Origin of the sequence: Paenibacillus sp. 19GGS1-52, from assembly GCF_022369515.1 — a bacterium.
In the GTDB taxonomy this organism is placed as follows: Bacteria; Bacillota; Bacilli; order Paenibacillales; family Paenibacillaceae; genus Paenibacillus_AQ.
In genome coordinates, this window is record NZ_CP059724.1 from 6,055,153 (window position 1) to 6,112,823 (window position 57,671).

At 45.4% G+C, this 57,671-nt stretch carries 41 protein-coding genes and 1 pseudogene; 17 read left to right on the plus strand and 25 right to left on the minus strand.

Going from position 1 to position 57,671, the window contains the following annotated elements; genetic code table 11:
- Positions 1-184 precede the first annotated feature (184 nt).
- Together H1230_RS28005 and H1230_RS28010 are read right to left on the minus strand one after the other, a co-directional pair.
- Positions 185-1,021 (minus strand): carbohydrate ABC transporter permease, encoded by an 837-nt coding sequence (locus H1230_RS28005; RefSeq protein ID WP_239713074.1) that lies wholly within the window; start codon positions 1,019-1,021, stop codon positions 185-187.
- 1 nt (position 1,022) lies between these two features.
- Positions 1,023-1,904, minus strand: a complete 882-nt coding sequence (locus H1230_RS28010) for a carbohydrate ABC transporter permease (RefSeq protein ID WP_239713075.1) — start codon at positions 1,902-1,904, stop codon at positions 1,023-1,025.
- Between the two features lie 126 nt (positions 1,905-2,030).
- On the opposite strand from H1230_RS28010, the gene H1230_RS28015 reads away from it, so the two are divergent.
- Together H1230_RS28015 and H1230_RS28020 are read left to right on the plus strand one after the other, a co-directional pair.
- The gene (locus tag H1230_RS28015) at positions 2,031-3,848 is read left to right on the plus strand and encodes a cache domain-containing sensor histidine kinase (protein ID WP_239713076.1); all 1,818 of its coding nucleotides are present in this window, start codon (positions 2,031-2,033) and stop codon (positions 3,846-3,848) included.
- Positions 3,848-5,461 carry a response regulator transcription factor gene (locus tag H1230_RS28020; protein WP_239713077.1) on the plus strand — a complete coding sequence of 538 codons (1,614 nt, stop codon included), beginning with the start codon at positions 3,848-3,850 and terminating at the stop codon, positions 5,459-5,461. Before H1230_RS28015 ends, H1230_RS28020 begins: the two co-directional genes overlap by 1 nt.
- A gap of 249 nt (positions 5,462-5,710) precedes the next feature.
- Here H1230_RS28020 and ltrA read toward each other — a convergent pair whose 3' ends face one another.
- On the minus strand, positions 5,711-6,853 hold the full coding sequence (gene ltrA / locus H1230_RS28025; protein WP_239713078.1) for a group II intron reverse transcriptase/maturase: 1,143 nt from the start codon (positions 6,851-6,853) through the stop codon (positions 5,711-5,713).
- Between the two features lie 519 nt (positions 6,854-7,372).
- On the opposite strand from ltrA, the gene H1230_RS28030 reads away from it, so the two are divergent.
- Both H1230_RS28030 and H1230_RS28040 read left to right on the plus strand, forming a co-directional pair.
- A complete protein-coding gene (locus H1230_RS28030; RefSeq protein ID WP_239711337.1) occupies positions 7,373-7,519 on the plus strand; it encodes a hypothetical protein in 147 nt (48 codons plus the stop codon).
- Positions 7,497-8,674: pseudogene (locus H1230_RS28040) on the plus strand (IS3 family transposase). Before H1230_RS28030 ends, H1230_RS28040 begins: the two are co-directional and overlap by 23 nt.
- Before the next feature lie 178 nt (positions 8,675-8,852).
- On the opposite strand, the gene H1230_RS28045 reads toward H1230_RS28040, so the two are convergent.
- Entirely contained in the window at positions 8,853-10,022 is a 1,170-nt protein-coding gene (locus tag H1230_RS28045) for an SGNH/GDSL hydrolase family protein (RefSeq protein WP_239713080.1), read from the minus strand.
- A 119-nt stretch (positions 10,023-10,141) separates the two neighbouring features.
- The gene (gene yicI / locus H1230_RS28050; RefSeq protein WP_239713081.1) at positions 10,142-12,463 is read right to left on the minus strand and encodes an alpha-xylosidase; all 2,322 of its coding nucleotides are present in this window, start codon (positions 12,461-12,463) and stop codon (positions 10,142-10,144) included.
- 127 nt (positions 12,464-12,590) lie between these two features.
- Between yicI and H1230_RS28055 the strand changes: the two genes are divergently transcribed.
- A complete protein-coding gene (locus H1230_RS28055) occupies positions 12,591-13,475 on the plus strand; it encodes an AraC family transcriptional regulator (RefSeq protein ID WP_239713082.1) in 885 nt (294 codons plus the stop codon).
- On the opposite strand, the gene H1230_RS28060 is transcribed toward H1230_RS28055, so the two are convergent.
- The 7 genes from H1230_RS28060 to H1230_RS28090 all read right to left on the minus strand — a co-directional run bounded on the left by H1230_RS28060 (position 13,470) and on the right by H1230_RS28090 (position 26,220).
- On the minus strand, positions 13,470-15,566 hold the full coding sequence (locus H1230_RS28060; protein ID WP_239713083.1) for a class I SAM-dependent methyltransferase: 2,097 nt from the start codon (positions 15,564-15,566) through the stop codon (positions 13,470-13,472). The genes H1230_RS28055 and H1230_RS28060 overlap by 6 nt on opposite strands.
- A gap of 460 nt (positions 15,567-16,026) precedes the next feature.
- Positions 16,027-16,902 (minus strand): radical SAM/SPASM domain-containing protein, encoded by an 876-nt coding sequence (locus tag H1230_RS28065; protein ID WP_239713084.1) that lies wholly within the window; start codon positions 16,900-16,902, stop codon positions 16,027-16,029.
- Positions 16,903-16,921: 19 nt separating this feature from the next.
- Positions 16,922-17,908, minus strand: a complete 987-nt coding sequence (locus H1230_RS28070; RefSeq protein ID WP_239713085.1) for a Gfo/Idh/MocA family protein — start codon at positions 17,906-17,908, stop codon at positions 16,922-16,924.
- 427 nt (positions 17,909-18,335) lie between these two features.
- Positions 18,336-19,724 (minus strand): threonine synthase, encoded by a 1,389-nt coding sequence (gene thrC / locus H1230_RS28075; protein WP_239713086.1) that lies wholly within the window; start codon positions 19,722-19,724, stop codon positions 18,336-18,338.
- A gap of 220 nt (positions 19,725-19,944) precedes the next feature.
- Positions 19,945-20,439, minus strand: coding sequence for a CYTH domain-containing protein (locus H1230_RS28080; protein ID WP_239713087.1), 495 nt, complete (start codon positions 20,437-20,439; stop codon positions 19,945-19,947).
- A 1,050-nt stretch (positions 20,440-21,489) separates the two neighbouring features.
- A complete protein-coding gene (locus tag H1230_RS28085; RefSeq protein WP_239713088.1) occupies positions 21,490-23,649 on the minus strand; it encodes an alpha-galactosidase in 2,160 nt (719 codons plus the stop codon).
- Between the two features lie 24 nt (positions 23,650-23,673).
- The gene (locus H1230_RS28090) at positions 23,674-26,220 is read right to left on the minus strand and encodes a beta-mannosidase (RefSeq protein WP_239713089.1); all 2,547 of its coding nucleotides are present in this window, start codon (positions 26,218-26,220) and stop codon (positions 23,674-23,676) included.
- Positions 26,221-26,652: 432 nt separating this feature from the next.
- Here H1230_RS28090 and H1230_RS28095 point away from each other — a divergent pair, with 432 nt between their 5' ends.
- From H1230_RS28095 to H1230_RS28120, 6 genes are all read left to right on the plus strand, one after another.
- A complete protein-coding gene (locus H1230_RS28095) occupies positions 26,653-27,993 on the plus strand; it encodes an ABC transporter substrate-binding protein (RefSeq protein WP_239713090.1) in 1,341 nt (446 codons plus the stop codon).
- A gap of 121 nt (positions 27,994-28,114) precedes the next feature.
- Positions 28,115-29,008 carry a carbohydrate ABC transporter permease gene (locus H1230_RS28100; protein ID WP_239713091.1) on the plus strand — a complete coding sequence of 298 codons (894 nt, stop codon included), beginning with the start codon at positions 28,115-28,117 and terminating at the stop codon, positions 29,006-29,008.
- Between the two features lie 2 nt (positions 29,009-29,010).
- The gene (locus H1230_RS28105; protein WP_239713092.1) at positions 29,011-29,850 is read left to right on the plus strand and encodes a carbohydrate ABC transporter permease; all 840 of its coding nucleotides are present in this window, start codon (positions 29,011-29,013) and stop codon (positions 29,848-29,850) included.
- A gap of 28 nt (positions 29,851-29,878) precedes the next feature.
- Positions 29,879-31,696, plus strand: a complete 1,818-nt coding sequence (locus H1230_RS28110) for a sensor histidine kinase (RefSeq protein ID WP_239713093.1) — start codon at positions 29,879-29,881, stop codon at positions 31,694-31,696.
- 27 nt (positions 31,697-31,723) lie between these two features.
- Positions 31,724-33,220, plus strand: coding sequence for a response regulator (locus tag H1230_RS28115; protein ID WP_239713094.1), 1,497 nt, complete (start codon positions 31,724-31,726; stop codon positions 33,218-33,220).
- Positions 33,221-33,235: 15 nt separating this feature from the next.
- Positions 33,236-33,964, plus strand: coding sequence for a spermidine synthase (locus tag H1230_RS28120; protein ID WP_239713095.1), 729 nt, complete (start codon positions 33,236-33,238; stop codon positions 33,962-33,964).
- Between the two features lie 20 nt (positions 33,965-33,984).
- Here H1230_RS28120 and H1230_RS28125 read toward each other — a convergent pair whose 3' ends face one another.
- From H1230_RS28125 to H1230_RS28165, 9 genes are all read right to left on the minus strand, one after another.
- Positions 33,985-35,703, minus strand: a complete 1,719-nt coding sequence (locus H1230_RS28125; RefSeq protein WP_239713096.1) for a methyl-accepting chemotaxis protein — start codon at positions 35,701-35,703, stop codon at positions 33,985-33,987.
- A 32-nt stretch (positions 35,704-35,735) separates the two neighbouring features.
- Entirely contained in the window at positions 35,736-37,448 is a 1,713-nt protein-coding gene (locus H1230_RS28130) for a SpoIIE family protein phosphatase (protein ID WP_239713097.1), read from the minus strand.
- A gap of 135 nt (positions 37,449-37,583) precedes the next feature.
- Positions 37,584-37,937 carry an STAS domain-containing protein gene (locus tag H1230_RS28135; RefSeq protein WP_239717609.1) on the minus strand — a complete coding sequence of 118 codons (354 nt, stop codon included), beginning with the start codon at positions 37,935-37,937 and terminating at the stop codon, positions 37,584-37,586.
- A gap of 7 nt (positions 37,938-37,944) precedes the next feature.
- Entirely contained in the window at positions 37,945-40,527 is a 2,583-nt protein-coding gene (locus tag H1230_RS28140; RefSeq protein ID WP_239713098.1) for a chemotaxis protein CheW, read from the minus strand.
- Between the two features lie 23 nt (positions 40,528-40,550).
- Complete coding sequence (locus tag H1230_RS28145; RefSeq protein ID WP_239713099.1) at positions 40,551-40,976, minus strand: chemotaxis protein CheW; 426 nt, start codon at positions 40,974-40,976, stop codon at positions 40,551-40,553.
- Between the two features lie 14 nt (positions 40,977-40,990).
- Positions 40,991-42,571 carry a methyl-accepting chemotaxis protein gene (locus H1230_RS28150; RefSeq protein ID WP_239713100.1) on the minus strand — a complete coding sequence of 527 codons (1,581 nt, stop codon included), beginning with the start codon at positions 42,569-42,571 and terminating at the stop codon, positions 40,991-40,993.
- Positions 42,572-42,596: 25 nt separating this feature from the next.
- Complete coding sequence (locus H1230_RS28155) at positions 42,597-44,168, minus strand: methyl-accepting chemotaxis protein (RefSeq protein ID WP_275591007.1); 1,572 nt, start codon at positions 44,166-44,168, stop codon at positions 42,597-42,599.
- Positions 44,169-44,468: 300 nt separating this feature from the next.
- Positions 44,469-46,601: a helix-turn-helix transcriptional regulator gene (locus H1230_RS28160; protein WP_275591008.1), complete on the minus strand. Its 2,133-nt coding sequence runs from the start codon at positions 46,599-46,601 to the stop codon at positions 44,469-44,471.
- Positions 46,602-47,219: 618 nt separating this feature from the next.
- Positions 47,220-48,230, minus strand: a complete 1,011-nt coding sequence (locus tag H1230_RS28165) for an NAD(P)/FAD-dependent oxidoreductase (RefSeq protein ID WP_239713103.1) — start codon at positions 48,228-48,230, stop codon at positions 47,220-47,222.
- Between the two features lie 241 nt (positions 48,231-48,471).
- Between H1230_RS28165 and H1230_RS28170 the strand changes: the two genes are divergently transcribed.
- From H1230_RS28170 to H1230_RS28190, 5 genes are all read left to right on the plus strand, one after another.
- Positions 48,472-50,250: a putative bifunctional diguanylate cyclase/phosphodiesterase gene (locus H1230_RS28170; RefSeq protein WP_239713104.1), complete on the plus strand. Its 1,779-nt coding sequence runs from the start codon at positions 48,472-48,474 to the stop codon at positions 50,248-50,250.
- A 164-nt stretch (positions 50,251-50,414) separates the two neighbouring features.
- Positions 50,415-51,104, plus strand: coding sequence for a GntR family transcriptional regulator (locus H1230_RS28175; RefSeq protein ID WP_239713105.1), 690 nt, complete (start codon positions 50,415-50,417; stop codon positions 51,102-51,104).
- Between the two features lie 2 nt (positions 51,105-51,106).
- Positions 51,107-52,798: a dihydroxy-acid dehydratase gene (ilvD, locus tag H1230_RS28180; RefSeq protein ID WP_239713106.1), complete on the plus strand. Its 1,692-nt coding sequence runs from the start codon at positions 51,107-51,109 to the stop codon at positions 52,796-52,798.
- Positions 52,799-53,049: 251 nt separating this feature from the next.
- Positions 53,050-53,802 (plus strand): 3'-5' exonuclease, encoded by a 753-nt coding sequence (locus tag H1230_RS28185; protein WP_239713107.1) that lies wholly within the window; start codon positions 53,050-53,052, stop codon positions 53,800-53,802.
- 187 nt (positions 53,803-53,989) lie between these two features.
- Complete coding sequence (locus tag H1230_RS28190; RefSeq protein WP_239717611.1) at positions 53,990-54,796, plus strand: MerR family transcriptional regulator; 807 nt, start codon at positions 53,990-53,992, stop codon at positions 54,794-54,796.
- A gap of 57 nt (positions 54,797-54,853) precedes the next feature.
- Here H1230_RS28190 and H1230_RS28195 read toward each other — a convergent pair whose 3' ends face one another.
- Positions 54,854-55,237, minus strand: a complete 384-nt coding sequence (locus H1230_RS28195; protein ID WP_239713108.1) for a MerR family transcriptional regulator — start codon at positions 55,235-55,237, stop codon at positions 54,854-54,856.
- A 100-nt stretch (positions 55,238-55,337) separates the two neighbouring features.
- Between H1230_RS28195 and H1230_RS28200 the strand changes: the two genes are divergently transcribed.
- Positions 55,338-55,724, plus strand: a complete 387-nt coding sequence (locus H1230_RS28200; protein WP_239713109.1) for a carboxymuconolactone decarboxylase family protein — start codon at positions 55,338-55,340, stop codon at positions 55,722-55,724.
- Between the two features lie 109 nt (positions 55,725-55,833).
- On the opposite strand, the gene aroD is transcribed toward H1230_RS28200, so the two are convergent.
- Genes aroD through H1230_RS31465 form a run of 3 tightly spaced genes read right to left on the minus strand, consistent with a single transcriptional unit; the run spans position 55,834 to position 57,565 of the window.
- A complete protein-coding gene (aroD, locus tag H1230_RS28205) occupies positions 55,834-56,598 on the minus strand; it encodes a type I 3-dehydroquinate dehydratase (RefSeq protein WP_239713110.1) in 765 nt (254 codons plus the stop codon).
- Between the two features lie 38 nt (positions 56,599-56,636).
- The gene (locus tag H1230_RS31460) at positions 56,637-57,128 is read right to left on the minus strand and encodes a PfkB family carbohydrate kinase (RefSeq protein ID WP_275591010.1); all 492 of its coding nucleotides are present in this window, start codon (positions 57,126-57,128) and stop codon (positions 56,637-56,639) included.
- Complete coding sequence (locus H1230_RS31465) at positions 57,083-57,565, minus strand: PfkB family carbohydrate kinase (RefSeq protein ID WP_275591011.1); 483 nt, start codon at positions 57,563-57,565, stop codon at positions 57,083-57,085. The genes H1230_RS31460 and H1230_RS31465 overlap by 46 nt, the downstream gene beginning before the upstream one ends.
- Positions 57,566-57,671 lie beyond the last annotated feature (106 nt).

A 57,671-nucleotide genomic window follows, 5' to 3' on the forward strand; every position in this document is an offset into this window, starting at 1 on the left:
AAGTGATTGTAAAATGGATGTGGTCTTCTATGTGGAACGGCTCTTCCATGGATAGATATTGTAGTCCGCTCTAGCTCTATTAGAAACCTGGTGGAGAACCTTCGCTCTTCCACCAGCCTTCCTAACGGATTGCTTCTCTTACACTTAGTCCAGCCGAAACTCCTTACTTTAGTGAAACTAAATATTAACCTTTAACTGAACCGGCTGCTATACCTTCGACAATATAGCGCTGCAGCATCAGGAAGAAGATGATAACTGGAGCGATTCCCAATACCAGCGCCGGAAGCGCGATATCCCATTGCTTCGTATATTGTCCGAAGAAAGCAAAGGTGGCGAGCGGAATGGTGCGCATATCTGGTTTTTGCAGAATTAGAGACGGCAGCAGATAATCATTCCATACCCACAGGGTATTCAGCACGATAACTGTCATCAGCATCGGTCTGAGCATCGGCAATACGATTCGGAAGAACACGCCATAAGGATTACAACCGTCTACCGTTGCTGCTTCTTCAATTTCCAGCGGAATCGCTTTGACGAAGCCATGGAAGAGAAAGATCGACATCGGCGCTCCAAGTCCCAGATAAGTAAAGATCAATCCTGTTCGGCTATTGTTGACACCAAGTACATTAATGACCTTCAGCAAAGGAATCATGATCGACTGAAAAGGAACAACCATGGCTGCTACAAACAGAAAGAATAGCATTTTGTTAAACTTCGTATCCGATCTGACCATCCAGTAAGCACCCATGGCTGCAAACAAGGCCATTAGTACTACACTTACGACTGTAATTCCAAAGGAATTGGAAAAGGCTTGCGGGAAGCGGGTGAGCTCCCACGCCTTAGAGTAGTTCTCCCATTTAAATACCGCCGGCCAGCTGGCCGAATTGGTCATGATATCCCCAAACGGTTTCAACGAGTTTACGAACAGAAAGTAGAATGGTACGAGAAACAACAGACCGACCAGGACCATCAGGACCTCGGTGGTAAATAAGCGTCCGTTATATTTTTTAAAAGTACCCATATTAAGCTTCTACCTCCTTGCTCTTCGTCAGACGGACCTGAAGTATGGTAATAATAGCGACTACGATGAAGAACAATAATGACTTCGCCGTGCCCAGTCCGTATCGGTTATTCTGGAATGCTTCGACATATACGTTCATCGCTACGGACTCTGTCGACTTGAACGGTCCGCCTTTGGTCAGCGACAAGTTCAGATCGAACATTTTGAATGCCCAGGATATAGCCAGGAAGAGGCAAATCGTTACAGCAGGCATAATCAGCGGAATAATAATGTTCTTCAGCATTTGCCAACGGTTCGCACCATCAATCTCCGCTGCTTCCATGACTTCCGTAGGAACATTAGTTAATGAAGAGATATAGACTACCATCAAGTATCCAGCAGACTGCCAGACGAATACGATTGTGATGCCCCAGAATCCGGTAGCTGCATCGCCTAACCATGGAAGGTTAAAGAACGACCAACCGGTTAAATCTCCAAGTGTGGAGAACCCCTTGATGAAGATGAACTGCCAGATAAATCCGAGCAGCAGGCCGCCGATGACGTTTGGCATAAAGAATACCGTCCGCAGCACATTGCGCAGCTTCAGTCCTTTAGTCAGGAAGTAAGCTAAGGCAAACCCCACGATATTGGTCAATACGACGCCCACTACGGTGAAGCGGGTAGTAAACCAGAACGACTTCCAGAAGTCGGGATCATTCGTGAAGATTTGCTCAAAGTTCTTGAAGCCAACCCAAGTCACAGTTCCTGCTACCCCGTTCCAATCCGTGAACGAGTAATACATGCCGAGCAGAAACGGAATAATCATAATAATTGTGAAAAATATAAGTACCGGCCCTACAAATACAAGCTGCGGCCCTAAGCGTGCCATTTTTTTGTTGCCCATCCTGCACCCCTCTTTCTTTCTACCGGAGAACTATTATATTTTTATTATGCGGGTTAAGGAGTATCATAAACACCTACACAGGTGAACTCGAAGGAGTAATTTATTGATCGGAAGAGAGGTTTTTCCATGAAATGGAACAGCATACGCACGAAGCTGATCGTATTTATGCTAATCGCTGCCACCATACCTATTGTGGCTACAATGCTAATTACATATTCGTATACTACAAAGTCACTGATCACCCGATCCGTAGACGAGAACGCCAACCTGCTCTATCAGGGCCAGCGTAATCTTAGCGCTCTGCTGGAGGATTTGAACCGAACCTCAACGACAGTGTATTCGAATACAGAGTTCTTCCGGCTGCTGGAGAGCGGGTATGACGATGTTCAGAGCGGTTCACGCATGTTCGCGGCCTTGTCTTATATCGGAACATCCGTACCGAATATCTATCAGGTATATCTGTATGAGAGCAAAAGCCGCAAATCGACCCTCGTCACGCTGAATATACCTAAGCGATCCTTGGATTTGCCTGTTTTTTCAGAAGCTGCTATTACGGGTCGGCAGAGCATTGTCGTACAAAAAACTCATATGAGCAATACCTATGGTCTCGGCCTACTATCGCCCAACTACCCACCGGAGCCAGTATTCACACTACACCGCAGAATTGAGAAAGTGCCGACCTCTAAAGTCTTAGGATACTTGTCGATTGATGTGCAGCTATCTGCACTGAGCGACATCACCGATCAGCTGTATCAGAAGGAACGCGAGAATGTGTATATCATTGATGCTGAGGGAAATATCATTTATAGCGATGATACGGCGCAGTTGGGTCAGCCGATGAAGCAGGAATGGTATACCCAGCATATTGCGGGAACAAAGAGCAGCACGGGCAATTTCGAGAGTGACAATGCTGTATTTGTCTATCAGCGTCTACAAAAAGCTGGGGCGGATTGGACATTGGTGAAGCAGATTCCCGTTCCTTATCTTATCCGTGAAGCCAACAAGGCTGTAGCAATTAATCTGCTGTTGCTGGGGATTTCCCTGGTCATTATTGTTGCCGCTACAGTTATAATTTCCATTAAGATCACTGCACCAATTAAACAACTGGGCCGTTATATTAATCAGGTGCAGACGGGTAAAATGGACATCGACATTGAGCAGGTCAGCAATGATGAAATCGGGCAGGTCATGGTCAAATTCGGGGGAATGATGGATACCATAAATAATCTGATTCTGCGGGAGTACAAGCTGGAGTTGTCCAACAAAACCAATCAATTGAGGGCGCTTCAGGCGCAGATCAATCCTCATTTTCTAAACAATACGCTGCAGATTATCGGAACACTTGCACTAGAGTTGAACGTCCCGCGTATCTATGCCCTGCTGTCCGCACTCGCCAAAATGATGCATTACAGCATGCATAACGACGACAAAACCGTAACCTTAAAGGATGAACTGGAGCATGTGAAGGCCTATGTCGAGCTGCAGAAGGAACGGTTTGAAAACAGGTTCACTTTCCGTTACGATGTGGAAGATGCCATACTTGGGACCCCGATGCCCAAAATGATCCTGCAGCCGCTCGTGGAAAATTACTTCAAGCACGGTCTCGACCGCACCAGATCAGATGGCTTGCTGCTCCTTACAGCCAAAGCACTACCCGACGGTTTCGTACAAATCGACCTTGAGAACAACGGAACATCGATCTCCGAAGCGCGTCTGGAGTCCTTGAAGTGGAAATTGCAGAACAGTGCCAGCATTAACACAATTGTCCCTGGTGATGCGTTGAAAGAGGCTTCCGACTCTGCAGGAATCGGCTTTGTAAATGTACTAACCCGGTTGCGGATGGTCTCCGGAAGTGATGCTTCCATTACTGTAGATAATATAGAGCCGGTGGGAATACGTATTAGTCTGAAAATACAATCTAACGATCGGAGCGTGAGGCCTTAATGAGGGCATTAATAGTAGATGACGAAGCCAGGGTTCGAAAAGCCGTGCGCCTGCTGGTCGATTGGGAACATCATGGGATTAATGAGATTGAGGAAGCCGGAAGCGGGACGGAAGCGATTGAGCAGATCCGTACCCTGAAGCCAGCGATTGTCATCATGGATATGATGATGGAAGCGGGCAACGGCGTAGAATTGATGGCTTGGGTCAGCGAATTTGCCGTGAGCGTCAAGTTCATCGTGGTCAGTGGACATGATGATTTCGACTTCGTCAGACATACCGTTCGCCACGGCGGAATTGATTATATTCTAAAACCAATCGATCCAGAGGCCATCAATGCCGCGGTCTCCAAAGCAGTCACGGCCTGGAATCAGGAGGAGCAGGAGCGCCACACCCGGCAGCGCCAGAATATCCAGTTGAATGAATTCAAGCCGATTTACGGCGAGCGTCTGCTCTCTTCTCTGATTGATGAGCCGGTGACAGCGGAGGCTTCTTTACGCAGATTGCGGCTGGAAGGTGTTATACCGGCCAGCGCAGGATCAGTCCGTCTGCTGCTGCTGCAGATGGATGCCGGTGACGGCCCCCTACTGTTGCGCTTTGGGAATGACAGCGATCTGCTACACTATGCCATTGTGAACATCTGCAATGAATTTATGCACTCCCGGCAACGTGGCATCGCCTTTCGCTACTGGGGGGCACCTGCTGAGATTGCCATGCTGCTGTGGGAGCAGCCGGAAGCCGCAAGTGAACTTATCGCAGATATCAATCTGGGCATCTTTCATACCCTGCAGCGCCGAATGCACTTCGGCATAGGCAGTACAGGCATTCTTCCACAGAGCTTGCCCGCCCAGTACGCCGAAGCGGAAGCCGCGCTGAACCGCCGCAATCTGCTGAACCCGGAAGACTATGTACACACTTTCTCTAGCGGTTCCTCTACGCAAAGCTTATTTGCGAACATGGGTGATGATTGGAAATTGTCTGTTATGAGTGGCCGACCTGAGCAGCTGCAAGCCGCCTCCAAACGCTGGATCGACGAGCTGAACCGCGGTGGTATTATTACTCCGGCAATACTCAGCTCGTGGAAAGCCGATGCGCTATTATTCCGCTCTCGGCTATTGCGCGAGAATGCTGGCGAGAATGCTGAGCTAGCCATCGCTGCTCTTGAAGCCTCCGACCGTCTGCACCCCGCGCCGTTTGCGAATGGCTATTCCTTCTCCTTGTTCGCCTGGCGCGACTGGTCATATGGCTTCATGCTGCGGCTGTCACAGGAATTGCTCTCCCGGCAGGGCTGTGAATTCAAGACGATGAACCAAATCGTCAAGTACATCAAGCAACACTATCAGTCTGACCTGTCCCTACAGGAGGTTGCGCAGCACTTCTCAGTTAGCCGTGAATACATATCGCGTAAATTCAAGCAGGAATATGGTATAAATTTCTCTGATTTTATCGGAAACGTTCGAATAGATAAGGCTAAACTCTTAATGCAGAATCCTCATCTGAAACTGTTGCAAATATCAGAAATGGTTGGTTTCCATGATGTTAAATACTTCAGCAAAGTATTTAAAAAACAGCTTGGCCTCACACCGAAGGACTACCGGAACCAATTGAACACTTAATTATGGCTCAACACCTTTTGTAAAGCCCAATTTGACCTAGACTAAGAAGTGGACACGGAAAGTAGAACCCATGGATAATAGATTAATACTCCAGAAGAGGTGATTGCCGTGACCGAACGTCAACGTTATAACAAAGAATTTATAGAACTAGAGTAAAGGGCTGAACAAATTCAGCCCCTCCTCATCAAACCGTACGTGAGGTTTTCCCTCATACGGCTTTCCGATGTTCGTCATTCATGGGCATGCAGTTTACAATAGCGTTTTTAGTCCATACTGGACGGCAATATATCTAACCTCTTTCAGTGAACCCATCCATCTTCTGCGTTGTCTTTTCTTGGCATACCACCGGGTTAATCGCTGCAAAATATACCAGTCCAACTTGGCTAATCTTTTTTTTTGGCTGTAGTTCGTGTAGTAATAATTTCTCCATCCTTGGATCTTTGGATTGAGCCATTTTACCTGTTCCGCAAACGATTTCGAGCGCATGCTCGGGGGTGCTAATCTTTCTTTGACCACCTCTCGAATGCGTTCCTCTGCCTTTTTCGTTAGCCACTGTTGGGTGGTGTAGTACACCTTACCTTGGGAGGTTTCTGCTTTGGTTTTTCGGTGATGCATCCCTAAGAAGTCGAATCCTTCGTCTCCCGTCCATAATCCAACAATGCGGGTTTTGGTCGGGTGTAGGGTTAACTCCAAACGCTCCATAATTTTGCGTATGAGCTCATACGCATGTTCCGCGTCCTTCTTGGTTTTGCATACCACTACAAAGTCGTCTGCATACCTTGTGAGCTCCCCTACTCCTTTCCCGTGTTTCTCCCACAGTTGGTCGAAGTAATTTAGATAGATATTCGCAAGGAGCGGTGAAATCACGCCTCCTTGCGGAGTCCCTAAATCCGAGCGTCTTACCGTTCCTTCTTCCATAACTCCCGCTTGTAGCCACTTCCTCATTAATTTCAGTATCCTCCTGTCATTGATACGCATCTGCACCAATTTCATAAGCTTCTCTTGATTAATGTTGTCGAAGTAACCTTGGATATCGACGTCGACTACCCAATTCCCTTTACGGTTGCAGGCTTTACGAATACGTTCCAACGCCCCTTTAGCACTTCGTTTCGGGCGAAACCCGAAGGATACTTCCTCAAAGTCAGCTTCAAAGATAGGCTCAATCACTAGTTTGGTTGCCATCTGTAGGACTCGATCCCGCACAGTGGGTATACCTAATGGCCTTTGCTTGCCATCCTTCTTCGGGATATAGTGTCTACGTACAGGTTGCGGATGGTAGTTGCCTTCTTTAAGCTCTCGCTCACATACCTTGAGAAACGGTATTTCTCCTTGTTCCTCAATATCTGCTAGCGTCACGGCATCTACTCCTGCGGCCCCCTTATTGGCTTTCACTCGTTTCCACGCTTCGCACAGTACATCCCACCGATAGATCTTGTCATACAATGCATGGAATTTACGCTTTTTGTTCGCCTTGGCCGCATGACCTAGCTTTTTTTTGGAGTTGTTGAACTTTTTCCTTGGGTGTCGTTAGCCGGTTGGCATTCACTCACTCGTACCTCCTCCAAAAGCATAAACAAAGCAGGGCTCCTTCCCTCCCTAAGGTTATGTTGTCCTTAGGTTCTTCGGTACTATGAGCCCCTCGGACTCCCTTCCCACAGACGGTTCACTTCGTCTTTTGGGCTTATAGAGCGTCTCTTTACGGATTCCGAAAAAAAAAATTCCGTGTGGGGGAGGGTCTCCCCAGTTCACTGCATTATCTTTCAACCCATGCCGTTCCCTCTACGCCGGAGGGTTCTTCACTGTTGTCCCAAGTTCTGCACAGTTTCCTTGGCCTTCGTCTATGTTCGCGAGACTCGGCTCCCTCTTTTCCCCCTTGCAGGGCCTTTTTGACGACGCGGCAGGATTCACTTCATGTTGCGGCCTGGATTGTCGCTCGCCCTGTCTCAGACAGGTACTTTTGTCGATGCGCTTTTACACACAGATTTCGCCATGTGCAAGCATCCTAGCTACCAAGGTGGCTTGGCCCCTCCTTGGGTTGGACTTTCACCAACTAGATAATGCGTGCCTCTGGGCACGCCAAACAGTAAAATATGTCCAAGAACAGCAGAAGTCCATTACCGACATTGCGGAAGAATTGAACATTCCTAAAGGAACTTTGAAAAATTGGATGGTGAAGTACCGGCAGTTCCCCAACGAACCGTTTGTAGGCAGTGGAAAGCTACGTATCCAGGAACAGCAGATCCACGATTTGGAACAAAAGAATAAGGATCTGGAAGAGGAGGTCGCTATTCTAAAAAAAGCGATGCACATCTTCAGCAAAGACCGGAGTTAAAGTTCCGATTTATTGAGGAGCATCGCTCCGAATTCCGGATTGAGAAGATGTGCAGCCTATTAGAAGTATCTAGAAGTGGCTATTACAAGTGGCGACTCTCCCCTCCCAGTGACCGGAAAATGCATCGTGAACGGCTCTTAAAGCGCATTGAATATCACTTTTACGACAATGATGAAATTTACGGCAGCCCCAAAATCACAAAGAAATTGCAGGAAGAAGGATTCGTCGTCGGTGAGAAAACGGTAGGCCGAATCATGCGTGAGAACAAGCTTCGCTCCCAAGCAACCGGCAAATTCAAAGTCCAGACGACCGATTCTAACCACGACTTTCCTATTGCCCCCAACTGGCTAAACCAGCATTTCGACGTGTGTACGATGCCGAATCAAGTATGGGTAACGGACATTACCTACATTCACACACGCCAAGGTGTGTTGTATTTAGCGAGCGTTTTGGATTTGTACACACGTAAGATTGTCGGTTGGGAGCTTGGAAACCGTATGAAGGTAGACCTCGTTTCAGTAGCTCTGGAAAAGGCCTACAAGTCGCAGCAACCCGAAAAAGGGCTCATTCACCATTCGGACCGAGGCAGTCAATATGCCTCCACAGATTACCGAAAAAAACTAAAAGAATACCATATGATCCGAAGCATGAGTCGCCGAGGGAATTGCTATGACAATGCCTGCATCGAATCGTTCCACAGCATCCTCAAACGAGAACTCGTTTACCGCAGAAGGTTCTTAACGAAAGAAGAAGCAAAGAATCACTTGTTTAGGTATATCGAGTTTTTCTACAACCGGAAAAGAATACACAGTAAATTGGACTACCTCTCACCGGATCGTTTTGAATCGCTGTATTACAAGAACCTAAAGTTTGCCAACTGACCCTTTTACCGTGTCCACTCTATTGACAGAAGGTCAATTTGACTCTATATTCATTGTTCAATCAGGAAATCGGGCTTTAACAGCGATCGTAAGAACCCTCCGAACCGTAGCGCCTCTACTTACAACAGGACAACCGCTGATTTTGGCTTTGAGCCTTAATTTTCTCCAAAAATATTAATTAATACCAATTCAGAAAAGCATCCGCGATTGCCTTACCCGCTGTACCATTAGGATGCGGATCGTCTGTATTACTCATATATTCCGGTCTGATCCTATGATCATTGGGTGCAGGTAAAGATAGAAGACCAGCAATATCAAACACTCGGTTAACTCCAGCCAGGTTATTCGACAGAATTTCACTATTCACGCTGCGCCAAGTCTGTTCTCTTTCATCCTGGAAATTGAACGGCGGTACCGTACCCAGAATAATCTTCACTTCGGCGTTAGCTTCTTTCAGCTTGGATATAATAACGGTAAGATCACTCAGAAGTTCTTCAGATGAGCGGTTACCGATATCAATATCGTTGACGCCGAGTACAATCACCACTTCGTCGCCTTGTTTGGCTTTATTCAGCCAAGCGCCATCAGCAGAAGCATCATATGCTCTGGCCCAGCCTGAGCCCAAATTCCAGACTCCATAATTCGCACCAAGGCCAGCAGCAATCCGTGCTACCCAGTATTCATACTCATCTTTTAAGGTTCGTACTCCCTGAGTGATTGAATCTCCGAGAAATACCAGCTTCTTATTCACCTGTTTCTTATACCCGATAAAGCTTGGCAGCACCAGCAGGTTATCGGACAGAGCAAAAGACTCAGCTGACTCCTGTGCAGCAAGATTTCCCGGTGCATCATAGGCGGAGACCAGAATCCCCTCTACATTGTAGGGTATCGTTCTCCCAGGCGAGCGCGTTGTCAGTGTCCAGGTGAATACCATTAAGTGCCCTTCCGGCAGTTCCATGGCAATCTCATCACTCCAGAAGGATTCACCCGGTTTAACATTGCGTGTTGTACTCCCATCAAACAAAACGGCCACCTGTGTCTGTTCTTGGACCGCGCCATTCATCTCTACCCCACCGTCCGCGATATACGCAGCTTCAATCCGCCATTCCCCTCCCAGCTCACTGCCACTTGCTTCCTGACCCAAGTTCCAGGTGGAATCTACTGCATTGCTATGCCAAAGTTTAAAGTTCAATTTCCCGCTTTCCCTTAAGCGGATGTACGTCCGGAAGGTATGGGTAAAGGGCTCCGGTCTGTCCATAATATAATTAGCAGCTGTTGAAACCACCGTAGCGGAGGTGTAGCCGACTTGGCTCAATGCTCCAGTTTCCTCATCTTTTTCAATATACATCGTGCACCCTCCATTATTTTCAAATTCATAACAATAAAACCTCCCAAGGTGACATGGAAACGGCTAATTACGCCTATGTCACCTAGAGAGGTTTATTGTATTGCATTCAATTGATGAACCTATTTCAGCTCAATGCTGAATTGTACGGATTTGTTGCCTGCATTAACCTTCACAGTGGTTGCATCTACTTGTTCTGCGCCTTGTACAGAAGCAATAGCTCCCAGATCATTCAGAGCAAACGTAAATGCTTTGCCGCTGCCTTCAGCTGTGATGGACAATGTATTGCCGTTGCGTTCAGCCTTCACGGATAGCTCAGGAGCACCCGTCAGATCACGAACAGTTGCTGTGGTTGTTGCGCCGTCTTCCAGTGAATACAGGCCAAATTTCACACCTTCAGCAAAATCATAATCCGGTTTGTTGTCGACACTGCCCCGAGCCAACAAGCTGTTCTGACGAACGAAGAGTGGCAGACTGAAGAAGTCATATTTCTCTTTGCGCCATGAGCCACCTTGGGTCGTTTCTCCACTCAACAAGTGTGTCCAACGTCCAGCAGGCAGATAATACTTCGCTTCGCCATTCTCTTGGAAGATAGGAGCTACCAGCAGGGAATCACCCAGCATGTATTGGCGATCCAATACTTCGCAGGTAGGATCTTCCGGGAATTCCATCACCATGGCCCGCATCGAAGCCCAGCCCTGTTCATGTGCCTGTCCGGCTACATCATACAGGTAAGGCATCAGGCTGCATTTGAGCTTGGTGAAGAAGCGGGTAACATCCACAGCTTCGTCATCGTAAGCCCAAGGCACACGGTACGAGGTGCTGCCGTGCAGACGGCTGTGGCTGGAGAGCAGGCCGAAAGCCAGCCAGCGCTTGAAGACATGCGCCGGAGCGGTGTTCTCGAAGCCGCCGATATCATGGCTCCAGAAGCCGAAGCCGGACAGGCCGAGCGACAGGCCGCCGCGCAGGCTTTCTGCCATGGATTCATAGTCAGCGTAGCAGTCGCCGCCCCAGTGAACCGGGAACTGCTGCCCGCCGGCTGTTGCCGAACGTGCAAATACGGCTGCTTCATTTGTGCCGAGCTTCTCTTCCAATACTTCAAAGACAACCTTGTTGTACAGCTGAGTGTAGTAGTTATGCATCTTGTGCGGATCAGAACCGTCGAAGTATACGACATCTGTCGGAATGCGTTCGCCGAAGTCAGTCTTGAAGCTGTCTACGCCCATGTCAACGAGACCACGCAGGTAACCGGCATACCATTCACAAGCTGCAGGGTTAGTGAAATCCACAAGGCCCATACCCGCTTGCCACAGATCGGTTTGGTAGACGTCACCATTAGCTTTTTTGATCAGATAGCCGTTCTTCTTGCCTTCTTCAAACAGCGGTGAACGCTGTCCGATATAGGAGTTGATCCAGACGCAGATCTTAAGTCCTTTTTCATGCAGGCGTTTGAGCATGCCCACCGGGTCCGGGAATACACGGGAATCCCACTGGAAATCGGTCCATTGATACTCACGCATCCAGAAGCAGTCGAAGTGGAATACATGAAGCGGCAGATCGCGTTCCGCCATACCTTCTACGAAGGAGTTAACGGTAGCTTCATCATAGTCTGTAGTGAACGAAGTGGTCAGCCACAGGCCGAAGGTCCATGCCGGCGGAAGTGCAGGCTTGCCAGTCAGGGAAGTATATTTAGTGATAACTTCTTTAATCGTAGGTCCTTCGATAACGAAATATTCCAAGCTTTCGCCAGCAACGCTGAACTGTGCTTTTTTCACTTTTTCCGAACCGATTTCATATGATACCAGCTCTGGTTGGTTCACGAATACGCCGTAGCCTTTGCTTGTTACATAGAAAGGAATGTTCTTATAGGCCTGCTCGGAACTTGTGCCGCCATCCTTGTTCCACAGGTCAACTACCTGGCCGTTCTTCACAAAAGCAGTGAAACGTTCGCCCAGACCATATACGAATTCACCGATGCCGATATCCAGCTCTTCACGCATGAACGTGTTGCCGTCCTGATCTGTGATATAGGCCATCGATTTGTAACCGCTGCCTGTAATGCGCTCGTCGCCACGGTAGAAGTCCACTGACCAGTGAGTGCCCTTATTGATAACTACACGGAGTCCACCGCTGATCAGCACAGTTTGTGCTTCGGTCTCTTCGATTTGTACGTGATCGCCAGTTCCCTTAGTCAATTCGAAGGAAGGACCGCGGTCCACTACGCCATCATTATGAATAATCTTAACCCCTACTACACCCGGAAGCGGAGAGTGGAATTTCACGGTAAGCAGTGTGGAGTTCAATGTTGCCGCACGTCCCGTAATCGGAGTTGTCTGAGTAATTGCTGTCAAACCTTCTGCAGTTTTTTCCACCGCATAGTTCTGAACTGCGCCGTTAATCGTGATTCCATCACGAACCAGCCAAAGACCATCTGTAAATTTCATCTGAGTACTTGCCACCTCTCAATTTGGTGTTTATAGTTGTATTATAACGATAACAAAAGCACATAACTACTATAATATAGCTTATTTATAACACTATTTTGATGTTTTCAGCGAAAGGAGGCCTAGGATGGACCGCACATCACAACATTTGCTAAAAGAAGACCGGGTACATGGTGAAACCATGTTCCCACTGGCCGCATACTGGGTAGAACTTCCAACTGGTGCACATGTGCTCGATACGCATTGGCACGAGGAAGCGGAGTTCTTTATGCTGCTGGAAGGGGACATTCTGTTTCAGGTAGATACCGACTATTTCCCTCTGCGGGCTGGTGAAGCCGTCTTTATCGAATCCGGTGATATTCACGCCGCATATGTGCTAGAACAAGCTCCCTGCCGTTTCTGTGCGCTGGTGTTCCACCCCGATCTACTAGCCAGCGCCCAGTTTGACACGATCCAGCAGAATATCATTTTGCCACTTCAGGAGAAACGCCAGAGCTTCCCCCGGCACATTACAGCCGCCATTCCCTGGCAGCAGGAGCTCCTGTACCATCTGGAACGCATGATGGAGGCATATGCTAATACCATGCCCGGATTCGAGGCCTTTATGAAAGGAACTTTGCTCATTATGCTCTCGCAGATTGCTATTGAGGGCCGTTCAGTAAATCACAGCCAATCCGATGAAGCTGATACCACTAAGATCAACCGTCTTAAGAAGGTCATTCTTTATATTCAGGACAATTACCAGGAGCCCATCCGCACTCGTGATTTATCGGAGCTTATTCCCATGAGCGAGGGGCAGTTCTGCCGCTTCTTCAAAGCAATGACCCGCAAGACCCCTGTCGATTACATCAACTCCTACCGGATTCGCCAGGCAGCCGATTTGCTGCAGCAGACGGAACGTAAAATATCCGACATCGCACTGGAGGTCGGATTTGATAACGTAAGCTATTTCATTAAAGTGTTCCGCAAGGCAATGAGTTGCTCGCCCTCCGAGTTCAGGAAAGCCCTATAATAGGCTTTCCTTTCGAATCACGATAAAGCAGGTGCTGTCTGGCAGCGCTACCTCTTGACCACTCTCATCCAAGACTATTACCCTGCCCTGCAATGCCTCAGTATAACCCTCCTGCAAATAGTGGCGGAAGACCTCAATCTTGGCCTGATCACCAAGCGTTTGCTCAATAAACGCAGCATACTGCGTTGGTGAGAAATAACCGAACTGCTCCTGCACTTCATGGATATAGGCCTCTTCGCCCCAGGTATAGGTGTAGAGAAACTCCATGGCATCATTTACAGGCATCAGCACCTCTTGCCCATCCAATCTCTGAAACTGAATCTGGCGTCCGGCAAAATCCTTGGCATAACGCTCCAGCCACATTAACCCGTCCTTCTCCAGAAAGCGCACCCGCCGTATTTGCGTCTCCGGTTCACTCATAATACCGTCCCGGATGATGATCACTCCACCTTCTGACAGCACATCAAAGGCACTGCGTAGCGCTGCAGATACTGTATCATGATTGAACTTCACACCATTCAGAGGCACATACGAATACAATTCATGGAGAATGGATGAAAAAATAACCGTGTTCACCGAACCTGCCTCCACGAAGTCCTTCAGGTTCAGCGCGTCGCCCTGCAGCACCTCCCATTGGCGCCCTTCAAGCTGCTTGCGCTTCTTCAAGGCTTCCACTACATTACTGGAAATATCAATACCTACCGGAGTAACACCCGGCATACGCTCCTCGATCAAATCCAGCAATATTCCGCCGCCTGGACCGATATCCAGCACCTTGTGTCCGGTGACATATTCGAGAATCACAGCTTTATAGTCGGCCGTATCGTTCATCTGGCTCAAATAGCTATCCTCATTATGAAACCGGTCGAAAGCATCGCGGCGCAGCTCAAACAGGTCAAACAGCAGCAGCACGGCCCGCTCGTATAGTGCCGACTTCTCGGCCTCGATACAGAATTCGATCAGCTTCTCGGCTGCCGGAGAGAACTGGAAATCAAAGAACACGGTGTCTGGCAGATTGGTCCTCCGATGCAACCGGTGACTCAAGTGCGGACTGCCAGAAGAGGTATTTCCCTGTTCGATATCAGCCCATTCCAGCTCAGACAAATATTTTTCAATAATTCGTTTCTTATACACGTTGATCTTCTTAGAACCTTTGTAATCATAATAGATACCCTTCATCACATGCTCAAAGCTGACATGCTTCAGGCTAGCCACTTCAATGCTCCCAGCAGCCAGGGTCATCATCTTCAGGAATTGCTCCAGCGAGAAAGTTTGCAGCGCCGATTCCACATACCAGAAGGTAATATGCTGTAAAGAACCCAATAGTTCAGCATGAAACCCATCCCCTGCAAGCTTGCTCCATTCGGCGCGGAAATCCTCACCTTTGGAGATCGGTCCTGTACGCATTCTTTGCAGGCGTTCCATCATCGGCAAAGGCGCAAAGGCATCCCCAGAAGCAATTACAGCAATCAGGGTGGTCACATCGCTTTGCACCTCCTGCCACAGCTCCAGTGAAACCGCTCCGATAATACAATGATTCAGGGCAGTAAGCAGGCGCTCCAGCTCTTCAGAAGCTAACACCCCTTCCTTCACCATAGTGGACAAAGGATCATTGGCCGTCGGCGGAACCTCCCCACGAATCTGCTGCCCGATTAACCCATGCGTCTCAATAAGCTGATGCACTATAGTTACCCGTTCGCATTCCGGACTCATAGCTGTGGTCGAATTTCCTCTATGCCGCAAGTACAACTGCGCCGAACCTATATTATGTACAAAACAATTAATGCCTTCTGCCTGCCAGCTCAATCGCTGACGTGAAGTGCCGCCCTTGGCCGTTTCTGACCAGATCAAGGTCTCCTCGACTAGTTCCTTTATCCAAAAAGACAGCGGCAGGCTCTCCAGCAACCGGAGACTCCGCTCCACATAATCCAGCACAGGATTCTTATAGTCCAGCTCCTGCAGTGATTCTACACGCTCCATATTCACAATCTGTTCCTCAGCTTGAACGATGTATTTCAGCCAGACGTTATCCTCCAGATGCTCCTGCTTTCCTTGACGATAAGCTGCTATGGCTTCCAGTGATTTCAGCATGTGTGCCTCCTTTTGAACCTGGCAGCAGCCAGGTAGTAATTATTGTTATGATGACGAATACGATCTTTTTATCTCAGCAAATATAAGATTAGTGGGAAATTATCCCTCTAAATTTAGATCTACTAGGATATTCAAGTAATTAAAGGGAAAATCCCCCTCTAAATTTGACTATTCGGGCTAAAATGGGTGATTGACCCATAATTAGAGGGATTTTTTCCCTTTAATCCCTAAAAATAATGGTTTTCACTTAAATTAGAGGGATAAAATACCCTTAAGTCTAAAAATAATGCCTCGTTTTTTTGCAAGCGCTGTGTATATGAGGAGCCCTGTTTCCAGCACAAAAAAAAGAGTTTCTATTGTACGTTATACAATCAAACTCACTTCTAGGACTAACGTCAAAAAGCAAACCTCCCGAATGAAGGCTTGCTGCTTTTTTAACCATATATTTTAGTAATGAACCTTATGTCCCGAATCGCTGTCTATATCCGCATTTCCGGCATAGTTCTTCAACGGCTTCCCGGCGGGAGAATCCGTAGAACAGATTGTTCGCCCGTTCACCCTCCACAATCTCGGAGAAGGGGGTCTGGAAGAGATTACCGAGGTTAATCACTCCTTCACCGTCTAGACAACAGGGCACTACCGTGCCGTCGACCAGCACTGCCGCTTGGCTGCGCAGCGCATGGCAGAAGCCTTTGCCGTCATCCTCAGGCTCCGTAAGACTCGGCCACTTGAACTCATGATCCTGATTTAGATACACGCGTGGTGCGATTTTGACGCCACTGCCTGGCAAGACCTTCTCATCAATACGGAAATCCAGCTTAAAGGCTTCCTCCAACATGGCGAGCGTCTCCCGGTTACGGCTTCGCTCCACATTTGTCTGATTATCCTCCGTCAAATTCCAGAGTCGGAAGGAGATAATGACTCCTTGAGCTGAGGCTTCCCGGACAAAAGAAATAATCTCCGCCAAATACCCTTCACGGTTCTCGGAACCTTCATGTCCATCAAAGCTATGCAGCGAGAAGTTCATCTGCCGCAAAGCAGGCTTGCCCAGAATTTTAGGTCCCGCTTTATGAATCAATGTGCCATTAGTTGTGATATTAACCTTGAACCCTTTGGCATGAGCCGCATCCAGCAGCTCCCCAATCTTGGGATGCAGAAGAGGCTCTCCCTTAACATGCAGATAGATATGATCGCTATGCGGTTTAATTTCATCGAGTATCGTATTGAAGACCTCAAGCTTCATGAAGCTCTTCTCCCGAACGGTTTGCGGACAAAAGCTGCAGGCCAGGTTGCAGACGCTTGTGATCTCGATGTATACCTTTTTAAAAGTCTTCAAGTTCTGCTCCCCATTCATGTTATAGATCTGAGGTATACCGAAGGCCGATTTGTGCTCTGGCTTCTTCCATAACCTCTGCTACCGCCAAAGAGTTGGCATGACTGTTAACACTGCTTTCCCGTTCGCCGTTCTTCAATAAATGGATAAACTCTTCAATTTCGTAATACATGGACTCATATACCTGAGGTACCGTCAGCTCTTCTACTGTTCCGTCACGGTAAAGAATTCTCACCTGATAGGGTTGATTGATCTTGTCGATGACCATCGTACCGTTCTCCCCTTGAATCTCGGCAGGCAGATACGAATCGGCAATCTTGGAGTGCATCACAACAGCGTCCATATCCGGGTATTGCATGACGATACTTCCTTCCCCATCTACTCCCGAGGAGAGCATCATACCCACGGCTTGTACGGATTCCGGCTTGCCGAATAGTGTTACCATCGGATACAGGCAATAAATCCCGAGATCCATCAAGGAGCCATTGGAATAAGCAGGATTAAAGGCGTTCAGCACCGTCCCCTGCCGGAAAGCATCATACCTCGATGAGTATTGACAATAACTAGCTACATAACGACGTACCTGTCCAAGTTTGTATAAATTATCTCTGATCACGCCAAAATTCGGCATGAAGGTTGACTTCAATGCCTCCATCAGCAGTACATCATGCTTACGGGCCGCTTCAATCATCGCCTGCAGCTCCGTGCTGTTGGAAGCGGCTGGCTTCTCGCAGATTACATGCTTGCCATGGTTCAAGCACATAATAGCCTGTTCCGCATGCATAGAGTTTGGACTGGCAATATATACCGCGTCTACTTCTTCGCTGCCGACCAGCTCTTCCAAACTTGTATATATCGTTGCTCCCGCATATTTAGCGGCAAAAGCCTGACCCTTCTCCATCGTACGAGAATACACGGCTGTAAGAATAAACTCCTCATGATCTAATCCAGCCTGAACGAAGCGATCTGTAATCCAGTTGGTGCCAATAACCCCGAATCGAATTGTCATAAATGATCTCCGCCCTTTTTTGTTCTTAATGACTCTAAATGTTATTTTCTCACTCCCGGGGTAGTGATGTCTACTTATTAACCATTAATTTCCGACAAACTTTGCAACTAAACTATGTGAAAAAAAGCACCTGCATAAATGCAAGCTTGCCCATTCCCAAGCTCTAGATTCAAATGATTGCCACTCAGCCGTCTACAAACAAGGGCTGGCCTGCAGTACAAGCTAGATAGGTCTGAAGAATCAGCATCGTTCCGTTTTCCCAGATTTCCAAATTGGCCATCGCACACACGTAAATATACATTTTCAGTGCATTTTCTGTGAAGCGTATCGGCATAGTAAAAAACGGACCCGTTCCTCCTTTTACAGAGGACCCGAGTCCGTTAACTTTTATATTCGTAATTATCAACGAAGTCATACGAGGACGATTTCAGCCATAAAAGGCTTGCAGCTGGCGTACAATTTCATCCTTATCATGCTCCACCACAGTCTGATGCTGAGACATCGCGAACAGCGCTTCGATCTGCGCCGGAAACTCCTGCTTGATGTCGATTAATTGGATCGCTTCATCAAATTTAGCTGGATGTGCAGTTGCAAAGGTAATACCGATCTCATCTGGGCCATTAAAAGTCTCATAAGCGGCAATGCCGCAGGCCGTATGCGGATCGAGCAGATAATCATGCTCCTGTTGGTACTTGCTGATGGTCTGGAGACACAACTCATTCTTCACACCGAGCGCTGCAAAATCCTGCTGGACCTGCTGCAGGGCCGCGCCTTCAATAATAATCTTGCCCTCACTCTGCAGCTTGGACATATAAGCAGACAGCTTCTCAGTATCTTCACCAATTAGATAATACAGATAACGCTCAAAGTTGCTCGCCACCTGAATATCCATTGAAGGGCTGTAGGTGCTTGTAAAACCACCTGGCTTGTATTCGCCGGTATTCACAAAACGCTCCAGAATGTTATTTTCATTCGTCGCGATGATTAACTTGTTAATGGGCAGCCCCATTCTCTTAGCCAAGTATCCTGAGAAAATATTACCGAAGTTACCGGACGGCACGCTGAAGTTGATCTTCTTCTCCGCACTGTCTTCGATCTGCAGATAGGCATAGAAATAGTAAACGCTCTGCGCCAGAATGCGCACAAAGTTAATCGAGTTGATCGCTCGCAGGTGATACCGGCCTTTGAAGTCCAGATCTCCGAACAGATCCTTGATTACCTTCTGACAATCGTCAAAGTTGCCTTCCACCGACAGATTCAGCACATTGCTGTCATCAACCGTCGTCATCTGTAGCTCCTGCACCTTGCTTACCTTGCCATGCGGATGGAGGATACAGATCTTAATGCCTTCCTTGCCGCGCACGCCCTGAATGGCTGCCGCACCTGTATCCCCCGAGGTGGCACCAAGGATATGGATGATCTCATTCTGCTTCTTGGAGATATAAGAATACAGCTCACCCATAAATTGCAGTGCCACATCCTTGAAGGCAAACGTTGGTCCGTGGAACAGCTCCAGTACATATAAGGAATCGCTCACCTGATGCATAGGCGTTACTTCCGGTGCGCGAAAATTAGCATAGCTGGTGTAGACCATTTCTTGTAAATCACCGTAAGGAATCTCATCATTCGTGTAATAGGCAAAAATCTTCAGGAACAAATCCTGGTAGCTAAGGCTTCTCCACTCTTCCAGTGTAGCTGCTGAAATCACCGGAATCTCGGAGGGAACCATCAATCCGCCGTCATCGGCCAATCCCATTAAGACCGTATCGATAAAGCCTTTAGCTTCCACATTGCCTCTTGTGCTTATATACTTCATGCTCATCCTCCTGTAACCCCTCTTTATTTAAAATATAAGAATTTATAGTCTTCACGCAATAATTTATCCTTATATTTCTCGAAGAAACGGGTGCCGTCCATAATAAAGGACGGCGAAGCCGTTTCATCTTGTCCTATATAGTAACACGTTTACGCGTTAAAGTCCGCTTAATCTGTGTCATCTTTTGTGCGAAAAACACCCCTGTTACGTTCAGTGGATACTATTTATTCTGGAGCTCTTTCCAGACTGTTTTGTTGCTGTACTGCCGTTCTACACTGACATCCTTGCCGAACCATTCCGGGGCGTCAAAGCTTTCCGCTTCCTCAAGCGAGTCGAATTCAACCTCCAGCACCGACAGCTTCAACTGTGTGTAGACATCGATCTCAATGGTAGTACCATTCCATATGCCCGTAGTGCGCTCTTTGACCAGCGGAATCATCTTAACCGCTTCGATCATCTGATTATATAGACCCTCTGAAATACAATATTCAATTTCCTCGCGGCTGATCCCTTTGCCATCCTTGAACGTATGCGTGTAGGTGACCTCGCCCGAGTCGAGGTCGGTAATCTTGCGCACTCGCAGCTCCTGGCCCCCGTCGATCGCTAGATAAGTCTGATCAATGCTGTGTCGGGTAAGAATCTTCAGCTGACCTTCCTGAATAAGCTGCTGCGGATATTCCAGCAACAGAAACTTGCGTTCAATCTCCAAAGCCATTTGGTCTCGCTCCTCTTAAGTTCGATATATATATCTATACGCATAATCTATTTATACGCATAATCTGGGTTCTATCTCAACAATAAGTGTTTCTTTCTCTTAACCAAAAAATGAGGCAGCACAATTAACTTAAGGGGATTTTCTCCCTCTAATTTCGTAAATACAGCTACTTTTTAAGAGATAGAAGGAAATCATCCCTCTATTTTGGATAAATAACCCATTTTAGTTTAAACCACCAAATTTAGAGGGAAATTTTTCCGCTAACCGTTGGAATAGCTTGGCAGATGTACATTTAGAGGGAGAATATCCCGTTATTCTATTCTATATTACTTATTTATCATCATAGGGGTGGGGCATACTCAAGTCAATGTAAAGGGTCTATTTCAAACTCACTCTATCTCTAGTGGTGTTTTCCAATATGGCTTTCGAAGCGTGTACTGGGTTCGAGGTATTCTGGAAATCCAACTGCTTGCGAACTATGTAACACAACTATTTGAACAAATCTCCAACACAGCAAATGCCACAAGTAACACGAGAAATGTCAACCTCATAGTATGAGCAAGAAGTTGTTTTCCTCTCTCGTCTCTGCCTTCGGTGAATTAATATGCCAGCTGAAAAGAAAATGCCAAAAACACCATAACAAAATATATAATGACCTTTAACATTAAAGTCAGTATTGATTCTGGGCTCTATGTAAAAATCAGGGATTGACCTAGTCCGCCGGACTGAGAAGACCTTATTTGTTCGAAATGAGGCGATTGGGGAGTTTGGCGGTCACCAGGGACGTTATTGACCCAATTTCTTCTGCAAAGAACCTGTTTTTGCTTCAATAGCGTCTTCTGAGTCCGCTTCCCGTTCCCCTAACCACCTCAAAACTGAAATAGCGGCGCTACAGTCCGCCAAGGTTGAACTTCAACGATTCTGGCTTTGTATATTTGCCTTGTTGTCTTATTTTCAATGAGAATCCCTGAAATTCCAAACAATTTCTTAACACAAAAAAATAAACCTCAGCATATTTATTCACTGAGGTTTATTTTCTGTTTCTCACATTCAGTTCTGCACGAGTGCCTTCAATCTGTAGCAGCCACTCACATAATCCTGCTGCACATCCGGCAGCGACAGTCCCACCTGCATCAGTCGGTCTCCCCCGTACACTTCTCCGCTATCCTCTAGCTTATAGTCCAACTCTGGGTTCAAGCCGTTCAACTGCAAGCTGCGGCGCGGCGGGTTCGGCACCGCCATCACCCGGAAGTAATAGACGAGTGCTTCACGCTGGTCGTCAGATACGAACATCCAGGCCGTTTGATTACCCTCGAACGGACTTTGCAATCGGTAGAGGTTGCCCTGCTGAACCAGGCTGCGGATTTCTTTATAATTCGCTACCTGCTCCTTGACCAGCTCCTTCTCCTCCGCCGTGAACTTGGTTAGATCGAGCTCGTAGCCAAAGTTACCGGACATGGCCACATCTCCACGGAAGGAGAGCGGCGTAATCCGGCCAACCTGGTGATTCGGCACAGCGGACACATGCGCGCCCATTGCGCTGATTGGATACACCAGACTCGTGCCGTATTGAATTTTCAATCGTTCCACAGCATCGGTGTCATCGCTCGTCCAGGTCTGCGGCATATAATACAACATGCCCGGATCAAAGCGTCCGCCTCCGCTGCAGCAGCTCTCGAACAGAATATGCGGGAACTTCGACGTCAGCCGCTCCAACAGCTCATACAAGCCCAGTACATAACGATGCGCCGTCTCACCCTGACGTTCAGGAGTAATCTGGGCTGAACCGATTTCTGTCAGACAGCGGTTCATATCCCATTTCACATAGGCCACTGGAACGGAGGAGAATACGCGGCTAAGCGACTCAAAAATATATTGCCGCACATCCTCTCTCGTGTAATCCAGCACCAACTGCCAACGCAGTTCACTGCGGCGACGACCCGGCACATGCAGACACCAGTCCGGATGCTGGCGATATAGATCGCTGTCCGGCGAGATCATTTCCGGCTCGACCCAGAGGCCGAACTGCAGGCCGTGGCCGTTCACCCGCTGCGCCAGATCGGCAAGACCGCCGGGCAGCTTGCGCAGATCCTCCACCCAGTCGCCGAGGGAAGAGTTGTCGGCATCTCTTTTGCCGAACCAGCCGTCATCCAGCACGAACAGTTCTATGCCGAGCTTCGCTCCTTCGGCGGCGATGGACTCCAGCTTGTCTGTATCGAAGTTAAAATAAGTGGCTTCCCAGTTATTGACCAGAATCGGCCGCTCTTTATCCCTGTAGAGTCCTCGGCACAGCCGGGTCCGGTACAGACGGTGATAGGTTCTCGACATCTCTCCGATGCCTTCAGCCGAATAGACCATGACCACTTCCGGAGTCTGGAAGCTCTCGCCAGACTCCAGTAGCCAAGAGAAGTCAAACGAGCTTACTCCGATCGTAAACCTAGTCGTCCCAAAGGAATCAACCTCTGCCTCCGCTTCAAAGCTGCCGCTGTAAACCAGGCTGAAGCCAAACACCTCTCCTTGATTCTCATCCGTTCCAGGCTTTGCTAGGGCAACGAATGGATTCATCTGGTGCCCGCTCATCCCTCTGCGGCTCTCAATCGTTGTGCCCCCCTGCATCAGCCTTCTGCGGGTAAGATTCCCTTCTCTCGCCCAAGCCCCCGCCAGATAGACCATATCCATCTCGCCAGCCGGAAAATCTACACATGCGCTAAGGGCACGCTGCAGTTGCAGCGCTGTATCCCCTTCATTCAGCAATTGGACCGAACGGGCGATAACATTGCTATCCTCATATATGGTGTATCGCAGAATAACACTCAGCTTGGCGTAATCATCCTTTAGGATGAGCTCTAGCGTCTGCGCTTCCTGCTCAGACTCTACATAAATAGAGGGCAGTCCAGCCAGCGCAGGCTTGCCTCCCGTAAGCCGATACCCGCTGTAGCACAGCTCGGTTACCCTTGTTCCATCCTGCAGTCGCACCTGATAAGCGGGGTTGCGAAAGTCACCCGAGCCGTACTGCGGATATTCCTGCGGCAGCCGATCCAATCCAGTATTCCCGCCGTGGTTAAGCAAAGCGTCAAGGTTGCTGTCCTTCCGCAGCTTTTTGCCCCAGTACACATGCACTGGATAGCCATTCACAAGCTCGATAATATAACTCATTCCTTTGCTCTGCAAATGAAAGAGTCCCTTATCTTCCTGAACAAAGATTCCCACGCTAATTCCTTCTCTCCCAAAGATTTATAGTAAACTCTCGTCTACAAAGTCAGCCATGGATTGGACCTCTAACCCCTTCGGCATCGCTGGAGTCCAGTCTCTTCCATCCGTCCCGCGCAGCGAGAAGACTACTGTCTTGGAGTGCCCTGGAAGCAGATCAAAGAAGTTATCCGAGAAGATTCCTTCCTCTTCTGCCGTTAAGTACACCCCTCTGGCGAGCACATCGCTGGTAACCGTGAAGCTAAATTCGCCACTCTCTGGAGTTTCAGCTACTGTAATCACAGGCCGAGCTAAAGAAATTTCTTTGGCGAGTACAAAATAGTGCTCCTTGCTGTCCAAGGTCTTGCCGTCCGCCAGCAAACGAAGAGACAACAGTACTTGTCCTGGTTCATGTCCGTCCAACAGCTCATGGAGCGGAGCCGAGAAGATCACGGCAGCAGAATCTGCCGCCACTTCCACTTGCGAGAACCACTCTCGCAGCAACGAACCATTCATATGATGCAGCTTAATCACTAGCTCACTGTGCAGAGCACCTCGCAAATCAGACACAGCATGTACCTCCAGCCGCTCTCCATCCTCTTCAATAATGGACAATAGGACATCCTGATAGCTTTTGCGAACCGTATATTGCAAGGCTTTCCAGCGTCCATAATAATCCATACTTGCCCAAGAGGCTACCGGCCAGCAGTCGTTCATTTGCCAATACAAAGTACCCATGCAATAGGGTTTATTTCTTCGATGACTCTCAATCGCGATCCGCATCGCCTCGGCCTGCAGGATTTGGCTCATGTACAGAAAGGCTCTAAAGTCCTTAGGCTGCGGCAGATACATATCCATATATTCTTTAATGAGCAGATTGCCGCTTCCATTCTTCTGGTGAGCCAGCATCACTTCAGACGTAAGCTCCATATCCTCTTCCTGCGCATAGCTCAGCACTGACTTCAGCTCTGGAAAGGACTGGAATCCATATTCGCTCATGAAGCGGCCGACCTTGAGATTGTAGTTCTCGAAAGGCTCCTTAGCGTGCCATACGCCCCAGTAATGAATATCACCTTCACCTGCGATTTGTGTCGCATGCTGATGCTCATCTCCGGTAAGATTACGCAGGGGTGAAGAAGGCCAATAATCCACACCGGGATGAAGTGACGCGACAACTTCCGGCAAAATACGGTGGAAAACCTCCTGATAGCTCGCCCATAACACCTCGCGCACTTCCGTGCTGTAACCTTCCTTCCAGCCCCAGCCCTTATTATCCTCATAGTGTGACCAAGCAGAATCAATCTCATTGTTGCCGCACCATAGAGCTATGCAGGGATGATTACGCAATCTTCTCACATTATATTCTGCTTCCTCCCGCACACTTTCCAGGAAATGCTCATCTCCCGGGTACATGCTGCAGGCGAACATGAAATCCTGCCAGACCAATAAGCCATATTCGTCACAGAGCCGGTAAAAAACATCTTCCTCATAAATTCCGCCGCCCCACACCCGCAGCATATTCATATTGGATTCAGCCGCAGTCGCAATCTCATGCCGATAACGTTCCTCTGTCATTTCTGTGATAAAGCTATCGTTCGGAATATGATTGGCGCCTTTGGCGAAGACGGGTACACCGTTTAATACAAAAGCGAAGGAGGTGCCACGCTTGTCTTTTTCCCGGAGCAGCTTAATTTCTCGCAAACCGGTCTGCGCACTCGCACTGGCCACGGCTGCCCCGTCCTGAACCAGCTCGGCCTGGAACGTATAGAGGTTGGGCTCGCCAAGGCCACGGCACCACCAAAGTCGCGGATGGTCTATAATGAGCTCTATCTCTAGCGTTTGCTTGCCCGCCTTCAAAGAGACGGCTTGCATCCATTCCTGGCCGTCGGCAGTTATGCGGAGTAATCCCTGCCAAGCTAGTGGAGCCTCTACCTCAACAACTGCTGTCAGTCTTGCTTCTTCCTGAGCGATCTTGTTCTGGCGGATGTAGACATCAGTTATCGTCGCAGTATTGCGGCCTTCCAGAACCGCTTCACGCCAAATTCCGCTGGTCAGGAATCTCGGACCCCAGTCCCAGCCGTAATGATAAGGAGCTTTACGAGCAAAGACACTGATCCGCTGCTCTTCAAGCTCTCCGAGTTCGGATTGATCATTCGGAGCAGGCAGGGCATAACCCAGTTGAGCCAGCTTGGGCAGGTCTTCCTTCACTGCTGAGCGAAATTTCACTCTGATGTGGTTATCACCTATCTGCAGCAGCTCTTTAACATTGACTTTCCATGCCCGGAACATATTGTCCGCCGAAAGGATATGTACATCATTAATATAAACATCGGCATACGTATCCAGTCCTTCAAAAATCAGCTCCGTGGAAGCTAGGTTCTGCCATTCTTCCTCCAGATGGATTACCGTGCTATATTCCCAGTCCTGCTTGTCGATCCACTGTAATTCATGCTCATTCTTTCCATAGAAGGGCTGCGGAATCATTTCGTTCTTCAGCAGATCCGTGTGAACACTCCCCGGCACGGTAGCTGTAAGCCATTCCTCATCGCCACAGGCTCTAAATTTCCAGTTCGTAAGATTGATTTGTTTCATTGTACCCTCCTAAAAGTTTTGTGAGCCTACGCTTCACTGAATTACTTCGTACAAAACTGCTTCGAAAGCATACGCTTAGTTTTGTGAGCCTACGCTTCACTGAATTACTTCGTACAAAACTGCTTCGAAAGCATACGCTTAGTTTTGTGAGCCTACGCTTCACTGAATTACTTCGTACAAAACTGCTTCGAAAGCATACGCTTAGTTTCACTTTGTTCATGTCCAAAATATCATGTGCCTTCTTTCTTTTCATTGAACACATTTGATATTCCTTGTATTTTGTTATCTTATTGTTATTTACAAGCTAATTATAATTCAGTAAACAAAACAAATAAAGACAATAAATAATAATTGAATACATTTATTAGCACTCAATATAGCGCTATAATAAACATGTAAACGCTAACAACAAAACGAAAAGGGGAGAATTACATGAGAAATAGGTTATTTTCGTTAGTTTTTGTTATTGTTATGATTTTCTCAATATCTCTGACAGGCTGTGGCTCTAACAATGAAACCAACAACGCAGCAGCAACAGACAAACCTGAAGCAACGGCAGAGGCAGCAGCAACTAATGCCGCAGACACAGCAACTGCAGCGCCAGCAGCCGGTTCTGACATCAGTGGCAAAATCACTTTCCTGACTAACAGAACAGATATGATCGGCAAAGAGTATGACGAATATGTTAAGCGCTTTAATGAGAAATATCCGAATATTACGGTTGAATTTGAAGCATCCCAAACCGACTATAATCAACAGGCTAAAGTTAGAATGGCAAGTGGCGAGCTTCCAGATGTCATGTTTATCCCTTCCATTCCTAACTCCGACCTGCCGAAATATTTTGCATCGCTTGATGATCTCGGCTTGAACGATCAAATCACTTTTAAAGACTTCAAGTCCTTTGACGGCAAACTCTACGGTATTACAACCGGGAACTCTACTTCTGGTATCGTTTACAACAAAAAAGCCTTCGCAGATGCAGGCATCACTGCAGTTCCTAAAACTTGGGATGAATTCCTTGCTGCATGTGAAAAACTGAAAGCTAAAGGTGTCGTTCCACTGGCTTCCAACTTCAAGGATAAATGGCCGCTGAATGATTGGGTGTACGCTGTTCCCCGTGTCATTGAAGGCAAAGCCGATTTCCCTAACGAAAAGCTGACTTCAGAAACTCCATTCACGATGGACAATGGTTACGGTAAAGCTCTCGGCTTGCTGAGAGAATTGAACGAAAAAGGATATCTGGAAAAAGATATCAACTCTACCAACTGGGAGCAATCCAAAAAAGATATCGCTTCTGGCAAGTTCGCAATGTACTTCCTGGGCAACTGGGTTATCAATCAAGTTATCGGCGCAGGCACTACTGCTGATAATGTAGGATTCTTCCCACTTCCTTATGATAACTCCGGTACTCCTGTGGCCCCACTTAGCCCTGACTTCTTCTATGCTGTTGCCAAAGACAGCAAAAATGTAGAAGCAGCCAAAGCTTTTGTAAAATGGATGATTGAAGATTCCGGATATGAAGATTTCGCTGGCTTTATCTCCCCGCTGAAAGGCAAGGAATCCAAGCTGGCTCAGCTGAAGGAATTCCAAGCTACGGGCGTAGTCTTGCAAGAGGGTACTCCAGATAATGCTAAGGTAACAGAAATTGGCAACAAAGCACAGCTGGATCTGCCAGCAGTCGCACAAGAATTCGTTTTAGCTAAAGACCCACAAACCGTGTTCGACAAATGGAACAAAGCTTGGGCCAAAGCGAAGAAAGACCTTGGTTATTAAGTTGACGATGATGCTTTAACGCTCCGGTTTAGATAGCTACGGCGCAAAATGGATTATCGCCTTTACGGATAATCCATTTTGTCGTCACAATTGATGCTTTTATGAAAGAAGGGCTTTAGCGATGTTAGGAACATTATCCTATAATAAACAGAAAACTATTATTATCGTGTCATTCCTGCTTATTCCTTTGATTCTTCTCGGGACCTTCACCTATTATCCAGCGCTGAAGCTGATCTATTACAGCTTTACGAACTGGGATGGTTATAGCCCGGAGAAACCTTGGGTTGGCCTGGCTAATTACAAAGAGGTCTTCACCACCCCCGATATCTTCAAAGTGTTTACGCATAACTTTGCATACTTCGCGATGGGAATTATCCAGAATATTGTTGCTATCTATTTTGCAGTCATCCTGACCGGCAAGCTGCGGGGCAAAACGGGCTTCCGCATTATGCTATTCCTTCCTTACATTATGAATGGCGTAGCTGTTGCCTTTATGTTTGGTTATGTATTTGATACCACCAATGGTTCGCTGAATGTATTCCTGAACAACATTGGGCTCAGCAGCCTGGCACAGACGAGTTGGCTTGGAACGGATGGCTTGGTCAACTATTCACTCGCTTCGACTGGGTTTTGGCGGTTTATGGGCTATAACATGGTCATTTACATTGCCTCATTACAGGCTATTCCACGTGATATCTATGAAGCAGCCAAGATTGATGGAGCCAACTCCATGCAGACACTATGGAGAATTACACTTCCTAACATGAAACCTGTTATCCAACTAAACCTATTTCTTACTGTTACCGGTGCGCTGGAGGTATTTGATCTGCCATTCGTACTGACCAAGGGAGGTCCCGCAGGTGCCAGCCAGACCTATGTAATGCGTGTTGTGGATACAGCCTTTGCCTATAGCAATTATGGTCTAGCTTCTGCCATGAGTATTATTCTGCTCTTCTTTGTAGTCTTTGTATTGCTGCTCCAGCAGCTAGTTCTTAATCGGGGAGGAGATAAGTAGCTATGACACATTCCAAATCTAAATTCAGCATCTCTGATTTTTTCAAATATCTCTCGCTGATTATCGGCGTGTTCGTTGTACTGTTCCCTCCTTATGTGGTCATTGTCAATGCTTTCAAATCCACCGATGAATTTAATACCAGCAGTTCTATGGCTCTGCCCAAAAACTTTCTCAACTTCGATAACTTTATTGCCGTATTTCAACGCGGAGGCTTGCTCAGTGGCTTCGGTAATGTGCTGATCATCATAGTAATTACACTAACCCTGAACATCCTATTCGGGACTATGGTAGCTTTTGTACTGGGACGTTTCTCCTTCAAATTGAAGCCAGTTGTCTTCGGTGCTTATCTGGTAGCCACCATCATTCCTAGTATCACGACTCAAGTCGCAACCTTTGGTATAATAAAGAATATGGGTCTCTATAACACACTAGGCGCTCCGATCGTGCTTTATATTGGAGCAGATGTGATCCAGATTATTCTATACTTACAGTTTATCCGTAATATACCCGTTGATCTCGATGAAAGCGCGATGGTTGAAGGGGCATCCTTGTTTAAAATATACCGATCTATCATCTTCCCACTGCTGACGCCAGCAACAGCAACTTTGATTATATTGAAGACTATCAGTATCTATAATGACATGTACATCCCTTACCTATATATGCCGAAACAAAGCCTTGGTGTAGTTACAACTGTGCTTATGCGTTTTCAAGGGGTCAATTCGGGCGAATGGAATTTAATCTGTGCTGCCATTCTACTCATTCTGCTGCCAACGATTATTCTGTACTTCTTCCTTCAACGATATATCTTTGAAGGTGTGACTAGCGGCGCAGTCAAGTAAGGCAGACTAACGGAAAGGAATAACAGCTATGGTGTCATACATCTGGAGAATATTGCGCAACCTGTGGTTATTCCTTGCCAACCTGCCGATGGAGCGAAAACTAATCGTCGTATTTATTTTTCTGATCTCTTTGCCTATCACTTATGTTAGTTATCTATCTTCCCACTCCATGTTCAATTCCGTTCTGGTCAATGCAACCGAAAGCGCCGGTCAGATGACCGTTAGTGCCTCAGATACCATCGATCGGTATGTTGCCGATTTGAAGCGAAATACGACACTCCCGCTGTATAATACCGATGTGCAGTTCTATCTGGAGCAGCAGAGTACGGACTGGGATAAGAATAGCAACATAGCCATGTTTCTGAGTTATATGAAGCATACCAAGGAAGAGATCGTTGCCGTTTATCTGGTAGACCATTTTGACTCTGTCTTCTATGATAAGACCCCCGGCATTAACCAGCTATTCCCGGAGGACCGGCTAGCCAAATGGAAAACCCTTAGCGAAGCAGCAGGAACAGCTCCTGTCATTCAAGGCAGACAAACGATCCGGGTGAACTCGAATGAACACAGAGAAGTCTTTAGTGTTCTACGGACCGTTACTTATGTTAGCACACTGAAAAGCATCGGAATACTCATATTCGATGTTAATATCAATCTCTTCAAGGGTATTATTGATCCCGTTAACGCTGTCACCCAAGGCAATACAATAATCATAGATGATAAGGGTGAATTAATGTACGCCGGTGATGACACGGGTGATCAAAGTGCTGAGAAGCAGGCGATTAACATGCAGCTGTTGCTGAAAAAAGTAGATAAACAAAATGGCCATTTTCAAATGGATCTGGACGGCCAGTCTTATCTAGCAGCATATACTGTTTCGAAGATAACCGGCTGGACCACACTTGTTACCATTCCACTTTCTCGTATTCTCTCACCTGTAGAGAAGAACCGTAATATGCTTATCATCACCACCTTAATTATTATCGCCTTTGCACTGTTCGTAGCTACAGTAATTTCCCATGCGCTGACCAAACCGCTAAAATCCATGGTTCGCCTCATGAAGCAGGTGCAGCATGGCAATCTCGACGTCTGGCTCCATCCCAAATATAACGACGAAATTGGGATGCTGGGCAGCCATTTTAACCGGATGATTATACGGGTTAAAGATCTGCTGCTGGAAGTATCGCTTACCGAGAAGCGTAAACAGAAAGCGGATATGCGAGCGCTGCAGAATCAGATTAATCCACATTTTATCTACAATACATTGGAATCGATCCGTATGCTGGCGGAGAGCAGTGATGATTCACGTGTGGCGGAGCTTACCTACTTGCTTGGCGTTCAGATGCGGTATGGCATTGTTCGCAGTGAAGAGACAGTTACGATCAGACATGAGCTGGATCATGTACGGAATTATTTCCACTTGCTGCAAATCCGTTTTCCCGATAAATTCAGATTGAACATTGATGTTCCAGAAGACTTTCAACATCTTCCTGTCATTAAACTTGTATTTCAACCTATTGTTGAGAATGCGGTCTTTCATGGCTTGGAGCACAAAGAAGGGCTAGGCACACTGAGCATCTCTGCCTGGAAAGAAGACGGACATGCCGTATTCTGTGTGGAGGATGACGGTGTCGGTATGGATGAGGGCACGTTGCATTCCTTAAACGACAGCTTAACTCATGGGGCAGCCGGAGAAATGTTCGGCATTGGTCTCAGAAATGTAAACGAGCGGATTCGCCTTCATTACGGCAGCGCGTTTGGCTTACGTGTAAAGAGCCAGCTTGGCGAAGGCACCCGTGTGACCCTTAGGATTGAAGACCTTTCCACTACTAACGACCTAGAATAATAACGATAAAGAAAGGGGATATCCGGATTGCTGCGTATTGTGATTGTAGATGATGAAATCCTAATTCGCGAAGGTCTGGCCCGAATGATTAGTAGAGAGAGCAATAAGTTTGTGGTAATTGGCACCTATCCGGATGGGAAGCATGTACTTGATGAATTACCAACGCTTCATTTCGATGTGGTCATTACAGATATCCGCATGCCGCAAATCGATGGTCTGGAGCTTATTAAGCAACTCAAGGTTAGCCATCCACAGATACGTTCCATTCTGATGAGCGGGTTTGTGGAGTTTAATTATGCCAGAGAAGCCATCCGCAGTTCCGCGGTGGACTACTTGTTAAAGCCTATTAACAAGGAACAGTTATTTGAGTTGCTCTACCGTTTAGATGAAGAACGCCGGCTTCTACACGTCAAGGAAGAACACCAACGTTCCGGGTTATTGTTGTCTCTGCTTCATATCGAGGAACCGTCCGCTATTTTATTGAGTGGCCTTATCTTGCCCCAGCCTTTTTTCACCATATTTGCGCTCAGGGGGAGTTGTCCCGAAGTAGTCTGTTCTTGTACAGACAGTCTGCGGCAAGAAAAGGAGTCACTGTTCGACAAACTGGAAGTCTACAAAGGGCTGGAGGTCTGGATTTGGTATTCAGATGAGCCGCTTACTTCTGAGCAATTAAGTAAGATCGGCAGCCAGCTCCGTGTTAGCTCCCCAGAACACGTCTTGCACGTAGGTTCCAGCCGTACCTACACCGATGTGGCTCAGCTTAGACAAGCCTATCTGGAAGCAAAACAAGCTTGTGATGCCGGTATTTATAGTCAAGGTAATCTGTACTATGCGAATATTCAGGAGATCCTGCTGCCGGAGACGGTTACGGTTGATCTCTTTTCTGCTTTTCGGGAGCCGCTGATCCATGAACTGCAGATTCTGAATGTGGCCGGAGTCATGGAATGGGTTCATAAATTGTTCTCTGCCCTCCACTCACAGCAATCCAGTCCCGAGCAGATTGTCCGTGTCTGTCGTTTACTTGAGGAGACTACCCTTAAGGAACTCCATGAGTTCGAGACTATCTACAAAGGTTTTACCAGGATACGCTTAGAGGAACGGATGCAGTCCTGCATGTCTTTTAGTGAAATCGAGAATTTATTCACCTCTATTTTCTCGACGGTTCTCTCTGAAATCCGCACCCAACGCCTGGAGATGTCCGGCACGGCTGTGGAGACTGTAAAGCGCTGGATATCAACCAACTACAATCAACATGCAGAGCTGAATACCCTGGCGAACATGGTGTTTCTAACCCCAAGCTATTTAAGCAAGTTATTTAAGCAGGAGACAGGATTAACGCTAACCGATTACATCATCGAAATACGCATTCGCAAAGCCAAACAGCTGCTCAAAAGCGCGCCTGACCTGAAGGTGCACGAAATCGGAACCGAGGTCGGATATCCCGATCCTGCTTATTTCAATAAGCTCTTCAAACGGGTAGTTGGTGTAACCCCAAACGAATATAAGCGAATTTCGATCCATTAAGGAGACCTTCATTCCATGCTTCAGGCCAACAGTAGTAACCATGAGATCACCGTTTACGACACCACCGAGCTTTATGGGGAGAAAGGAAAATTCCGCGTGATGGAGTTCTCCAATAAAGCTATTCAAGGTGCGCTGGATTTGAATCATCCGAAGCGCATCGTATTTGAATATCCACGAGCAATGATCCATTTGATGGAGGTTAACGAGCCTTACTTTGAGGATGTATTTGTCATTGGACATGGGATTGGGACCATCGCAGGGTATTTCGCGGAAAAGCGCTTTAAGATCGCAGAACTCGACGCCGAAGTAGTGGAATTAAGTAGAACCTGCTTTGGTTACAATCAAGACAATGTGATTATCGGGGATGGACGTACTATTTTGGAAGGCGAAGAACGGAGTACCTATGATTTCATTATTCTGGATGCCTTCACCGCTGCCGGCACTCCGCGACATTTAACCACCAGTGAATTCTTCAGCACTACCTATTCCAAGCTCAATTCCCACGGCTCTATTATTATCAATTTGATGGGAAAAGTGGAACATGATCCCCTAGTGAACGCCATCCATACGACTCTTAGCGAACAATATCCTTATGTTAAATCGTTCGCTCTGCCTGCAGAAGGTGCAGCTGACATTCAGAATATCATCATTATCGGCCGAAAAAGGCCGATCCAGTTTCAAGCCCGCCAAATGGCAGGTTTTACTGAGATCAACCTCGGACAAGGACATATGATTTGGGATTAGTCGTGATTTGTGGAAATGAGCTAAACCTTAAATTTAGAAACGGCTTGAACTAGCGTTTGAATGCCCGACTTCGAAGTTTGCATTTCGTTTAAAGCTTCTGAAGCGCTTATAGCAGCCAGCATCGTTTTTTCAGCAATATTGCTTGTTCCACTTGCACCTTCATGCGCAGCACTGGCAATCTCATTGGTTGAAGTAACTAAGCTTTCAATGGAGGCCAGTAATTGTTGAGTCGTTGCGCTTAAATCGGTCGAACGGTCATCGTTATCGTAAGCCTCTTTGGCATATTGCTCTGTCGCGTTAAGCATGGAAATATAATCCTCACTAACATTTTCATTAAAAAATCGCAAAAGCTCATAGGAATTAGATTTAAGATTGCTCACTGAATGTATAACTACATTTGTAACCTCTTGAATCTCATCAGCCGCCCGCTTGGAATTTTCGGCAAGTTTGCGAATTTCATTAGCCACCACGGCAAAACCTCTTCCGAATTCACCCGCTCTAGCTGCTTCTATGGCTGCATTAAGTGCTAATAAATTGGTTTGGGAAGTAATTTGAATAATAGCATCAGCCAATATCGATATTTCTTCAACGGCTTTAGATTCACTCATTGCTTTCTCAAGATTCTCTTTTACAGTAAGGTAAGCTAAGTTGCCATTATTGTGAGATTCCTGAAAGTCTTTATTTAATTTAGTTGTTCTAGTGTTCAGTTCTACAGCAGACTTGGCCCCTTCTTGTGCTTTTAGCGCGATAGACTCCACTGCTCTTTCAATCTCCGTAGAAGTTGCATTCATTGCCTCGGTGGAAGCTGCGGTTTCTTCCATTCCAGCGGATAGCTGCTCAGTCGTTGCTGAGATATCCTGAACACTGTCGTCCAATTCTATCATTCGAGTATTTACAGTATTTATAACCTGTTCTAATTGGGCACTTTCATCTTTCACATGCTGAATAATCGTTCTGAACTCTTGTCTTGCTCTGGCCTCAGCTTGAATTATTAATCCAAATTCATCCCGCTCATCTAGAAACTTATCAAAGTTATGATCATATTCCAAATCTAAATCTGCCGTTTTTTGAATGAGTTTCACCGTAATATTAGTGCGCTTCTTTACATTGCGAATCACAATAATACTAATAATTAATGAAATAATAAGTGCAACAGCTAATCCTATCAACATTATTTGCTTAACCTGACTCACAAAATCCGCACTTTCCGCAATAATATCCAAGCTATACGTATCCAGAATTTCTTCTATTTCATTAATGCTTTCTCTCGCTGCTTCAAATTGCTTCAATGAGGCAGAAGGAGGAAGAGACTTCCACTCTTTAAACTGGCTATCAAATGAATCAAATAGTTCAAATGCCGTTTTCCCTGATTTCTCATGTTTATATTTCAGAAACTCTTCCTTGTTCTTGCTCATAATATCTTTGGCTTTATGAACTCGTTCTTCCGTCTGTGCTACATTTTCTTCATAAGAAGCTTTAAACTCGTTAGCTCCTCCTGCATCTTTTGAATTTGTCATATGTTCCTGGTCAACCAGAGCCTGATAAAAGTCACGATCTGCATTTAGCAACCAGGAACTGCTGGCATGAGACTCATTATACAAATTATTAATTAGTTTAGTAGATAACTGATTAATAAAGCTAATTGATAGTACGGCTAAGACAATAAGTGCAATAATTGGTGGAATTAAGGGGAATAACATTTTGGTTCCTAGGCGGACATTATTTAATTTTTTATTCATATAATTACCTTCTCTCCGAACTATATCTCCAGCTATATAAGATATCCTAATAACGAGACATCTTCGATGGCCTTCTCACTACAAATATCCATACAGATCAGACATACATCATCTGGAACTTCCTGTTTATTTATGTTACTAAAAGCAATCAGCTTATCCATCACTATAGTCATGGACTCCAATTTGGTTTCAACCATGATACTTTTTACAGAATCAACCTGTTCTTGCATTAACACTCCTGGATTCTCAATTAATCCGTCCGTGTACAGAATTAATCTGGCCGGTCCATTAAGCTGAATTATCTTTGTCGTCACATTCAAGTCAAGCATGAGTCCGATAGGAATACCTGTTGATTCTAAGGTATGAATTTCTCCTGAGGTTTCCATTAACAACCCACTGGGATGTCCAGCATTTATATATTCAATACAATTATTCTCATGATCCGCAATCAAATAAATAGCTGTGAAAAAGAAATTTGTAGCTGGCATAGCCTCACTAAACAGCTTATTCATATGATCATTCAGCTCTTTGATTACGTCCTCAGGATTGGAGCAGAATTGGATGATTCCTCTAAGCAACGCACGAATGGACATGCAAATAAGTGAAGAGGAAACTCCATGGCCCATGACATCCATAATAAGAATTCCATACCGATGTTCATCTATGCGATACCAGGCATACATATCTCCCCCAAGCTCCTGAGAAGGAACATAACGCGCGTCTATTGAAAAGACTGGAGTATAGATAGGTTTACTGAGTACGCTCTTCTGCACCTGTCTGGCTAGATCCAGATCAATTCTGTGGTTCTCCTCAATCATCTTTTTATCTGTGATATCAATCATAAGCCCATTAATACCTACCAATCGATTGTTACTATCTATAACGGGAAATATACGGCTTTCCACCCAACGAATTTCTCCATTTAAATGAACTAATCGGTATTCTATATTATCATAAGACGAAGATCCCTTATAAATCCCAGTCATCCGCCTAATTACTAGTTCTTTATCGTCATCATGGACTCGATCCGTCCATAAATTCGGGTTGCTATAATGCTCCTCAAGCGTATACCCGAGAATCTTCTCACATGCATCTGAAAGGATAATTCTTTTCTGCTGTATAACATCTAACGACCAGAGCACAATATCGATACTCTGAAAAATATTATTCATCTGGGTTTGGACTTCACTGAGCTTTTCCTGAGCCCTATCTAATTCAGTTATATCTTTCGCAAATCCAATCACACCTTGAATTTCCCCATCTACCATAAGGGCTACACTAGAGAAATCAAAGACAAGATTTTGTCCAGATTTGTTTCTGATTTTCATTTTTCTTGATGAGGAAATGGTATTCCCCTTGACGATCTCTAAGAACATCTGTTGAATCATCGGAACATCCTCAGGAGCAAAGAAGATAGAAAAGGATTGACCAGTAAGTTCTGCTTCTGAATAACCAAGACTTTCTGATAAGTTTGGACTTATACTATCCACTGTTCCATTACCATTAATAACATAAATACCTGCATCCTTATAGAGAAATAAAGATTTATAGCGCTGCTCGCTATCTACCAATTTCTTGGAATAGTTAACCTGCTGTCGGTACATAAAAAAAAGGGGGATTAATATTACGAATTGAGTTATAATGTCGATTACATTTTCAAATCCAAACCTTTTATCAATAAATATTAGAGTATATATATCCAATAATAATAAGAATATAAAAGTAAACTTAAATATATTTTTCATATATAATCTTTTAAAATATCCAGGAGTTATATTTATTACGTTCCCCTCTCTCATACGATAAAGTGCACTAAACCCCTTCACGTGGCAGACCTTTGCTAAGGTCTGCACGTGATGAATGCATGTCTAACAATGTACTTATTTCTTAAGGGATTGAAAATAAGTGTAGGCCTCATTAACTTCAATGAATATTTTCATGAATGTACTAAAATGAACAATCTGAAATATTTCTTCTACTGTTGACTGTATTCCCGCCATAACAAGCTCTTTGTCAGAACGCCCCGCAGTAAGAACAGCGTCTGCGATTACTCCTAATGCGGCACTGTTCAAGTAGGCCACATCAGTCAACTCCAAGATAAGTTTTCTTTGATCGCTCTCGAGCAGCTTCCAAATCGCCATACGAAATTCGTCAACATTCTTCAGGGTTACATCTTTGTCCCAATTCAACAATTGAATATTGTCACCCACTGAATTTCCCGGATCCAATTCCATATTCACATTAACCAGCTTCCTTCTTCTTGGAATATTCCAAATTGAGCATCTTCTCTAAATTCAACAATAGGATAAACTGCTGCTCTTTTTTATAAATCGCCTCCAGAAAATCCGAATTCCGCAGTACATGATCCGGTGCTTCTTCCAACTCAGCCTCTGAAAGCCGGCTAACCTCTGTAACTTCATCTACCATTAGCCCTACCTCATGACCTGACACTTCACAGATCAGAATGCGTGAACTAAAGGAAATCTCTATATTCTCCATACCTAATCTACGCCGTAAATCATAAACAGGCAATAACAAACCTCGCAAATTGATCATCCCTAATACATTGGGAGCAGCCGATACCAGCGAATGAATTTCAGGTACAGGAACAATCTCTTTCATTTTACTAATCGCAATTCCAAATTTCATATCTGCCAGCTGGAAGGTCACATATTTTTTATTGCGTGACTCAAGCTGCGCTTCTTCTCTAGCGTCCAGTACCTTCTTCTCATAATAAGATCCAACCTCACGGGCAATGGAACCTACATCTAATATATGTGCCACATGACCATCCCCTAGAATAGTCGAACCTGCAATAAAGGGAACATTGCCTATATAACTCCCAAGAGGCTTAATTACAATCTCATGATTGCCAATCGTTTGATCAACAATCAGACAGACTCGTTTATCTGCCACACCGACGATAACAACGAACAAACGATCTCTATTCTGTTCTGCATCCTCCTGCACATTTAGCTTATCATGCAAGCGAACAAGCGGCAGCACTTGATTGCGGAACATGCATACTTCCTTGCCCTGTACCAACCGGATATCCGCTACCTGCAGCCTGAATATTTCGATGACATTAACCAACGGTATAGCAAAAGTGCTTGTCCCAAACTTAACTAGCAATGACCGAATGATTGCCAACGTTAAGGGCAATTTTATCGTAAATACAGTGCCTTCATTACGCACCGTTTCGATATCAATCACGCCATTTAGCTTTTCAATATGAGACTTTACAATATCCATGCCTACTCCACGTCCAGATAGGTCTGTGACTTGGTTCGCGGTGGAAACACCTGAACGGAAAATAAGGAAAGTAAGCTCCTTGTCCGTCATCTGATTGACTTCCTCTTCCGTTACAAAACCTTTCCGAACCGCCATTTCTTTGACTTTTTCGATATCAATTCCTTTACCATCATCGGCAATCGTAATCACAATCATATTGCCTTGATGGCTGGCTCTTAATATGATAGTGCCTTTACGAGACTTTCCTAGTTTCGCCCGCTCATCAGGCAGTTCAAGACCATGATCTGCCGAATTACGCAAAATATGAATAAGGGGGTCGCTAATTTCCTCAATGAGTGTGCGATCTAGCTCAGTCTCTTTTCCCTCAATAATTAGTTCAATCTCTTTATTCGCCTTTTGGGCCAAATCGCGAACCATCCGCGGAAACCGCCCGAACAAATGCTCAATAGGCAGCATTCGTGTCTTCATCATACCTTCCTGCAGATCAGCTACTACGGTACTTAAATGGTTCGATATATCATTTAAGATGGCTACATCATTATTATCTTTAAAATGCTCTGTTAATTTGGCTCGAATACTACGTAGTCGTGTATTATCAATGATCAACTCACCTACTAAATTCAGCAGACCCTCTAACCGTTCCACATCAACACGAACCGTTTGTGTCACTTGAACCTTACTCTCTACCTTGCCCTCAACTTTACTCTCTGATCTTCCTGTCTCTATTACTTCCACTTCAGCTTTAGCTGGTTCAATCACTGGAGCTTCCCTTACAATACTGATAGCATCTAAGTTCTGATCTGTGATCGCTACAATATTAACAGAATCAATCTGAGAAACCTGATTCAAGCTATGAAGAATAACCTTTTGAATTTCTTGGGTAATAAGGGTATAAACAACTGTTCCGTTAAATTGTTCATCGGTCTCAATCGATTCCAGCTCTGGAGAACAGACTATAACCTCACCCAGTTCTTGCAAATTAATGTGTACAAGCTTCGCACGCACATATTTCATAGCAGCCTCTTTAGACAATTGAACATAAATTGCCATGGCATCATAGCCATTGATTAGGGCACTTTGAATTTGCTCCTTCTGGAATTCATCAAAGACAATATTTGAAGTGAATGTTTCCTTATTCTCATCCTTGTTCACTTCTTGCTCGCAACTCTCCGAAGCTAAGATTGACAGATCCCGTACGGCTTCTAAACGTTTCAGAAGCGGTGCTGTTTCCCCCTCTGTCATCTCTCCACCGAGGATGGATTGACGAAGCTGCTTGATATAATCAACACAATCAAAAAGTATATTTAATAATTCCGAGGTCACTTCCAGTTGTCCATTACGAATTAGATCAAAGACGCTCTCCATCTGGTGCGTAAGCTCATTTAAGCGTTGAAACCCCATTACCGCTGAAGATCCCTTTAGGGTATGCGCTGCCCGAAAAATAGTCTGAATAGTTTCTACTTTACCTCTGTCCGATTCCAGTGTTAACAGAGCATCATCCAAACACTGCAGTTGCTCTTCCATTTCATCCAGAAAAACGCCTAAGTATGTAGCATTATGGAATTCATTCATTTGTGTATACCTCCCTCTTAACGCTACCCTTCGCCAAACAATCGATCAATATTAAGAATCCCGACCAAACCATCAACACTTTGTCCAATCCCATCCATGAACTGAGTACCATTAGGTTCATTTGCATCGACGGGGGGCTGTATATCATCAAAGGAAGTCACCTTCTCAACTGCATCAACTATGATACCTGTGGCTTCATTCTGATATTGAACAACTACAATCCGTGAAAGCTTTCCAATCGGCGTTTCGGGGATACCGAATCTCCGACACATACTAACCACAGGAACAATTTTCCCACGCAAATTGATAACTCCTTTGATATATGGCTTGCTGTTGGGTACTTCCGTGATGTACTCCATTTTGATAATTTCATTAATATCGCGAATATTGAAAGCATGCCGTTCATTGCCCAACCTTGAGACGATATATTGTTCAGAGATCACTGCCATTGATTCCATCCCCCTTATAGCTTAAATGCAGCTGCTGATTCATTCAATTCATCTGCTAATCTGGCCAGCATTTGCGAAGAAGAAGCTGTTTCTTCGGCGGCGGCAGCCGCTTCCTGACTTCCTGCCGCAATAGACTCGACGGAGAGCAGTACTTCATTCGTTTGTGCTGCTTGCTCCTCGCACGCTGCTGCAATACTAGTAATCTGTTGTGTCATTTCGTTTACCCGAGTAAGGATACCCTCGATTAGCACTTCTGTTTTATCCGACAACACCGAGGCCATACTAACAGCTTGGACACTTAATACCGTATTTTGCTGCATTCCCCGAATAATACTGGCGATTTGTTTAGTGGCCTCACTGCTCCGCTCCGCAAGCTTGCGAACCTCATCTGCGACCACGGCGAATCCTCGACCTTGTTCTCCAGCACGGGCAGCTTCAATTGCTGCATTCAAGGCAAGCAGATTCGTTTGTTCTGCTATTTCATTTATAACCTCAATGATTTCACCAATTTTATGAGAATCCTGCTCCAGAATCTCCATCTTCTCTGACAATTTATTCATCCCTATACTGGATTCTCTGACAGACCTGCTACCTTCTTCTGCACCCAGCTTAGTTTCTATCGATAGCCCTGAGACCTGCTCAGCATTTTTTGCAACTTCATTGTTTGCTTTAGAAAGCTCTTGTGTTAACTCGCTGATGTTATGTGCTGCCTGAGCCTGAGACTGGCTGCTGTCCGCAATTTGCTCTGTGGTAGCTGAAATTTCCTGTGAGGAAGCGGCAACATTCTGAGCAGCTTCAACGGTACCCCCAATGAGTTTTCTTAAGCTTGCTATCATAGCATTTACGGCTTCAGCGAGCTTTGCGAATTCATCCCGGCTCGTGATATTCAGATTTCCTGAAAGATCTCCTTTGGCCATTCTGAGCATCAGTGACAGTGTACGCGAGACCGCTTTAACCATACTTGAAGAAATAATTAATGCTAATATGATTGCTGCAGCAACTGCAATTACTGTACAAATGATAATGAATGAACGTCCAGATGTGTAATGCGTTACAATGGATTGAATACTTGCTGCGGATCCTTTGCTGTTAATATCTACAATTTGATTGATAGCTACTATCGAGGCTTTAAGCCTCGGCATAACTTCATTCATCATGGCATTTGCCTTTAAAATACTTTCCGAACTTGTTTGCGTAGCTATTTCACGTATTTTCGGTAATGCAGCTAAATAAGTGTTAATTTCCTTTTCATAAGTATCCTGCAATGCTCTTTCCTTGTCATCCGTTGGGAGGGCTATATAAAGCTTAGTCATTTCCTGTATTTTATCCATATCCGATTGAATGTCTATGTTCAACTCATCCGATTCATCAGAATCTATCGACAGGATTAACTTCAACATGTCCCCACGCAATTTGTTGATATTGCCTTGAATATTTCCTGTATAGACCAATGAGGGCACCTGATTATCCCGCATCTCTATCGCATTATTTCCCATCGTTCCCATTTTATTAATAGCAACAAGACTGATGGATACTAGTAAAAGAATAACAATTAGAAAACTTCCAAGCAGCTTTGAGCGAATATTCAATTTCAAGGGTTACACTTCCTTAATGGATTATTTATAGCTTAAAGGTAGCCGCTGATTCATTTAATTCATCTGCCAATTTAGCCAGCATTTGCGAAGACGCGGACGTTTCTTCCGCCGCCGCCGCCGCTTCTTGACTTCCTGCCGCAATGGACTCCACAGAGAGCAGCACTTCATTCGTTTGTGCCGCTTGTTCCTCACATGCTGCGGCAATACTGGTAATCTGCTGGGAAGTTTCATTCACTCGGGTAAGGATACCTTCAATTAACACCTCTGTTTTATCCGATAATACGGAGGCTTCACTAACAGCTTGGACACTCAACACCGTATTTTGCTGCATTCCCCGAATAATATGAGCGATTTGTTTAGTAGCCTCGCTACTTCGCTCCGCAAGCTTGCGAACCTCATCGGCGACCACGGCAAATCCTCGACCCTGTTCCCCGGCACGGGCAGCTTCAATCGCTGCATTCAAGGCTAGCAGATTTGTTTGTTCCGCAATTTCGTTAATAACCTCAATAATTTCACCGATTTTATGAGAGTCCTGCTCCAGAATCCCCATTTTCTCAGACAATTTATTCATCCCTATACTGGATTCTCTAACAGATCTACTGCCTTCCTCTGCACCCAGCTTAGTTTCTGCCGACAATTCCGAAACTAGCTCTGCATTTTTCGCAACTTCATTGATGGCCTTAGAAAGCTCCTGTGTTAGCTCACTGATATTTTGTGCAGATTGCGCCTGGGACTGACTTCCATCCGCAATTTGTTCTATGGTCGCTGATATTTCTTGAGAGGAGGCTGCAACATTCTGGGCCGATTCAACAGTATTTCCAATTAATTTTCTTAAGCTTGTTATCATGGCATTCACCGCATCAGCCAGCTTCCCAAACTCGTCGCGGCTCTTAATATTGATATTTTCTCTAAGATCGCCACCTGCCATCTTCACCATCAGCGCCAGTAGTTTGGATACAGGGCCTACGATTCCTTGTGAGATGACTAACGCAAGTGTAATAGCAATAACTACCGCAATAACGGCAAAAATAATGATTGTTGTACTGCCTGATGTATAGTTGCTCATAATGCTTTCAACCCTTACGTTTGCTCCATCAGTAACACTTGCAACCGCTAATTCTGTGGTATCAATCGCCAATTGTAAATCAACCATTCCTCTTACAAGTACTTTGTATCCGTTCGTAAAGTCATTTGCAATGCCATATTTGATAACCTCTGGCACTATAGAATTGTAGTTATTAAGGCTTTGCTCGATTACCAGTACTTGTGACCTTTGCTCCTCCGTTAGTTCGAGCATAGCGTAAGACTTAATATTGTCCGCAATCTTGGTTTGATCTTCTGCGATCATTCCTTCAATTTTTCCAATTTCAGTATCATCCGTTTCAAGAATCATCTTAAACAGATCGCCCCGAAGTTTATATAAGTTAGTACTTATCTCTCCTACTAGTGTTAATCCAGGTACATTCTTATTTTTCAGCATCTGTGAGTCGCTATTCATGAGCCCCATTTTGTTAATAGACAACCAACTGATAGCAGCAAGTAACAATACAACAACAATAAAACTCCCCAATAACTTAGCGCGAATATTTAATTTCAAACGAAACACTCCCCTGGCTTTCTTGATTTTAGTTACGCTCTCACTATCGATTAACAATCCACTTTAGATCTACTGTGATCTTATAAATGAATATTTTTCCGCTATCTACCATTTTCAATATTGAATTATTCATCCTCATTATGCGATTTTATAGGCCTTTAATCCTATCCCCTTTTTTTCCTATTTTCGACACAGATTTCATTAGTCCTATAGGAACCCATTCCTACCCATCACCAACTAAATAAACAAAGTGTGCCTCTGGGAACGCAAAAAAAAACGACAGTCCGCTGTATGCGGAACCTATCGCTTTTGTGTGGGATCAGCCCAACTCGTTTTTTGATATATCTTTGCTATCGCCTGAGCACGACCGTTAACCTCTAGTTTCCCGAAAATTTTGGTGATATGGTTCTTTACCGTATGTGTACTAATAAATAGCTTCTCGGCAATTTCCAGGTTGGTTAAGCCATGTAACACATGATGCAGAATTTCATCTTCCCGCTGCGTAAGACGACCTTTACTCTCAGGTAAGGGTAGTGCGCCTAACTCCGTCTGACTAGACAAGAAGTATTCAAAGGAACGTAGTAGGTGTTCTTCTATAGAAATGGGTAGTGTTAATATCCATGTTTTGTCTTTATCACCGTGCTCACAATACCAAATCACAATAAATAGAATCTTCCCAAGCAAAGTCTCGGTTTCAGCACTTACAGCTTTACTTTTCTTACCTGACCTGTACTGACGAACTTCTCTCAGCAGACTCACCACAGCGGTTTCTCCAATACAAGATGACAGCAAGGCAGGTTCATAATCAGTGAGTAAACTTGCCTGAGCAATCCTCTCGCTCTCTTCGGGCGAACCATACATGTGTTTAAGGAAGCCTTGCGCCAGATCCTTGACCTTCATTGCCTTGTAAAAGGCTTCCGGATTCAGGATCAGCAAGTTCTGATGTAACAAGGTTACTGTATCTGTTTTTGATACTATGGTTTGTCCTATTTCGAGTTGCAGTTTTGTTAGCACAATAGCATTTATAGCATTTAAGAAGGGCATGTTCTCCATATGTTTAACATCACCATCTAGTATTAGACCTACCACACCGAAAAGCTTTTGCTCATAAACAAGGGGTAGCTCCAGTAATTCCTCTTCATTCCATTGTCGATATAAGGGCTTTCGAAGCATTCTTAAACCTGAATTCTCCGCCTTAAAGTATGTCATTTCAGCATTTTCCGCATATGCAATATACAATTCCTCAGATCGATTAGAGGAGAAATATACACTCGTTACCTTCTCTTTTTGTTCTTTTAATAACATACAGATAAAGGAGGTTTGAACCGTTCGTTGTATAGAGTCTATCAGCATTTGGAAGAAGGTTGCCTTATCCTTAATGCCTAGAATCCCTTGAGTAACTTCTTCGAAGGCTTTCATACGAATTTTACGTCGTTCGTTGTAGGCTTCATTCTCTAAATAATAGAAATCAGCAGCTAATTGGTTGGCTAACAGTGCCCCTGTATCGGCCTGCTCCTCTGTGAGCTCTTGTACGGATGAATCTGCACCAAATAATAATCCAAAGAACTGATTCTGATATTTAATAGGATAGCAAATGATAACCTTTGGCTCAATTCCCTGCTTTGTAAAAAAAGACACCCTAGGGTCCCAATCAGACCTCTCCCAATACCCCATTTGCCGAGTGAGCCCGATCTGACCTAGGAATCCCTCACCGAGAGAAAATGATGCATCTTGTAGCGTCGCATTTTCTTTAAAACCAATCGTTTCTATTACGGTATATTGTTCTTCATTTATCAGATTACGGGCAAATCCAGCGAACTCCAGCCCCATAACACGGGTAAATACACCTAATACGCCTTGCAGCCATTTAGGATCACTTGAATCCATCAAATGTACAAGATTTAATAGCTGTAACCGATTCGCATGTTTTCCTTTCTCCACGCCTTGATCAAGCAGTAAGCGGATCATTTCTGCTAGTTCTTCAAGCTGAATAAGAATTTCACCTACCCGCTTCTGTCCATAGGTTGGTGTATGGACCAATGCGGTCTTCCATGTCTCCCAAACCTGCGTAGGCAAATCCTCAAAGATCCTGCTTTCGATGAGCTTAATATTGCTTTCATCTACGACGGCACCTGCAAAGATGTAATAAGGGGTTTGTTCTTTTACTCTTATCGGGGCGATCAACAGCTTAAATCCAGTAACCGTTTCATATACGATCGGTTTCTGAATGTCTTTAACCTTATCTAGAATATTTAAGATGGAATCCTCAATCGATTTCTTTTGGTACCCCAAAAGAAGGCTGACTATTTCTGATAACCCCGACGGTTCTGTAAGTCGATGGTCTTCCTGGTCCATAATCATAATCGTTAATCCACATAAGGAAGAATAAGCGTCTTGTAGGTGCTGCAGACTCTGTAGTGGCTTTATCTTCATTGATATTCCTCATTTCGTGAATAATTATATTCACTATCTGCTAATCTTGCTTTCTAAGTAGCCATCCCAAAATCCATCCATATATCGCATGCCCAAGTAACCATACAAGTAAGGCTGGAATATCAGTTATTTCTGGTGTCCTTTCAGAAAGTGTTGTTGTCGAATATAATATTACTGCAACTACTAAACTGACTATCATCACACAATAAATATTTCCCCTTGGAGACCAACGCCTGGATTGAAGATAGATTGATAGGCAGATGCTCAATAGAATGGAGATGATCAAATGTAAAGTGAATTCTAGAATCTCTGGTAAGCTCATCCGATTTAGCAGCGGGATATAGTCAATATTCAACAATAAGGTATACACTTTCAATGAAGTCAATTGTTCCATTACCTTTAAGAACAGCCCCAGAATAATGCCTGAGAAAATCCCAGAAAATGTCGCCCTAACGAGATTATCTCTACGTAATAAGTGCAAATCATTCACCATCCGTCTCCTAAACACTTTAGAAGATAATAGAACATTGTGTTTTCTATTGTATAGCATAATTAGATAAATAACCCATTTTTATATTATTGAAACGCAATTACAAATCAACACTGAATGAATTTACCCTACTCAACTATCTTTGCTAAATAGTGTCCTGCTGCAATACCAGATAAAGCCGCGTTTTCCACTTTGCCGCCACTGTTTCCGGAAAGATAGCATAAGCCAAAGGCATCTCCACTAAGGAGCAGTGGGGCCCCATTTCCGATATCAAGATAAGGTTCACTTATGAGTTGATGAGCTTTCGCGAAGCGCCAGCGTTTAATCTGATACTCTAGCTCCTCAAGTGTATGGGTTCCTCCCTGAATGTTCTTTATGTAAGGCAATACATAGTTCCAAATATCGTCATCCGTATCATTGAAATGGCTCTCCGACCAATCGGAATCAAGATGGATCGTCCAGGAAGGGACCTCACTAATTCCTTTACTCCTATTTTCTGCTATCCATGAGATCATTCCCGGGAACGGTTCTCTCATATTCCCTACTAGAGGGAATCCCTTAGTCTCACCCATGCAGACCAGAACAGCAAGACATGGTTTATATTTCACTTTATGTAGTAGGCTGTTGATATCACTAGCGATTGAGATATCACCTGACTCAAGGATCGGAAACATTTGTGGAATTGGACAAGTCAGCAGCACAGATTTTGCTGTCCACTGCTGAGAAGTATTCGTACTGGTGTTTCTTGCTTGCACGATGTAGTCACCATCGAGAAGAGATATTCTTTCGACTACCGTTGAGCAATCCAATGGCTGCCGATAAGCCAAGCGTTTGGCAAGTTGACTCATGCCCCCTACTGCCGCGTATCTGGGGCGGTCTTTAGAATTCCAGGTTGTTATCCAACCCTTGATTAACCAACTTTCTATTATAGCCTGGAAGTTACCACTGTTTGCCGTAATAAACTGTGCCCCATGATCGAAATAACCTCCCGCTATCCGCCGTGTTGCCAATCGCCCACCAGGACTTTGACCTTTATCTATTATTTGCACACTGGCATTACTGTTATCCATAATCGTACTCGCAGCCATTAATCCGGAAATCCCAGCCCCCACGATCACAACATCCACATGTTTCATCATTTAACCTCCACCCTGCTATCGAAAATATTATATAATATAAATTCCCCAACTATTATTTTTCAGAGAGCATAAAGTGACATATAATGTTACTTATTTATCATAATTGTATAACATTCGTATAGTAATTGTATAGCATTTGTATAATCATTTTCTATAATTTACTGCTGAAAAATAGAGGGTTTTGGAGAAATTTGTTGAAAAGTTCAATCAGTAAGATTAGTTTGAAACATAGGAGGGCCATATGCAACGAACAGAGAAGGAAAATGATTCCGAAAGATCGATTCTGCTAGATAGGAGTTTGAATGAAAAAAATTATCAGGAGCTTAAGAATAAGAATTCTTTCAACCCACTATGGGGCTCCTCCAGAATTGCTGGGATTTATTTTATTGTGGGCTGCTTATGGATTCTCCTTACGGATAGAGCAGTTTCTGCTTTTTCTATAAATAGAGAATGGGTCACTAGGATCAATATGATAAAAGGCTGGTTTTTTGTCCTCATCACAGCTCTGCTTGTCTTTTCGCTTATTCTGAGAACATTGAAGCGCATTAAGAAAGTGGAAGATAGGCTAGAGCTCTCCTACAGGGAATTGTTAGTTGCTCATGAAACGTTGGAATCGGTATACGAAGAAGTCACGGCTACTGAAGAGGAACTGAGACAGCAGTACGATATGTTAATCGAGAATCAGCGTAAGCTTACAGCAAGCGAAGAACGGATGCATCATTTGGCCTATCATGATCTACTCACAGATCTGCCCAACAAGCTGGCCCTGTATGAAAATGCCGCCAATGATGTTCTTACAGATGCCCTTTCTAATGCAGCTATAATGTTCGTTGACATCGATAACTTTAAATATATTAACGATACGATGGGCCATGAATTCGGAGACCGACTGATCGTTCAGACCAGTGAGCGACTCTGTGCCATCGTAGGAACAGACGGGGCGATTTATCGTTTTGGCGGCGATGAGCTTATCATCCTGTTACATCCTCTGCAAGATAGAGTCCATATAGACACAGTTGCAGACCGAATTCTTGCTGGTTTTAAGAGGGGATTTGAAATAGATAATACGCTGCTGCATATCAGTATCAGTATTGGAATCAGCATTTATCCAGAGCATGGCACGGATATCATGGAGTTGGTTAAACGGGCAGACATTGCCATGTACAAAGCCAAAGAAGCAGGAAAAGATAACTTTGTTGTATTTGATCAGCATTTGAATGATAGTTTCGCCGAAAGAATGTACATAGAAAAACAATTGTATCTGGCTGTGGAACGCGACGAATTCGAGCTCTATTATCAGCCTCAGGTGGATCTTGCACTGAACAAGGTAACTGGCCTGGAAGCCCTTTTACGCTGGAATAGCCCGGAGTTAGGGTATGTCTCTCCACTTAAATTCATCAAAGTCGCTGAGGACTCGCATTTGATTATTCCCTTGGGAGCCTGGGTTCTTCGTAAAGCCTGTGCTTTTCTGCAGCAGCTTCATGAGCAGGGCTTCGAGCATTTAACAATGTCCGTTAATATTTCGATGCTGCAGCTACTGCAGACCGATTTTAATGAGTTGGTTCTGAATACGCTGCAATCCTCCGGGCTTAAGCCTCATTATCTGGAATTGGAAATAACAGAATCTATATTTGTTGAATCCTACGGCCATGTTAGCACCAAATTAAATGAACTTAGAGCTCATAATATTAAAATTGCCTTGGACGATTTCGGGACAGGCTATTCCTCACTCAGTTATCTGACCCATTTACCAATCTCAACCTTAAAAATAGACAAATCCTTTATTGATTCAATTCCCGCAGGAACCAATCAAGCTACACTGGTGGAGCAGATTATTATGATTGGCAAACGAATGAACATGACTGTAATTGCCGAGGGTGTGGAAAGAAAGGATCAGCTGGACTTTTTGCAAGAGCAGGGCTGTGATAAGATCCAAGGCTATTTCTTCAGCAAGCCAAAAGCGGGCAAGGACATTGAGCAGCTCTTGGCCGATTGGGAGTTAACGGGAATTACTACCTAAACTCCTCTTGTTCTCCAACCAGTGGATACCAAAGAAATAAGGTTCATAAGTAAAAAGGCTGCCGTTGGGCAGTCTTTTTGTTGTTTGGTGAGTGAAAAAGTATTCTCTAAACTTGATTAAAATATAGGTATGCGATATATTGCATACATAAGGAGTGAACCGATATGCCTATCCCAGCCAATTATTCTCCCCCATTAAGGGTATCTGCTAAAGAAAGAGCCTTTTCACAAATCCAAAGATGGATAATTGACGGAACGCTGCAGCCCGGCGAGAAGCTAGTGGATGCCGAACTGGCTGAGGTACTAGGGGTATCCAGAACACCAATCCGCGAAGCTTTACAACTGCTAGAAGTGCAAGGACTAGTTGAGATGCATCCGGGAAAAGATACTAGAGTGAATATCATCGAGAAGGATGACATTCTTAAAATGTACTCGGCACTCGCCTCACTGCATGCATTAGCCGCAGAGACTGCTACCTCGCTGATCACGGTTGAACAAATTGAGCAATTAAAGGGACTTAACGCCGATTTTGCCGCGGCGATTGAGCATGGTCAACCTTATCAAGCTATGGAGCTCGATGAACAATTTCATAATCTTATTGTTGAAGCTTCTGATAATCCCTATGTGGCCTCCTTCAGCTCTTCATTACAGATCCATATCCGCAGATTCAAATATGTATTTCTGGCCCAGCCCATTTCAGTGACTGTTGCCTCTGCTGACGAACATGCCCAAATGATTAAGGCTATGGAAACCGGTGATATAACGTCTGCCTCAGCGATAATGAAACAAAATTTACTCAGACCCATGCATGAGTTATACGAGTTGATTAATAAAGAATCCAGAGAGGAGCAATAAAGATGAAGGAACAGGAAGATTTGCGGATTCGCAGCAAAGTTATCAGTGAAGGTGTTAATCGGGTGCCTAACCGAGCTATGCTTCGGGCTGTAGGGTTTCAGGATGAGGATTTTAAGAAGCCAATGATCGGAGTTGCCAGCACCTGGAGCGAAGTCACACCTTGCAATATCCACATTGATGTATTAGCAAGGGAAGCCAAACAAGGCGTTCAGGCTAATGGGGGAGCCCCCTTAATTTTTAATACAATCACGGTAGCTGATGGAATTGCCATGGGACATGAAGGAATGCTCTACTCGCTTCCGAGCCGGGAGATTATTGCTGACTCCATTGAAATCGTTGTAAACGCCGAACGTTTTGATGGATTAGTGGCTATTGGCGGCTGTGATAAGAATACACCCGCCTGCTTAATGGCGATCGGCCGCATGAATCTTCCTGCTGTCTATGTCTACGGGGGAACTATACAGCCCGGTAGATTGCACGGTGAGGATGTCAATATCGTTACCGCTTTTGAAGCTGTTGGTCAATACCATGATGGGAAACTGACCGAAGAGGAACTACATGAGATTGAATGCCATGTCTGCCCTGGAGCCGGTGCTTGCGGGGGAATGTATACAGCGAACACAATGGCCTCAGCTGCCGAAGCGCTTGGAATGAGCTTGCCCGGTTCCTCTTCTACGGCTGCTATTGCCGACAACAAGGCGACTGAATGTGTAGAGGCTGGTAAAACGGTGGTGGACCTGCTGAGAAAAGGAATCTACCCCCGAGATATTATGACGAAAAAAGCATTTGAGAATGCCATCACTGTCATTATGGCACTTGGAGGCTCTACCAATGCCTTCCTTCATCTCCTGGCGATTGCCCACTCTGTCGAGGTTGATTTAACCATTGATGATTTCGAGCGCATCCGCAAAAACGTTCCTCATCTCGCGGATCTAAAGCCTAGCGGCCGCTACATGATGCAGGATTTAAATGATGCCGGCGGTGTTCCCGCTGTTATGAAGATGCTGCTGGAGGGGGGATTTCTGCATGGAGATTGCCTAACCGTTACAGGGAAGACTATCGCTGAGAATCTGGCTCAAGTTCAGCCGCTGAGTGAACAGCAGAACGTAGTCAGATCCTTCGATAATCCTCTAAAATCAAGCGGTCCACTCGTTCTGCTCAAAGGCAACCTGGCACCTGAAGGTGCAGTAGCTAAAATGTCAGGTCTGAAGATTCTGAATTTCACGGGTCCAGCCCGTGTATATAATAGTGAAGATGAAGCTACCGAAGCGATTGTGCAGAACAAGATTCGTAAAGGTGACGTTATCGTCATCCGTTATTGCGGTCCTAAAGGCGGCCCCGGGATGCCGGAAATGCTGTCCGTCACGGCTCTGATCGTAGGGAAAGGCCTCGGCGCAGATGTCGCCCTCCTTACGGATGGAAGATTCTCCGGCGGATCACATGGATTTGTCGTAGGACATGTGGCTCCTGAAGCACAGGTTGGCGGTCCGATTGCCTTGCTGCAAGAAGGCGATATCATCACTATTGACAGCGAGACGCAAGAGATTAATTTTGCAGTCTCTGCTGAAGAATTAGCGGAAAGAGCGAAGCATTGGATCAAACCTCCGCTCAAATTCCGCTCTGGCGTGCTGGCCAAATATGCTCGCCTCGTCTCCTCCGCCTCTAGAGGCGCGGTGACCGATTTGGATCTTTAAAGAATACAGGGATCAGCGCGATAGGAGCGCCGGTCCCTTTTTTAAGAAGAGAGAATTAATCTGTTTTTCAGGGTCCCCGCAAAGTACCTGGGTATGCTTCGAAGCCAATAACCTACTTTGTGGGGTTATTTTACGAATATCCGGAACTGGTCGCTTCCTTATCTCCCACTATTCCGTTTTTTTTGTTAAAATAGAATTGTCGGCGTATTTGGCTTATTGCAGCGTCAGTCACGGAAACGGAGGCAGTACTTGTGGATTATATTATTCTGGACATCGAATTCAACGGCCGTAAGTTTGCCAGCGAGCACCCTATGGAGGTCATTGAGATTGGAGCCGTCCGGTTAGACTCTTCATTGCAGTATCAGGATGAATTCTCTTCCTTGATCAAACCCATATATTTCTCTACCCTTAATTCTTTCATTAAGAAAAAAACAGGTATCCCTCAAGAGGATATCGATATCGCAGACCGCTTCCCAAAGGTAATCACTGCTTTTACAGAGTGGTTGGACCAGAGTATGGACGGTGTATTGCTCCTTACCTGGGGTGGTGAGGATATGAAGCGGATTATTCAGGATATACGTATGCATAAAATGGATGATACCTACTGGATGGAAGCTACTTATTTCGATTTGCTCAAAGGTGTTCTGCGGGCACGCAACCTTAGCAACGATATCAGTGTAGAAGGCGCTATGGCTCTATTTGAGCTTGACCCTTCCGGTTCTGCTCACCGGGCACTTGATGATGCGCGTATGACCTCGGAGATCTTCCGTGCCGTATTCAACGATCTCGATTTCGAGCGCTCACAGCATTATAAGGATACCTACTCCAATGCTAGAGAACGCAAAACGGTCAAGGTCGCCATTAAAGCCATGAACTCGCAAAAAATCGTTCCTACCTGGGAGCTTGTGGCCGAGCATTATTTCTCCGATAAGACTACCCTTACCGATCCTCGGAAGCTGGCGGAGCTGCAGGATTATTTCACTGCACAGGTGGGACGGCCCTAAGTTCTGCTTAGTAACTGCGTTCTAAAGTTGCTATACTTATGCACTAGTTCTATCAAAATAGCGGCAGTCCCCCACGACACAACGATGGGGACTGCCGCTATTCTGCGTGCATCGCTTGACATTAACGTTACGTCAAGGTGTAGAGTTGGTTTATGAACCTATGCTTACGAAGTAGTTTTGCGAAGTAATTCATGTAGCGTATGCTACAAAACTTTTAGGAGGTGAGCATACGGAATACACAGTACAGAAGCTTGGGAAGTTAGCGGGGATAAGCACGCGGACGCTGCGTTATTATGATGAGTTTGGCATTCTTAAGCCCGCAAGAATCAACTCCTCGGGCTATCGTATCTATGGTCAAGTCGAGGTAGATCGGCTGCAGCAAATTCTTTTTTACCGGGAACTCGGCTTGACTCTGGATGCCATCAAAGAAATTGTAGCAGCACCCTCATTTGACGGAGCCAGAGCACTGCGGGAACATCATCACAATTTGCTTCAACGGAGAACACAGCTAGACCAATTAATCGCTAACGTTGAACAGACGCTGGCGCACACCGAAGGGAGAATAACTATGAACAATGCCGAGAAATTTGCAGGCTTTAAGCAAAAGCTGATTGCCGATAACGAGCAGCAATACGGACAAGAAATTCGCGCGAAATACGGGAATGTTATCGTGGATCAATCAAATCGGAAGCTGAGTAACATGACGGAAGAACAATATGCAGCTATCCAGAAGCTTGAAGAGGAAATGTTCTACACGATCGGTCAAGCCATGATGAATGGTGACCCGAGCAGCGAACTTGCGCAAAAAGGTGCTGAGTTGCACCGCCAGTGGCTCAGCTTCTACTGGAACAGCTACTCCAAGCAAGCTCACGCAGGGGTCGTACAAATGTACGTGGATGACGAACGCTTCACTAGCTATTATGATAAGCACCAGCCGGGCTTCGCACAGTTCTTGAGAGATGCTGTACACATTTACACTAATATGCCTATGTAAGAAGGCTTACTAGCCTCCAGAAAAGGGAAAAGCGGCATCTGAAATTCTGGTGCCGCTTTATTTTTCACTGAACACTGCTTTCTCCAGACCTTTATAATGCTCAATCTTAGCCCCAATCTTCCCCAGATTTTCATTCAGCTTGTTCATTTGCTGCACAACCTTATCCTGATGAGCCTCTAGCATAACTCTCCTCTCATAGACTGTTGAATCTCCTTGGCTACGTAGATTGGAATAGTGCATCATTTCGCTGATGGGCATATCCATTTCACGTAAGCAAATCAGAAACTGAATCCATAGCAGGTCAACTTCCGAATAACAGCGGTAGCCTTGGTCATTGCGTGCTACACCTTTGAGCATTCCCATCTTTTCGTAATATCTCAAAGTATGCGTACTGAGTCCTATGAGCTTCGACATTTCTTGAATATTAAGTAACTTTTCCATGCAAAAAGCATACCACAAAATTTCGCCTATTGCTTTAGAGTGCACTCTAAGGTGTACCCTGAAATAGACAATTCAACTAATTCAATGGGAGGAATTATTTATGACTACTGAACGTTTTGCGCGCGGATGGGAAAAGCTGATGGAAATAGACGGCGAAGGGGGCGCACGTGTAGTAGATTCGCTTCAGGATATTGCTCCTGATCTTGGCAAGTATGTGGTTGAATTCGGGTTTGGTGATATTTATTGTAGGGAGGGGCTGGATTCTAAACAGCGCCAGCTAATAACCCTATCTTCACTCACTACTCAAGGAGGGTGTGAGCCTCAGCTCAAAGTTCACATTAATGCAGCGCTTAATGTGGGACTTTCCCCCAAAGAGATTATTGAAGCACTGCTTCACTGCATACCCTATACCGGTTTTCCGCGAGTACTGAATGCAACGTTTGTGGCGAAAGAAGTTTTTCTGGAGCGGGGAATATTGCAACAATAAATAGACAGACATATCAAACGGCATCCGTTGCATTCGGATGCCGTTTGATATGAACTAACAGTATATAAATGCTCTATCTCAGCATCAGCATCTTAGACAATGGTGCTAATTACAAGCTGCGATGCAGCAAGGACAACACATCCCGCAACTCCGTAACAGCCACCTGTCCCGGTGCCGAAGGTTTATGAGCAGCACCAAAGGTAAGAGCTGAGCCGAATACTTCACCGGCGAGACGGCTGATTACCCCGGCTCCTGCCATCGACATCGTAATGATTGGACGGTCGGCATATTGCTCCTTCATAATATGGGTTGCTTCCAGCAGCGTCAGCACATCACCTGCAGATTTCGGCATCACAGCAATTTTAGGCAGATCCCCACCAAGCTCCTGAGCTCTGCACAGACGGGATATGATTTCATCCCTAGCAGGAGTTCCATTGAAATCATGATTAGAAAGGATGACGAACACATTATGTACATGGGCAGCGGCAATAAGCCCCCTTATATCTGCTTCCTCATTGAATAATTCAACATCAATAATATCGACCAGACCACTCTCGGCTGCAGCTTTATTGAGTTCTATATAATACTCTGTATTTACCTGCTTCTCGCCGCCTTCCTTGGCACTGCGGAAGGTAAAGATGAGTGGCAGGTTTGGAATGATAGCATGAATTAGCTTTAACGCTTCCTTGACTGCCTGAATATCCTCCACCTGCTCATAGAAATCCACCCGCCACTCCACCAGATCTGGTGCCAGCAGCTGCAACGCCTCAGTCTCCTGCTTCAGCTCGGATAACGTTGTCCCAACTAGTGGAACACATATCTTAGGTATCCCCTCGCCGATGATCACATCTTTAATAGTTATGGTCCTGCTCATCCATTTCAACTCCTTGTACTCGACATCTTATAGTATACCTATTCTAATCGCGCGGCTTCCTGCTTCAAGAACTGCTCAACCTCTGCCAGCCAGGGCAATGAAGGAATGGCTCCTGCTTTCCCCACCGTCAGTGCACCAACGGCGTTGGCGAAGCTCACGGCTTCCTTTAGTGACTTGCCACTTGTCAGTTGCTGGGCTAACGCACCATTAAAGGAATCCCCAGCAGCAACGGTATCTACCGCATGCACAGGGAATCCCGGAATATGCTGAACTCCTTCGTGGTTAACGATCAGCGCACCTTTAGAACCCAAGGTGACAATCACATGCTGCACACCTTTTTGCAATAGGATCTGGGCCGCTTGCTTAGCGGTTTCTAAGCTATTCACTGCGATACCCGCCAATATTCCCGCCTCCGTCTCATTTGGAGTCAGATACGTTACTTGGCTTAGCAGCTCGTCACTAAGTGCTCTTGCAGGAGCTGGATTCAAAATAACCGGGATACCGTGACTATGTGCAATGGAATCGCGCATTCACTCATCGCCAGATCCATCTCCAGCTGCATCATAATAAACTCAGCACTACTGATCACAGACGTTAACTTTTGAATATCCCCAACATTAAGTTCAATATTCGCTCCCGGCACAACGATAATCCTATTTTCTCCGTTCTCTTCCAGAACGATCGAGGCTACCCCTGTTACTAGGTTGTCACTCACAGAAATATGTTCTATATGGATGCCTTCTTGTCTCATAATCTCAAGTAACTCGCCGCCAAAAGTATCCTTGCCGACCCGGCCGACCATCGTAAGCTCAGCACCAAGACGTGCTGCCGCTACGGCCTGATTGGCACCTTTACCGCCTGGAGACAGAGCAAATCCCTGCCCGAACAAGGTCTCCCCTGCTTCCGGAGCACGGACGGTGCGCACAACCATATCCATATTCAAACTTCCAATCACAACTATCCCCATTTAGACACCACCAGTTTGTAATACTTTATATCATATCGACTATATCCCGGTTAATCAAACCCCTACTGGCTATTCTGCAAAATAAAGAACACGGGCAGCATTCGCC

Excerpts from the sequence above, each read along its gene's own strand:
- H1230_RS28005 (WP_239713074.1), bottom strand. The coding sequence starts at position 1,021 with ATGGGTACTTTTAAAAAATATAACGGACGCTTATTTACCACCGAGGTC.
- H1230_RS28010 (WP_239713075.1), bottom strand. The coding sequence starts at position 1,904 with ATGGGCAACAAAAAAATGGCACGCTTAGGGCCGCAGCTTGTATTTGTA.
- H1230_RS28015 (WP_239713076.1), top strand. The coding sequence starts at position 2,031 with ATGAAATGGAACAGCATACGCACGAAGCTGATCGTATTTATGCTAATC.
- H1230_RS28020 (WP_239713077.1), top strand. The coding sequence starts at position 3,848 with ATGAGGGCATTAATAGTAGATGACGAAGCCAGGGTTCGAAAAGCCGTG.
- H1230_RS28030 (WP_239711337.1), top strand. The coding sequence starts at position 7,373 with ATGTTGCGGCCTGGATTGTCGCTCGCCCTGTCTCAGACAGGTACTTTT.
- H1230_RS28045 (WP_239713080.1), bottom strand. The coding sequence starts at position 10,022 with ATGTATATTGAAAAAGATGAGGAAACTGGAGCATTGAGCCAAGTCGGC.
- yicI (WP_239713081.1), bottom strand. The coding sequence starts at position 12,463 with ATGAAATTTACAGATGGTCTTTGGCTGGTTCGTGATGGAATCACGATT.
- H1230_RS28055 (WP_239713082.1), top strand. The coding sequence starts at position 12,591 with ATGGACCGCACATCACAACATTTGCTAAAAGAAGACCGGGTACATGGT.
- H1230_RS28060 (WP_239713083.1), bottom strand. The coding sequence starts at position 15,566 with ATGCTGAAATCACTGGAAGCCATAGCAGCTTATCGTCAAGGAAAGCAG.
- H1230_RS28070 (WP_239713085.1), bottom strand. The coding sequence starts at position 17,908 with ATGACAATTCGATTCGGGGTTATTGGCACCAACTGGATTACAGATCGC.
- thrC (WP_239713086.1), bottom strand. The coding sequence starts at position 19,724 with ATGAAGTATATAAGCACAAGAGGCAATGTGGAAGCTAAAGGCTTTATC.
- H1230_RS28080 (WP_239713087.1), bottom strand. The coding sequence starts at position 20,439 with ATGGCTTTGGAGATTGAACGCAAGTTTCTGTTGCTGGAATATCCGCAG.
- H1230_RS28090 (WP_239713089.1), bottom strand. The coding sequence starts at position 26,220 with ATGAAACAAATCAATCTTACGAACTGGAAATTTAGAGCCTGTGGCGAT.
- H1230_RS28095 (WP_239713090.1), top strand. The coding sequence starts at position 26,653 with ATGAGAAATAGGTTATTTTCGTTAGTTTTTGTTATTGTTATGATTTTC.
- H1230_RS28100 (WP_239713091.1), top strand. The coding sequence starts at position 28,115 with ATGTTAGGAACATTATCCTATAATAAACAGAAAACTATTATTATCGTG.
- H1230_RS28105 (WP_239713092.1), top strand. The coding sequence starts at position 29,011 with ATGACACATTCCAAATCTAAATTCAGCATCTCTGATTTTTTCAAATAT.
- H1230_RS28110 (WP_239713093.1), top strand. The coding sequence starts at position 29,879 with ATGGTGTCATACATCTGGAGAATATTGCGCAACCTGTGGTTATTCCTT.
- H1230_RS28120 (WP_239713095.1), top strand. The coding sequence starts at position 33,236 with ATGCTTCAGGCCAACAGTAGTAACCATGAGATCACCGTTTACGACACC.
- H1230_RS28125 (WP_239713096.1), bottom strand. The coding sequence starts at position 35,703 with ATGAATAAAAAATTAAATAATGTCCGCCTAGGAACCAAAATGTTATTC.
- H1230_RS28130 (WP_239713097.1), bottom strand. The coding sequence starts at position 37,448 with ATGAAAAATATATTTAAGTTTACTTTTATATTCTTATTATTATTGGAT.
- H1230_RS28135 (WP_239717609.1), bottom strand. The coding sequence starts at position 37,937 with ATGGAATTGGATCCGGGAAATTCAGTGGGTGACAATATTCAATTGTTG.
- H1230_RS28140 (WP_239713098.1), bottom strand. The coding sequence starts at position 40,527 with ATGAATGAATTCCATAATGCTACATACTTAGGCGTTTTTCTGGATGAA.
- H1230_RS28145 (WP_239713099.1), bottom strand. The coding sequence starts at position 40,976 with ATGGCAGTGATCTCTGAACAATATATCGTCTCAAGGTTGGGCAATGAA.
- H1230_RS28160 (WP_275591008.1), bottom strand. The coding sequence starts at position 46,601 with ATGAAGATAAAGCCACTACAGAGTCTGCAGCACCTACAAGACGCTTAT.
- H1230_RS28165 (WP_239713103.1), bottom strand. The coding sequence starts at position 48,230 with ATGATGAAACATGTGGATGTTGTGATCGTGGGGGCTGGGATTTCCGGA.
- H1230_RS28170 (WP_239713104.1), top strand. The coding sequence starts at position 48,472 with ATGCAACGAACAGAGAAGGAAAATGATTCCGAAAGATCGATTCTGCTA.
- H1230_RS28175 (WP_239713105.1), top strand. The coding sequence starts at position 50,415 with ATGCCTATCCCAGCCAATTATTCTCCCCCATTAAGGGTATCTGCTAAA.
- ilvD (WP_239713106.1), top strand. The coding sequence starts at position 51,107 with ATGAAGGAACAGGAAGATTTGCGGATTCGCAGCAAAGTTATCAGTGAA.
- H1230_RS28195 (WP_239713108.1), bottom strand. The coding sequence starts at position 55,237 with ATGGAAAAGTTACTTAATATTCAAGAAATGTCGAAGCTCATAGGACTC.
- H1230_RS28200 (WP_239713109.1), top strand. The coding sequence starts at position 55,338 with ATGACTACTGAACGTTTTGCGCGCGGATGGGAAAAGCTGATGGAAATA.
- aroD (WP_239713110.1), bottom strand. The coding sequence starts at position 56,598 with ATGAGCAGGACCATAACTATTAAAGATGTGATCATCGGCGAGGGGATA.
- H1230_RS31460 (WP_275591010.1), bottom strand. The coding sequence starts at position 57,128 with ATGCGCGATTCCATTGCACATAGTCACGGTATCCCGGTTATTTTGAAT.
- H1230_RS31465 (WP_275591011.1), bottom strand. The coding sequence starts at position 57,565 with ATGGGGATAGTTGTGATTGGAAGTTTGAATATGGATATGGTTGTGCGC.